The organism is Pseudomonas sp. CFBP 13719 (assembly GCF_014842095.1).
Classification (GTDB): domain Bacteria; phylum Pseudomonadota; class Gammaproteobacteria; order Pseudomonadales; family Pseudomonadaceae; genus Aquipseudomonas.
Map to the genome: position 1 here is coordinate 1 of NZ_JACYVB010000011.1, position 57,346 is coordinate 57,346.

The 57,346-nt window shown below is 61.1% G+C and carries 53 protein-coding genes and 1 pseudogene (1 of these 54 cut by a window edge); 15 read left to right on the forward strand and 39 right to left on the reverse strand.

The window, feature by feature from the left end; genetic code table 11:
• Positions 1-298: 298 nt before the first annotated feature.
• Complete coding sequence (locus IFT57_RS24055; protein ID WP_192152925.1) at positions 299-1,510, reverse strand: YeeE/YedE family protein; 1,212 nt, start codon at positions 1,508-1,510, stop codon at positions 299-301.
• 365 nt (positions 1,511-1,875) lie between these two features.
• On the opposite strand from IFT57_RS24055, the gene IFT57_RS24060 reads away from it, so the two are divergent.
• The 3 genes from IFT57_RS24060 to IFT57_RS24070 all read left to right on the forward strand — a co-directional run bounded on the left by IFT57_RS24060 (position 1,876) and on the right by IFT57_RS24070 (position 6,036).
• Complete coding sequence (locus IFT57_RS24060; protein ID WP_192152926.1) at positions 1,876-2,322, forward strand: GNAT family N-acetyltransferase; 447 nt, start codon at positions 1,876-1,878, stop codon at positions 2,320-2,322.
• A gap of 8 nt (positions 2,323-2,330) precedes the next feature.
• Complete coding sequence (locus IFT57_RS24065; RefSeq protein WP_122796696.1) at positions 2,331-3,014, forward strand: GNAT family N-acetyltransferase; 684 nt, start codon at positions 2,331-2,333, stop codon at positions 3,012-3,014.
• 61 nt (positions 3,015-3,075) lie between these two features.
• Entirely contained in the window at positions 3,076-6,036 is a 2,961-nt protein-coding gene (locus tag IFT57_RS24070) for an autotransporter family protein (protein WP_192152927.1), read from the forward strand.
• 75 nt (positions 6,037-6,111) lie between these two features.
• On the opposite strand, the gene oadA is transcribed toward IFT57_RS24070, so the two are convergent.
• Together oadA and IFT57_RS24080 are read right to left on the reverse strand one after the other, a co-directional pair.
• Positions 6,112-7,935: a sodium-extruding oxaloacetate decarboxylase subunit alpha gene (gene oadA / locus IFT57_RS24075; RefSeq protein WP_192152928.1), complete on the reverse strand. Its 1,824-nt coding sequence runs from the start codon at positions 7,933-7,935 to the stop codon at positions 6,112-6,114.
• Between the two features lie 11 nt (positions 7,936-7,946).
• Positions 7,947-9,362 (reverse strand): acetyl-CoA carboxylase biotin carboxylase subunit, encoded by a 1,416-nt coding sequence (locus IFT57_RS24080; RefSeq protein WP_122480004.1) that lies wholly within the window; start codon positions 9,360-9,362, stop codon positions 7,947-7,949.
• 188 nt (positions 9,363-9,550) lie between these two features.
• Here IFT57_RS24080 and IFT57_RS24085 point away from each other — a divergent pair, with 188 nt between their 5' ends.
• Positions 9,551-10,513, forward strand: a complete 963-nt coding sequence (locus tag IFT57_RS24085; protein WP_192152929.1) for a LysR family transcriptional regulator — start codon at positions 9,551-9,553, stop codon at positions 10,511-10,513.
• Here the strand turns inward: IFT57_RS24085 and IFT57_RS24090 are convergent.
• From IFT57_RS24090 to IFT57_RS24100, 3 genes and pseudogenes are all read right to left on the reverse strand, one after another.
• Positions 10,455-10,670: a PA3496 family putative envelope integrity protein gene (locus tag IFT57_RS24090; protein WP_122716067.1), complete on the reverse strand. Its 216-nt coding sequence runs from the start codon at positions 10,668-10,670 to the stop codon at positions 10,455-10,457. The two genes, IFT57_RS24085 and IFT57_RS24090, sit on opposite strands and share 59 nt — an antisense overlap.
• Before the next feature lie 100 nt (positions 10,671-10,770).
• Positions 10,771-11,646 carry a transcriptional regulator HexR gene (hexR, locus tag IFT57_RS24095; RefSeq protein WP_122480007.1) on the reverse strand — a complete coding sequence of 292 codons (876 nt, stop codon included), beginning with the start codon at positions 11,644-11,646 and terminating at the stop codon, positions 10,771-10,773.
• A gap of 196 nt (positions 11,647-11,842) precedes the next feature.
• Positions 11,843-13,390, reverse strand: a pseudogene (locus tag IFT57_RS24100) (PAS domain-containing protein); the annotation flags it as partial.
• Between the two features lie 154 nt (positions 13,391-13,544).
• On the opposite strand from IFT57_RS24100, the gene uvrD reads away from it, so the two are divergent.
• From uvrD to IFT57_RS24115, 3 genes are all read left to right on the forward strand, one after another.
• Complete coding sequence (gene uvrD, locus IFT57_RS24105) at positions 13,545-15,728, forward strand: DNA helicase II (protein WP_192152931.1); 2,184 nt, start codon at positions 13,545-13,547, stop codon at positions 15,726-15,728.
• A gap of 191 nt (positions 15,729-15,919) precedes the next feature.
• Positions 15,920-16,774 (forward strand): Tim44 domain-containing protein, encoded by an 855-nt coding sequence (locus IFT57_RS24110; RefSeq protein WP_192152932.1) that lies wholly within the window; start codon positions 15,920-15,922, stop codon positions 16,772-16,774.
• A 117-nt stretch (positions 16,775-16,891) separates the two neighbouring features.
• Positions 16,892-17,299 carry an SMI1/KNR4 family protein gene (locus tag IFT57_RS24115; RefSeq protein ID WP_122480011.1) on the forward strand — a complete coding sequence of 136 codons (408 nt, stop codon included), beginning with the start codon at positions 16,892-16,894 and terminating at the stop codon, positions 17,297-17,299.
• Positions 17,300-17,400: 101 nt separating this feature from the next.
• On the opposite strand, the gene IFT57_RS24120 is transcribed toward IFT57_RS24115, so the two are convergent.
• Positions 17,401-19,155: a cation:proton antiporter domain-containing protein gene (locus IFT57_RS24120; protein ID WP_122716149.1), complete on the reverse strand. Its 1,755-nt coding sequence runs from the start codon at positions 19,153-19,155 to the stop codon at positions 17,401-17,403.
• A gap of 251 nt (positions 19,156-19,406) precedes the next feature.
• On the opposite strand from IFT57_RS24120, the gene IFT57_RS24125 reads away from it, so the two are divergent.
• Positions 19,407-19,892, forward strand: coding sequence for an acyl-CoA thioesterase (locus tag IFT57_RS24125; protein ID WP_122480012.1), 486 nt, complete (start codon positions 19,407-19,409; stop codon positions 19,890-19,892).
• Here the strand turns inward: IFT57_RS24125 and pdxY are convergent.
• On the reverse strand, positions 19,889-20,755 hold the full coding sequence (gene pdxY / locus IFT57_RS24130; RefSeq protein WP_192152934.1) for a pyridoxal kinase PdxY: 867 nt from the start codon (positions 20,753-20,755) through the stop codon (positions 19,889-19,891). The two genes, IFT57_RS24125 and pdxY, sit on opposite strands and share 4 nt — an antisense overlap.
• Before the next feature lie 117 nt (positions 20,756-20,872).
• Between pdxY and IFT57_RS24135 the strand changes: the two genes are divergently transcribed.
• Complete coding sequence (locus IFT57_RS24135; RefSeq protein ID WP_122716071.1) at positions 20,873-21,262, forward strand: DUF3301 domain-containing protein; 390 nt, start codon at positions 20,873-20,875, stop codon at positions 21,260-21,262.
• Positions 21,263-21,274: 12 nt separating this feature from the next.
• Here the strand turns inward: IFT57_RS24135 and IFT57_RS24140 are convergent, their stop codons facing one another.
• The gene (locus tag IFT57_RS24140; protein ID WP_192152935.1) at positions 21,275-22,234 is read right to left on the reverse strand and encodes a CobW family GTP-binding protein; all 960 of its coding nucleotides are present in this window, start codon (positions 22,232-22,234) and stop codon (positions 21,275-21,277) included.
• 26 nt (positions 22,235-22,260) lie between these two features.
• Here IFT57_RS24140 and IFT57_RS24145 point away from each other — a divergent pair, with 26 nt between their 5' ends.
• On the forward strand, positions 22,261-22,611 hold the full coding sequence (locus IFT57_RS24145; RefSeq protein WP_122799685.1) for an NADH:ubiquinone oxidoreductase: 351 nt from the start codon (positions 22,261-22,263) through the stop codon (positions 22,609-22,611).
• A 10-nt stretch (positions 22,612-22,621) separates the two neighbouring features.
• Here IFT57_RS24145 and zigA read toward each other — a convergent pair whose 3' ends face one another.
• Both zigA and IFT57_RS24155 read right to left on the reverse strand, forming a co-directional pair.
• A complete protein-coding gene (gene zigA, locus IFT57_RS24150; protein WP_192152936.1) occupies positions 22,622-23,833 on the reverse strand; it encodes a zinc metallochaperone GTPase ZigA in 1,212 nt (403 codons plus the stop codon).
• A gap of 156 nt (positions 23,834-23,989) precedes the next feature.
• Positions 23,990-24,517 carry a DUF3617 domain-containing protein gene (locus tag IFT57_RS24155; RefSeq protein ID WP_192152937.1) on the reverse strand — a complete coding sequence of 176 codons (528 nt, stop codon included), beginning with the start codon at positions 24,515-24,517 and terminating at the stop codon, positions 23,990-23,992.
• Positions 24,518-24,664: 147 nt separating this feature from the next.
• Here IFT57_RS24155 and cls point away from each other — a divergent pair, with 147 nt between their 5' ends.
• The gene (gene cls / locus IFT57_RS24160; RefSeq protein WP_122796686.1) at positions 24,665-26,104 is read left to right on the forward strand and encodes a cardiolipin synthase; all 1,440 of its coding nucleotides are present in this window, start codon (positions 24,665-24,667) and stop codon (positions 26,102-26,104) included.
• Between the two features lie 115 nt (positions 26,105-26,219).
• Positions 26,220-27,506 carry an acyltransferase family protein gene (locus tag IFT57_RS24165; protein WP_192152938.1) on the forward strand — a complete coding sequence of 429 codons (1,287 nt, stop codon included), beginning with the start codon at positions 26,220-26,222 and terminating at the stop codon, positions 27,504-27,506.
• 149 nt (positions 27,507-27,655) lie between these two features.
• On the opposite strand, the gene IFT57_RS24170 is transcribed toward IFT57_RS24165, so the two are convergent.
• The 7 genes from IFT57_RS24170 to IFT57_RS24200 form a co-directional block, all read right to left on the reverse strand.
• Entirely contained in the window at positions 27,656-28,255 is a 600-nt protein-coding gene (locus IFT57_RS24170) for a HutD/Ves family protein (RefSeq protein WP_274605219.1), read from the reverse strand.
• Between the two features lie 24 nt (positions 28,256-28,279).
• Positions 28,280-29,083 (reverse strand): N-formylglutamate deformylase, encoded by an 804-nt coding sequence (gene hutG, locus IFT57_RS24175; protein WP_192152940.1) that lies wholly within the window; start codon positions 29,081-29,083, stop codon positions 28,280-28,282.
• A complete protein-coding gene (locus tag IFT57_RS24180) occupies positions 29,080-30,504 on the reverse strand; it encodes a formimidoylglutamate deiminase (RefSeq protein ID WP_342030378.1) in 1,425 nt (474 codons plus the stop codon). The genes hutG and IFT57_RS24180 overlap by 4 nt, the downstream gene beginning before the upstream one ends.
• 34 nt (positions 30,505-30,538) lie before the next feature.
• Positions 30,539-31,300, reverse strand: coding sequence for an amino acid ABC transporter ATP-binding protein (locus IFT57_RS24185; RefSeq protein WP_446731220.1), 762 nt, complete (start codon positions 31,298-31,300; stop codon positions 30,539-30,541).
• An 11-nt stretch (positions 31,301-31,311) separates the two neighbouring features.
• Positions 31,312-31,977, reverse strand: coding sequence for an amino acid ABC transporter permease (locus IFT57_RS24190; protein WP_122796681.1), 666 nt, complete (start codon positions 31,975-31,977; stop codon positions 31,312-31,314).
• An 81-nt stretch (positions 31,978-32,058) separates the two neighbouring features.
• On the reverse strand, positions 32,059-32,814 hold the full coding sequence (locus IFT57_RS24195) for a transporter substrate-binding domain-containing protein (protein ID WP_192152941.1): 756 nt from the start codon (positions 32,812-32,814) through the stop codon (positions 32,059-32,061).
• A gap of 60 nt (positions 32,815-32,874) precedes the next feature.
• Positions 32,875-33,612, reverse strand: a complete 738-nt coding sequence (locus IFT57_RS24200; protein WP_192152942.1) for an IclR family transcriptional regulator — start codon at positions 33,610-33,612, stop codon at positions 32,875-32,877.
• 206 nt (positions 33,613-33,818) lie between these two features.
• Between IFT57_RS24200 and IFT57_RS24205 the strand changes: the two genes are divergently transcribed.
• Entirely contained in the window at positions 33,819-34,349 is a 531-nt protein-coding gene (locus IFT57_RS24205; RefSeq protein WP_192050248.1) for a DUF1003 domain-containing protein, read from the forward strand.
• 72 nt (positions 34,350-34,421) lie between these two features.
• Here IFT57_RS24205 and glmS read toward each other — a convergent pair whose 3' ends face one another.
• From glmS to rpmH, 21 genes are all read right to left on the reverse strand, one after another.
• Positions 34,422-36,257 carry a glutamine--fructose-6-phosphate transaminase (isomerizing) gene (gene glmS, locus IFT57_RS24210; protein ID WP_192152943.1) on the reverse strand — a complete coding sequence of 612 codons (1,836 nt, stop codon included), beginning with the start codon at positions 36,255-36,257 and terminating at the stop codon, positions 34,422-34,424.
• A gap of 11 nt (positions 36,258-36,268) precedes the next feature.
• On the reverse strand, positions 36,269-37,036 hold the full coding sequence (locus tag IFT57_RS24215) for a DeoR/GlpR family DNA-binding transcription regulator (protein WP_192152944.1): 768 nt from the start codon (positions 37,034-37,036) through the stop codon (positions 36,269-36,271).
• Positions 37,037-37,229: 193 nt separating this feature from the next.
• Positions 37,230-38,597, reverse strand: coding sequence for a bifunctional UDP-N-acetylglucosamine diphosphorylase/glucosamine-1-phosphate N-acetyltransferase GlmU (glmU, locus tag IFT57_RS24220; protein ID WP_192152945.1), 1,368 nt, complete (start codon positions 38,595-38,597; stop codon positions 37,230-37,232).
• A 112-nt stretch (positions 38,598-38,709) separates the two neighbouring features.
• Positions 38,710-39,135: a F0F1 ATP synthase subunit epsilon gene (locus IFT57_RS24225; protein ID WP_043192055.1), complete on the reverse strand. Its 426-nt coding sequence runs from the start codon at positions 39,133-39,135 to the stop codon at positions 38,710-38,712.
• Positions 39,136-39,177: 42 nt separating this feature from the next.
• Complete coding sequence (atpD, locus tag IFT57_RS24230) at positions 39,178-40,554, reverse strand: F0F1 ATP synthase subunit beta (RefSeq protein ID WP_122480031.1); 1,377 nt, start codon at positions 40,552-40,554, stop codon at positions 39,178-39,180.
• A 27-nt stretch (positions 40,555-40,581) separates the two neighbouring features.
• Positions 40,582-41,442, reverse strand: a complete 861-nt coding sequence (gene atpG, locus IFT57_RS24235; RefSeq protein WP_043192052.1) for a F0F1 ATP synthase subunit gamma — start codon at positions 41,440-41,442, stop codon at positions 40,582-40,584.
• A gap of 50 nt (positions 41,443-41,492) precedes the next feature.
• Complete coding sequence (atpA, locus tag IFT57_RS24240; protein WP_122480032.1) at positions 41,493-43,037, reverse strand: F0F1 ATP synthase subunit alpha; 1,545 nt, start codon at positions 43,035-43,037, stop codon at positions 41,493-41,495.
• A 21-nt stretch (positions 43,038-43,058) separates the two neighbouring features.
• A complete protein-coding gene (locus IFT57_RS24245; RefSeq protein ID WP_043192047.1) occupies positions 43,059-43,595 on the reverse strand; it encodes a F0F1 ATP synthase subunit delta in 537 nt (178 codons plus the stop codon).
• Positions 43,596-43,607: 12 nt separating this feature from the next.
• Complete coding sequence (locus tag IFT57_RS24250; protein ID WP_122480033.1) at positions 43,608-44,078, reverse strand: F0F1 ATP synthase subunit B; 471 nt, start codon at positions 44,076-44,078, stop codon at positions 43,608-43,610.
• Positions 44,079-44,135: 57 nt separating this feature from the next.
• Positions 44,136-44,393, reverse strand: coding sequence for a F0F1 ATP synthase subunit C (gene atpE, locus IFT57_RS24255; protein ID WP_002555987.1), 258 nt, complete (start codon positions 44,391-44,393; stop codon positions 44,136-44,138).
• Between the two features lie 134 nt (positions 44,394-44,527).
• Positions 44,528-45,397, reverse strand: coding sequence for a F0F1 ATP synthase subunit A (atpB, locus tag IFT57_RS24260; protein ID WP_122480034.1), 870 nt, complete (start codon positions 45,395-45,397; stop codon positions 44,528-44,530).
• A gap of 16 nt (positions 45,398-45,413) precedes the next feature.
• On the reverse strand, positions 45,414-45,821 hold the full coding sequence (locus tag IFT57_RS24265; protein WP_122796674.1) for a F0F1 ATP synthase subunit I: 408 nt from the start codon (positions 45,819-45,821) through the stop codon (positions 45,414-45,416).
• 148 nt (positions 45,822-45,969) lie between these two features.
• Entirely contained in the window at positions 45,970-46,842 is an 873-nt protein-coding gene (locus IFT57_RS24270) for a ParB/RepB/Spo0J family partition protein (protein ID WP_192152946.1), read from the reverse strand.
• A gap of 8 nt (positions 46,843-46,850) precedes the next feature.
• Positions 46,851-47,642: a ParA family protein gene (locus tag IFT57_RS24275; protein WP_049860453.1), complete on the reverse strand. Its 792-nt coding sequence runs from the start codon at positions 47,640-47,642 to the stop codon at positions 46,851-46,853.
• A gap of 18 nt (positions 47,643-47,660) precedes the next feature.
• Positions 47,661-48,299 (reverse strand): 16S rRNA (guanine(527)-N(7))-methyltransferase RsmG, encoded by a 639-nt coding sequence (rsmG, locus tag IFT57_RS24280; protein ID WP_192153006.1) that lies wholly within the window; start codon positions 48,297-48,299, stop codon positions 47,661-47,663.
• Positions 48,300-48,304: 5 nt separating this feature from the next.
• Positions 48,305-50,203, reverse strand: coding sequence for a tRNA uridine-5-carboxymethylaminomethyl(34) synthesis enzyme MnmG (gene mnmG / locus IFT57_RS24285; RefSeq protein WP_192152947.1), 1,899 nt, complete (start codon positions 50,201-50,203; stop codon positions 48,305-48,307).
• A 461-nt stretch (positions 50,204-50,664) separates the two neighbouring features.
• Positions 50,665-52,035 (reverse strand): tRNA uridine-5-carboxymethylaminomethyl(34) synthesis GTPase MnmE, encoded by a 1,371-nt coding sequence (mnmE, locus tag IFT57_RS24290; RefSeq protein WP_192152948.1) that lies wholly within the window; start codon positions 52,033-52,035, stop codon positions 50,665-50,667.
• A 79-nt stretch (positions 52,036-52,114) separates the two neighbouring features.
• Entirely contained in the window at positions 52,115-53,800 is a 1,686-nt protein-coding gene (gene yidC, locus IFT57_RS24295; RefSeq protein ID WP_192152949.1) for a membrane protein insertase YidC, read from the reverse strand.
• 2 nt (positions 53,801-53,802) lie between these two features.
• Entirely contained in the window at positions 53,803-54,048 is a 246-nt protein-coding gene (gene yidD, locus IFT57_RS24300; RefSeq protein ID WP_082223633.1) for a membrane protein insertion efficiency factor YidD, read from the reverse strand.
• On the reverse strand, positions 54,041-54,445 hold the full coding sequence (rnpA, locus tag IFT57_RS24305; RefSeq protein WP_049860458.1) for a ribonuclease P protein component: 405 nt from the start codon (positions 54,443-54,445) through the stop codon (positions 54,041-54,043). The genes yidD and rnpA overlap by 8 nt, the downstream gene beginning before the upstream one ends.
• Positions 54,446-54,458: 13 nt before the next feature.
• Positions 54,459-54,593 (reverse strand): 50S ribosomal protein L34, encoded by a 135-nt coding sequence (rpmH, locus tag IFT57_RS24310; RefSeq protein WP_043192020.1) that lies wholly within the window; start codon positions 54,591-54,593, stop codon positions 54,459-54,461.
• Between the two features lie 624 nt (positions 54,594-55,217).
• Here rpmH and dnaA point away from each other — a divergent pair.
• Together dnaA and dnaN are read left to right on the forward strand one after the other, a co-directional pair.
• Entirely contained in the window at positions 55,218-56,726 is a 1,509-nt protein-coding gene (dnaA, locus tag IFT57_RS24315) for a chromosomal replication initiator protein DnaA (protein WP_192152950.1), read from the forward strand.
• A gap of 38 nt (positions 56,727-56,764) precedes the next feature.
• A protein-coding gene (gene dnaN / locus IFT57_RS24320; RefSeq protein ID WP_122480043.1) for a DNA polymerase III subunit beta crosses the window boundary here: on the forward strand, positions 56,765-57,346 show its 5' portion. It continues 522 nt past the right edge of the window; 582 of the gene's 1,104 nt are visible here — the first part of the coding sequence; it begins with the start codon at positions 56,765-56,767; its stop codon lies off the right edge, out of view.

A 57,346-nucleotide genomic window follows, 5' to 3' on the forward strand; every position in this document is an offset into this window, starting at 1 on the left:
TTCGCGGCCACGGGCCGCTCCTACGAAGCTTGCACGATCCCGTAGGAGCGGTCAGCGGCCGCGAAACAGGCGCTGCGGTGCATCAGACAGACTGCGGCGCGCCCTTCGCGGCCACGGACCGCTCCTACGAAGCTTGCACGATCCCGTAGGAGCGGTCATCGGCCGCGAAACAGGCGCTGCGGTGTATCAGGCAGACTGCGGCGCGCCCTTCGCGGCCACGGACCGCTCCTACGAAGCTTGCACGATCCCGTAGGAGCGGTCATCGGCCGCGAAACAGGCACTGCGGTGCTGCTGTCACTCAGCAGCCGGTCAGGCGTTCCACGCGCGCTTCGTTGGGAAAGAACAACGGACGCAGGCGAACGCCGACGCTGTTGCCGATGAACGCTGCGACCAGCCATAGCCAGCCATGCAGGCTGCCAGAGGCGATGCCGCTGAAATACGCACCGATGTTGCAGCCATAAGCCAAGCGCGATCCATACCCCAGCAACAACCCGCCAATCACGGCTGCGACCAGTGACCGACGCGGGATCTTCAGGCTGGGCGCGAAATGCCCGGCCAACCCCGCCGCCAGCAGCGCACCCAGCACGATACCGATGTCCATGACGCTGGTGATGTCTTCCCACACCGGCGCCGCCAGCGCCTTGGCGTTGGCTGCGGTCTGCCAGAACGCCCAACTGCCCACATCCACGCCCAACCCACTGGCCACTTTCGCCCCCCACAGCGCAAACGCCGAAGTGATGCCCCAAGGCCGCCCGGCCAACGCCAGCGTGGCGAAGTTGAGCAGCGCCAGCGCCACGGCACCCCACACCAAGGGCCACGGCCCGCGCAGGAACCTATTCGAACCAGGCGTCGCCCGCGCCTCGGGTGTTTCCAGCGCACCATGCCGACGCCGTTCCAGGCCCACCGTCACCCACGCGATCAGCGCGAACACGCCCAGGCTCAGCAACAGCGCCGGCACCACGCCCAGGCTCTTGACGATCGAGATCGCCGGCAACGATGGCAAGGCAAACCACCAGCCCACATGATGGGTCGCAATCAGCGAGCCACAGATGAAGAACAGCAGGGTCACCAGCATGCGCGCGTTGCCCCCACCGACGGTGAACAGCGTCCCCGACGCACAACCGCCGCCCAACTGCATGCCGATGCCGAAAATGAAGGCACCGAACACCACCGACAAACCGGCGGGCGCGACCAGCCCTACCACCGGCTGGCCGAACAGGCTGCCTGCACCCAGAACCGGGAAGAACAGCAACACCGCCAGCGCCAGCATCACCATCTGCGCACGCAGCCCTGCGCCTCGGCGATCACGGATGAACACCCGCCAGGCAGACGTGAAGCCGAAGGCGGCGTGATAAAGCGTCAGACCCAGGGCCGCACCGACCGCCCACAACAGTACCTGGCGCGAACCCACCGCCGCGGCGAGAAACACCGCGCCGAGCACCAGCAGTGACACCGCCACCAACGGCGCACCCAATGCAGGCCGTGGGGCAACAGAAAAAGTCGAACTCATGGCAGCATCCGAATAGAGAGACAAGACAGCGCAGCAGTATAAAACCTAAAGCCAGGCGTTGATGCGTCTGTGCGACCAGAGCGACTTCAGGCCGCAGGTGATCGGTGCCAGGCACCCGCAGATTTTGTGAACAACCTTCTTGCAACGTTCCCTCGACGCGCCGGTCAGAAACTGTCCAACACCTGCTGAACAAGCCATTTCACTGTATGTAATACCAGATACTTGGCTTCTTCTGTGGATAAGCCTGTGCATAACCAGGGGTATAACCCTGTGGATACCTGTGTGGATAATCTTCACGACGCACTTGGATGCACAGGCTCGTACAAGATGCCAAGATGAGGGTCACGACCCATCGGAGTTCGACCATGTCCGACCTCGCAATTCGTCCTGTCAGCGCAGCCGATCATTCTGCCTGGCTGAACCTCTGGCAGGCCTACCAGCGTTTCTACCAGACCGACATCCCCGAAGCCGTGACCCAGGTCACCTGGCAGCGCATGCTCGACGACACCGAACCCATGCACGCTGCGCTCGCCTGGCGCGACGGCGTGGCGATCGGCATGGTTCACTACATCTATCACCGCTCGTGCTGGACCATTGAAAACTCCTGCTACCTGCAAGACCTGCTGGTGGATGCCTCGGTACGCGGTGGGGGCGTAGGTCGCCAGTTGATCGAGTTCGTCTACGCAACCGCCAAGACCGCCGGCTGCGCCAAGGTGCACTGGCTCACCCACGAAACCAACAGCACTGCCATCGGGCTGTACCGCAATATCGCCGAGCAGCCCGGTTTCATCCAATTTCGCAAGCCACTCTAGGAGCTGCCATGCCTACATCCGCCTCCGCATCCGACTGGAAGCCCGTCAAGGCACCCGTGGCGACCACCATGAACGGTCGCTTCATCCGCCTGGAGAAACTCGATCCCAAGCGCCATGGTGAAGACCTCTGGGAAGCCCTGCAGGGGCCGCAGTCCGACGCGCAGCTGTGGGACTACCTGCCCTACGGCCCGTTCAACGACCTGGAGCTGTTCTACATCTGGCTCGACGGCTATGCCATCAGCAACGATCCGCTGGGCTTCTGCGTGGTCGACCAGCACACCGGCAAAGCCGAAGGCATCCTCAGCCTGATGTCCATCGTGCCGGCGCACGGACGCCTGGAAGTCGGCCACGTGGCCTTTGCCGCCTCCATGCAGCGCACGCCCAAGGGCACCGAGGCGATCTACCTGGCGCTCAAGCTGGCATTCGGTCAGGGCTATCGCCGGGTCGAATGGAAGTGCGACAACGCCAACAAACGTTCGCGCCGCGCCGCCGAACGCGTCGGTTTCAGCCTCGAAGGCGTGTTCCGCCAGCACATGGTGGTCAAGGGTCGCAACCGTGACACGGCGTACTTTTCCATCACCCACACTGAGTGGCCGGCAATCGAGGGCGCGTTCGAGGGCTGGCTGGCGGTGGAAAACCAGCCTTCCTCCGGCCAGCGCAAATCCTTGGAACAGTTTCGTGTCGCCGTGTAAATAATTCTGTAAAGACCAGAGGCTATACAGGACGACCTCACTGCAACCAGGTCGTCCGCTCATGCCGTACTCTCCGCACCGTCTTGCCCTTGCCATCGCTCTGCTCGCTCTGGGCACGCCGGTGTCGGCGGTTTTCGCCAAAGACCTGCAGATCGTTACTACCACCCAGGCAACTCAAAGCCTCAGCGATACCGATCGCCTGACCGTGAGCAAGGGCGGGAGCATCACGGCCAGTGCCGAGGCAATCAAGCTCAAGGGTTCGGCGCCGGGCACCGGCGTGGTTGTGGATAACTCAGGTCGACTGATCTCCACCGCCGATCGGGCGATCGACAGCTCCAGCAACGGCGCCGTGCGCAACTACACGGTGATCAATCGCGCCGGTGCGCTGATTCAAGGCTCGTCCGATGCCTTTCGCATCAAGGAAGATTTCAGCCGTGGCACCATTGTCATCGACAACAGTGGCACGCTGCGCTCGCTGAACAAGCGCGCCATCGATCTGGAAGCCCTGGAAAGCGCTGGCATTGCCACCACCCTCGACAACCGCGCCGGCGGGTTGATCCGCAGCGAAAAGAACGACGCGATGAAAACCGGCATCAATGCCACGATCATCAACCACGGCGAGATATCCACAGGCGACACCCTCAGCCTCGACGACAAGTACGACGGTATCGACGTGGCCGCAGCTACTGGCGTGTCCGTGTACAACCATGGCTTGATCAGCGGCGGCCGCCACGGCCTTACCACGGACGAAGGCGCACTGCTGTACAACGAAGGCACGCTGATCGGCCGCAATGGCTCGGGCTACGGTTCGGACGGCAACGGCACGGTGATCAACCACGGCCTGATCTCCGGCGATGTGTCCGGGCTGCAGCCAGTGGGCGACGGCGACGGCGTGGACATCGACTACATCGGCCATATCGAAAACTACGGCACCATTCGCGGCACCGGCGCATCCGGTGCCAAGCCAGGCGATCCCCTCAATGCCAGCGAAGGCATCGCCATGGGTGGCGGTTATATCTTCAATGCGGCAGGCGCCACCATCAGCGGCGCCGACAATGCCATCCTGATCGATGATGGCAGCAATGGCTCGGCCCATGGCGCCACTTATCTGGAGAACCATGGCAGCATCAGCGGGCTCAACGGCTTCGGCGTGCAGCTCAATGGCGAGTTCGCCGACACCGTGATCAACGCCGGCTCCATCAGCGGCAGCAATGGACAGGCACTGCAAATGGGCGCAGGCGATGACGACTTGACCGTACGCAGCGGTGGTCGCTTCAACGGCATGGTCGACGGCGGCAGCGGCCGCGATCGTGTGACCCTGCAAGGCAATGCCGGCGGCAGTTTCGGCAACAGCCGCCACTTCGAAACCCTGGACGTGCAGAGCGGCACCTGGACCCTTACCAGCATCGGTGATTTCAGCGCCGACAGCCGCATTGCCAACGGCGCCACGTTGATCAACCAGGGCAGTATTGCCGGCAACCTCAGCGTTGACCCGGGCGGGGTCTACGCCGGCGGTGGCGCAGTAGGCAACCTGCGCGTGAACGGGACCTTGTCGAGCAACAGCCAGCTGGGCACTGCCCTGGTCAACGGCGACCTGACCCTGGCACGCGGCGCAACCCTGGCGTATGGGGTGAATGCCGATGGCAGCAGTGCGCCGCTGCAGGTCGCAGGCGCGGCCAATCTCGACGGCGCCACCTTGGCCGTTGTCCCGAACAGTGGCGAATACCCCTGGCAGAGCCGCTACACCGTGCTGCACGCGGGCAGCGTGAACGGTCGCTTCGGTACGGTGACGAGTGACTACGCGTTTCTGACCCCGACCCTGAGCTACAGCGCGACCACGGTCGACCTCGACTACACCCGCAACGACATCGCCTTCGCCGACTTCGCCAGCACCACCAATGGCGGCAATGCCGCCCGCAGTCTGGCCGCAGCAAGCAGCGGCACCTTGTACAACGCCCTGCTCGGCACCAGCACCGCCAGCGCAGGGGCGGCCCTCGAGCAACTGGCCGGCAGCAGCAACGCCAATCTGGCTGCCGCAACCCTGGCCGGTACCACCCAGGTCGGCAGCAGCATATTGTCAGCCATGCGCCAGATGGGCAGCGGCAGCGGCTTGCTGGTGGGCCTGGGCGCACAAGACACGCCGGTGCTGGCAGCCAGCGGCATCCCCGATCAGGCCCGCAACCTCAACGACCCGAACGCACGAGGCCGCGTCTGGGTGCAGGCCCTGGGCAGCTACGGCAAGCTCGATGGCGAGCACGGCAGCGATGGCCTCGAACAGCGGACTTCGGGCGCCGTGCTGGGCACCGACTGGGCACTGACACCGGACTGGCGCGTGGGCCTGCTGGGCGGTTATTCACGTACCGACCTGGACGCGTCCGGCGTGGACGGCAAAATCGACAGCTGGCACGCAGGCATCTATGCCATGCGCCAGAGCGGTCCGCTGGCCCTGCGCCTGGGTGCCGCCTACAGCCGGCATGATGGCAACAGCAAGCGCAGTGTCGACTTCGCCGGTTTCAGCGACCGTTTGCGCGGCGACTACGACGCCGACAGCCAGCAAGCTTTCGCCGAACTGGGCTACGACCTGGGCAGCGGTCGTCTCAGCGCCGAACCCTTCGCCAACCTGGGCTATCAGCGCTACAGCCGCGACAGCTACCGCGAAAAAGGCGGGGCCGCCGCGCTCGCCGTGGACGCACAGACACAGGACAACTTCACCAGCACTTTCGGCGTGCGCCTGGCTCACTTGAGCCAACTGGACAACGGCATGAGCCTGACGCCGCGCGGCAGCCTGGGCTGGCGTCATGCTTATGGAGACGTCGACAACAGCACGCGGCAGGCTCTTGCCAGTGGCGGCAACGCGTTCAGTGTCGAAGGCAGCGCACTGGATCGCGACAGCCTGATGGTCGAAGCCGGCCTGGACCTGGGTGTCAGTGCGCGGCACAGTATCGGCATCGGTTACACGGGCGAGCTGGGTAGCAACAGTCGCAACCATGCCGTGGTCGGCCAGTGGCAAATGCGTTTCTGATCCATGTCGGGGCTGCCGGGTGGACAAAAAAAAGGGGGCCACCCGGCCCCCAGAGGAAAACCTTGAAACCTGAGGTCAGCCCTCGATCTCGATCAGTATCTCGCCGGGGTTCACGCGGTCGCCCTTGGCTACGTGGATCGCCGTGACCTTGCCTGCCACACCGGCCTGGACCTCGGTTTCCATCTTCATCGCCTCGGTGATCAACAGCGCCTGGCCGGCCTTGACCGAGTCACCCAGCTTGACCAGCACATCGACGATATTGCCAGGCATGGCGGTGCTGACATGGCCCGGTTCGCTGGCCTGCTTGCGTTTGCCGATACCGCCGCCGACGAACTCGTTCAAGGGCTCGAACACCACCTCTTCAGGCATGCCGTCGATGGACAGGTAGAAGTGCCGCTTGCCTTCGGCCTTGACCCCGACACCGGTGATGTCGACTCGATAGCTCTCGCCGTGCACATCGATGACGAACTCGGTCGGTACGCCCTCGCCGCTGCGCGCAGCCTGGGTGCCCGCTTCAGGAATCGGCAGCAGCACCTCGGGTACCAGGGTCCCGGCGGCGCGCTCCTCGAGGAACTTGCGGCCGATGTCGGGAAACATGGCGAAGGTCAGCACATCTTCCTCGGACGTAGCCAGTTCGCCGATGTCCTTGCGCAGCTTGTCCATCTCGGGCTTGAGCAGGTCGGCGGGACGCACATCGATGACGTCTTCGCTGCCAATGGCCTGCCGACGCAGCTTTTCGTCGACCTGGCCCGGGGCTTGGCCATAGCCGCCTTGCAGGTACAACTTCACTTCGTTGGTGATGGTCTTGTAGCGCTCGCCGGCCAATACGTTGAAGAACGCCTGGGTACCGACGATCTGCGAGGTAGGCGTTACCAATGGTGGGAAGCCGAGGTCTTCGCGCACCTTGGGGATCTCGGCCAGCACCTCGTTCATGCGGTTCAGCGCGCCCTGCTCCTTGAGCTGGTTGGCCAGGTTGGAAATCATCCCGCCGGGCACCTGGTTGACCTGCACGCGGGTATCGACCGCGGTGAATTCGCTTTCGAACTGGTGGTACTTCTTGCGCACGGCGTAGAAATACAGGCCGATTTCCTGCAGCAGTTCCAGGCTCAGGCCGGTATCGAATTCGCTGCCCTTGAGCGCCGCGACCATCGACTCGGTGCCCGGATGGCTGGTGCCCCAGGCGAAGCTCGAGATGGCGGTGTCGATATGATCGGCGCCATTTTCCACGGCCTTGAGCTGGCACATCGCGGCCAGGCCGGCCGTGTCGTGGCTGTGGATGAACACCGGCAGCGACTGCTCGGCCTTCAACGCCCTGACCAGTTCGCCGGTCGCATAAGGCGTCAGCAGGCCCGCCATGTCCTTGATCGCCACCGAGTCGCAGCCCATGGCTTCCATCTGTTTGGCCTGGGCCACGAACGCGGCCACGGTATGCACCGGGCTGGTGGTATAGGCGATGGTGCCCTGGGCGTGTTTGCCGGCTGCCTTAACGGCCTCGATGGCCACGCGCAGGTTACGCACGTCGTTCATGGCATCGAAGATGCGGAACACGTCGATACCGTTGTCGGCCGCCTTGGCCACGAAGGCCCGCACCACGTCATCGCTGTAATGCCGGTAGCCGAGCAGGTTCTGCCCGCGCAGGAGCATCTGCAGACGCGTGTTCGGCAGTGCCTCGCGCAGCTTGCGCAGGCGTTCCCATGGGTCTTCCTTGAGAAAGCGCACGCAGGCATCGAAGGTGGCGCCGCCCCATACTTCCAGCGACCAGTAACCCACCCGGTCGAGCTTGTCGCAGATAGGCAGCATGTCTTCGGTGCGCATGCGCGTTGCCAGCAAGGACTGATGGGCGTCGCGCAGGATGGTGTCGGTAACGAATATTCGCTTGGAAACGGGCGTATTGGACATTGTTGTGTTCCTCACAGGCCGGCGTGGGCGGCGATGGCGGCGGCGATGGCCAGGGCCAGCTCTTCGGGTTTGCGCTTGATCGAGTACTGGGTCAGCTCGGGGTGGCTGTCGACGAAACTGGTGTTGAACTGGCCACTGCGAAACTCGGGGTTGCGCAGGATTTCCTGGTAGTACGCCGCGGTGGTCTTGATGCCTTGCAGGCGCATGTCATCCAGCGCCCGCAGGCCACGGTCCATGGCCTCTTCCCAGGTCAGCGCCCAGACCACCAGCTTCAGGCACATGGAGTCGTAGAACGGCGGAATGGTGTAGCCGGTGTAGATCGCCGTGTCGGTGCGTACGCCCGGCCCACCGGGCGCGTAGTAGCGGGTGATCTTGCCGAAGCTGGGCAGGAAATTGTTCTTCGGGTCCTCGGCATTGATGCGGAACTGCAGGGCAAAGCCACGGTGCACGATGTCTTCCTGCTTCACCGAAAGCGCAAGCCCCGAAGCAATGCGAATCTGCTCGCGAACGATGTCGATGCCGGTGATTTCCTCGGTGATGGTGTGTTCCACCTGCACCCGGGTGTTCATCTCCATGAAATACACCTCGCCCTCGGCGAGCAGGAATTCCACGGTGCCGGCGTTCTCGTAACCCACCGCCTTGGCCGCACGCACCGACAGGTCGCCGATGTAGGCGCGCTGCTCGGGGGTCAGTTGCGGGCTGGGCGCGATCTCGATGAGCTTCTGGTTGCGCCGCTGGATCGAACAATCGCGCTCGAACAGGTGCACCACATTGCCGAAGCTGTCACCCAGGATCTGCGCTTCGATGTGCTTGGGATTGACGATGCATTTTTCCAGGAACACTTCGGCCGAACCGAAGGCCTTGGTCGCTTCGGAAATCACCCGCGGGAAAGCCTGCTCCAGCTCCTCGCGGCTGTTGCAGCGACGAATGCCGCGCCCGCCGCCACCGGAAGTGGCCTTGAGCATCACCGGGTAGCCGATGCGTTCGCCCTCCTCCAGCGCTTCGCGGATGTCGGCCACGTTGCCCTCGGTGCCGGGCGTGACCGGCACGCCCGCCTTGATCATGCTGCGCCGGGCTTCGGTCTTGTCGCCCATGCGGCGGATGACCTCGGCCGACGGACCGATGAACTTCACCCCGCGCTCGGCGCAGATATCTGCCAGCTCGGCGTTCTCGGAAAGAAAGCCATAGCCCGGGTGCAAGGCATCACAGCCGGTTTCCACCGCCAGGTTCACCAGCTTGCGTGGGTTCAGGTAACCGGCCAGGGGCTCGGCACCGATGCTGTGGGCTTCGTCGGCGCGCTTGACGTGCAACGCGTGACGATCGGCTTCGGAATAGATCGCGACCGAACGAATGCCCATTTCGGCGCAGGCTCGTACGATACGTACGGCAATCTCACCTCGGTTGGCGATCAGGATCTTTTTTATCACTTGGAATTTCCTCGACCGATGAATCCATTCAGGTCGGTGCGTGGCCGACCCTTTGGGTAACCAGTTGTTTCCTGGTCGCCCCTGCAAGCTAGCGCGGCATGAAGATTAATAAAAATAAATCTTTGTTAGGTTACATATTAGCCAAAGCTTATAGTTGATGGACTGCCCACCGTAAATCGGATTGAAAAATGCGTAAGTCATTGATGCGCTTGACGTTGCGTCAGATGCAAGTGTTCAACGAAGTGTGCGACCTGCGCTCCTACAGCCGTGCGGCGGAAGAAATGTCGCTGACCCAACCGGCGGTCAGCCTGCAGATTCGTCAGCTGGAAGAACTGGTGGGTCAGCCGCTGTTCGACTACGTGGGCAAGAAGCTCTACCTGACCGAGGCAGCCGAAGCGCTGCAGGCCGCCAGCCGGGACATCTTCGGCCGCCTGGAAAACCTCGACATGCAGCTCTCCGACCTGCAGGGCTCGCTGCAGGGGCAGCTCAAGCTGGCGGTCGAATCCAGTGCCAAATATTTCACGCCGCACCTGTTCGCTGCCTTTCGCACGCTGCATCCGGAAGTCAATCTGCAGCTCACGGTGGTCAACCGTGCGCAGGTGATTCGGCGTTTGAGCGACAACCGCGACGACGTGACCATAATGTCGATGGTGCCGCAGGACATGGGGCTGGACTTCATGCCCTTCCTCAACAACCCGATCGTGGCGGTGGCGCCGCCCGAGCACCCGCTGTGCCGGGCGCAACGAGTGAACCTGCAGGACCTGCAAGCCTATACCTTGCTGGTACGCGAACAGGGCTCGGGCACGCGACGAGCGTGCGAGGAATATTTCAAGGAGAAGCGCGTGCATTTCGCGCAGACGCTGGAGGTGTCTTCTGCCGAGGCTCAGCGCGAATGCGTGATTGCAGGGCTGGGCCTCGCACTGCTGACACGCCACGCCGTCGCCAGGGAGTTATCCACAGGCACGCTGCGTGAGTTGCGTGTGGAAGAGCTGCCGTTGCAGCGCAGTTGGTGCGTGGTACAAGCCAAGGCACGGCGTCAGTCGCCAGTGGCATTGGCCTTCGCCGCATTCATCCGCGCCGAACGTGCGCAGATCACGGCGCTGGTCGAGCGCTTTGCCGGGAACCCGCCGATGCCGCCTGCCAATAATTGAGCTCGGCATCGTCGCCGATTTCCTGGAGCAAGCGACGCTGCTCGGAATAGCTCTCGATCGCGCGGCGAAACTCCATGCGGCGCTGATCCTCCTGCTGGCGTTTGGTACGGGTAGCGCTGTTGCCCTGCGGTTGCGAGCCATCGAAGTAACGAGCCATTGCGTGTCTCCCAGTTCGAGTTCGGGAGTACAGGGTGGCGTGGCTATGTGAAGGTTTGGCGACGAGGCGGTGAACATCGGGTTAAACCCGAAGCGGCCGCTCAGTCCTCGTGGGCCTCGTGGGCCTTCAAAGACTTGGGCGACAGGCGCAGGCTGCGCAGACTGCGCTTGACGCTCTTCAAGTGATTGACCAGGTCTGGGCCGCGGGCCATTGCCACGCCCATGGCCAGCACGTCGATCACCACCAGGTGGGCGATGCGTGAAGCCAGGGGGGTGTAGATCTCGGTGTCTTCATGCACGTCGACCGCCAGGTTGACCGTCGCCAGTTCCGCCAGCGGCGTCTGCCCCGGGCACAGCGAAATCAGGGTGGCGCCGGTTTCACGCACCAGGTTGGCGGTGATCAGCAGGTCCTTGGAGCGCCCGGATTGGGAGATGCACACGGCCACGTCGGTTGGCTTCAGGGTCACCGCCGACATGGCCTGCATGTGCGGATCCGAGTACGCCGCCGCCGTCAGCAGCAGGCGGAAGAACTTGTGCTGGGCATCGGCCGCCACCGCACCCGATGCGCCGAACCCGTAGAACTCGACCCGCTGCGCGGTGACCATGGCGCTGATCGCCCGCTGCAAGGCCTCGGGATCAAGCTTCTCACGCACCTCCATCAGGGTGTGCAGGGTGGTGTCGAAGATTTTCAGGCTGTAGTCGGCCACCGAATCGTCTTCGTGGATGGCGAACTGACCGAAGCTCGCTCCCGCCGCCAGGCTTTGCGCCAGCTTGAGCTTGAGGTCCTGAAAACCGGTGCAGCCGATCGCCCGGCAGAAGCGCACGATGGTCGGCTCGCTGATGCCCACGCTGTGAGCCAGGTCGGCCATTGAGCTGTGCATCACCGCCGCAGGGTCCAGCAGCACATGCTCGGCAACCTTGAGTTCGGATTTGCGCAGCAGGTGGCGAGACTGGTCGATGTGTTGCAGCAGGTTCAAGGGACAGCTTCCGCTAAAGGGGTCGAAGGGCCGGGATGTAGCTGACCTGCAGTTATACTACAGGCCTCTGTGATCGCCCAGTTAAACGTCTCAGCAAGGGTAATCGGCTGCCGATCCTGGCGCTTTGCGAATGCCGTTGGCATCAGGCGAATCTTACCCCTGCACCCCCTCGCCCAAGCTAGGGGCTGTAACCGATGCGCGCAGAGACGTCCGTCAGCAGAACAATGGTCTGGTGAATTTCACCTCGAGCATTTCGCACACCGATCAGTTGCAACCATTGACGATACTGCTCCCCATCCAGTCGCGTCTCCGTGAGCACTCCCTGCCATGCGCCCTCGGCGTCCATGGCGTGCTGGATGGATGTCGCGCACCGACGTGCATCGCGGCTGCAAGGCAGTTGCAACCAGGCTCGGCCGCACACCTGATCTGCCGCCAGACCGGTTATGCGGCTGAATGCCGGATTCGACGTCAACACCTTGTACTGGGCATCGAGTACCAGGATGCCTTCACTCGAGTTGTCGAACACCAACCCTGCCAACTGCAACTGGCCGCTCAACACGATGTCGCGGCTGGCATCGCGGCGGGTACCGACCATGCGCAGGACACTGCCATCCGCCGCACGCTCCACGGCCCGACCGTGGTCTTCGATCCACAACCAGTGGCCTTCGTGGTGGCGGATGCGGTACTGCACCAGGTAGTCGTCGCTGCGCCCTTTGAGGTGGTCGATCATGGCGCGCTTCACCCGCGGCACGTCCTCCGGGTGCATGCGGGGGCGCAGTTGCTTGAGCATTGCCTGCATGAATTCCGGTTCCAGGCCGAACAACTCCTTGAGTTGAGTGTGGTAGACCTCGTCGGTGCTCAGGTTCCAGTCCCAAAGCCCCAAACCGCTCGCCTCCAGGGCCAGGGCCAGACGCTGCTCGCTCTTGCCGAGCGCCCGATTGGCCTGATCCAGTTCACGACTGCGCTGCTGCACGCGATTTTCAAGCTGCGCATGGGCTTGAGCCAATTGCTGCTGGGCCTCGCGACGCTGGCCCACCTCGGTGGTCAGGGCCTGGTTCAAGCGCTCGCTGCGGCTTTGCGCCAACTGCAGGGTTTCGATCAGTTCCTGATTGCGGAAGCGCCGCAACAGGCTGCGGTTGGTCAAGCGGTTGACCTGCCAGGCCACCACCAGCAACGCGCCCAGAAAGATCAGCCCGAACCAGCCCCAGCCGCGCTGGGCGCCATCGTTCCATACGAACAGGTAGGCGGTGGGCGGCAGCAGGCACGGCAGGGTATAGGCAAGAAAGGCCGGCAGGCTGACGGCGTAGGCGACGCTGGCTGAGAGCGTCGCCGCGCCAAGCAGGCCGAACACCCAGGCCTGTTGAATGAGGTTGTCCTCCGAGACCAGGGCAATGGCCGCCGCTGCCAGCGTTGCGCCGCTGACGGCCGAACCGACGATGAACATGCGCCGCCAGTGCCCCTGCGCCTGCCGATCGGGCATGGCCGCATCGAACGCCGCCACTTGGATGACCCGTCCGGCCACCAGCAGCAACAGCCACAATAACCCGATGCTGACCCCCAGGTAATGCTGCGGAGTCCATAGTAGCCAGGCGCACAGGCCGCCGTTGAGCAGCATCAGCAAGGTCGGCAGCAACGAGCCCTGGTACAGCAGGCGCGTTCGCTCGGCGGCCAATTGCGCGGCGTAGCGCTCCTGCAGGGCCTGCTGCTCCAGGGGCGAGTCCAGCGGGTTGAGGTTCGGCGTCATGGGCAATGTGCTTGTCGTGAGGTGCCATCCGTCGAGTCAGAATACACAAGCACAGGCGGCGCACATGCACCTTATGTCCGACTCTGGGGGTATTTGCTCCAAGACGCGCAACTCTTGTTTGCCCCAACTCCACCGCGCACCCTAAAATGCCCGGATGCGCGATGACCTCTCCCTTCTGCTGAACTCCCTCAACGATGCCCAACGCCAGGCCGTAGCGGCCTCCGTTGGCCGTCAGTTGGTCCTGGCCGGTGCTGGTTCCGGTAAAACCCGAGTGCTGGTGCACCGTATCGCCTGGTTGATCCAGGTCGAGAACGCTTCGCCCCACTCTCTGCTGTCGGTGACGTTCACCAACAAGGCGGCCGCCGAGATGCGCCAGCGCATCGAGCAGCTGATGGGCATCAATCCGGCCGGCATGTGGGTCGGCACCTTCCACGGCCTGGCGCACCGCCTGCTGCGCGCGCACTGGCAGGAAGCCAACCTGAACCAGAACTTCCAGATTCTCGACAGCGACGACCAGCAACGCCTGGTCAAGCGGGTCATGCGCGAGCTGGGCCTGGACGAGCAGAAGTGGCCGGTGCGCCAGGCGCAGTGGTTCATCAACGGGCAGAAGGACGAGGGTTTGCGCCCGCAGCACATCCAGCCCGGTGGCGACCTGTTCCTGGCGACCATGCGCTCGATCTATGAAGCCTACGAGGCGGCCTGCGCGCGGGCCGGCGTGATCGACTTCTCCGAGCTGCTGCTGCGTGCCCTTGACCTGTGGCGCGACAATCCCGGCCTGCTGGCGCACTACCAGCGCCGTTTCCGCCATGTGCTGGTCGACGAATTCCAGGACACCAACGCCGTGCAATACGCCTGGCTGCGGTTGCTGGCTCAAGGTGGCGACAGCCTGATGGTGGTAGGCGACGACGACCAGTCGATCTACGGCTGGCGCGGCGCCAAGATCGAGAACATTCACCAGTATTCCGCCGACTTCCCGGATTCGCAGCTGATTCGTCTGGAACAGAACTACCGCTCCACCGCCGGCATCCTCAAGGCTGCCAACGCCCTGATCGCCAACAACAGCGGGCGACTGGGCAAGGAGCTGTGGACCGATGGCGGCGATGGCGAGCCGATCAGCCTGTACGCCGCGTTCAACGAACACGACGAGGCGCGCTATGTGGTCGAAACCATCGAGAGCGCGCTCAAGACCGGCCTGGCGCGCAGCGACATCGCCATTCTCTACCGTTCCAACGCCCAGTCGCGGGTGCTGGAAGAAGCGCTGTTGCGCGAGCGTATCCCTTATCGCATCTATGGCGGACAGCGCTTCTTCGAGCGCGCCGAAATCAAGAACGCCATGGCGTACCTGCGCCTGCTCGAAGGGCGCGGCAACGATGCCGCCCTGGAGCGGGTGATCAACGTCCCGCCACGCGGCCTGGGCGAGAAGACCATCGAAGCCATCCGTCAGCATGCCCGTCATGGCGAAGTGTCGATGTGGGAAGCCGGCCGCCAGCTGGTGGCCAACAAGGGCCTGACCGGGCGTGCCGCCAATGCCCTGAGTGCCTTCATCGAGCTGATCGAAAACCTCGCCGCCAAGGTCATGCAGATGCCGTTGCACCTGATGACCCAGACCGTCATCGAGCAGTCCGGCCTGATCATCTACCACCAGGAAGAAAAGGGCGAAAAAGGCCAGGCACGGGTGGAAAACCTCGAGGAACTGGTCAGCGCTGCGCGCAACTTCGAAAACGGCGAGGCAGAAGCCGATCTGACGCCGCTGGCGGCATTCCTGGGCCATGCCTCGCTCGAGGCCGGCGACACCCAGGCCGAGGAGCACGAGGACAGCGTGCAGCTGATGACCCTGCACAGCGCCAAGGGCCTCGAGTTTCCCTACGTGTTCCTGGTGGGCATGGAAGAAGGCCTGTTCCCGCACAAGATGAGCCTGGAAGAGCCAGGCCGTCTCGAAGAGGAGCGGCGGCTGGCCTATGTCGGCATCACCCGGGCCATGCAGCAGTTGGTGATGACCTACGCCGAGACCCGCCGCCTCTACGGCAGCGAAACCTACAACAAGGTGTCGCGCTTCGTGCGCGAGGTGCCCGCCGGGCTGATCCAGGAAGTGCGCCTGTCCAACAGCGTGAGTCGTCCCTTCGGCGGTGGCCAGGCGCAGAACTCGAGCAGCCTGTTCGGTGCGGCCAACATTCCGGAAACCCAGTTCAATCTGGGCCAGCGCGTGCAGCATTCGGTGTTTGGCGAAGGCGTGATCCTCAACTTCGAAGGCTCCGGCGCGCAGGCGCGGGTGCAGGTCAACTTCGCCGAGGGCAGCAAGTGGCTGATGCTCGGTTACGCAAAGCTCGAAGCCGTGTAGTCATTTGCCTCCAGGCTTTTTCGCGGCGTTCGGCCGCCGCGAAAGCGCTTGAGCTGCGGGCGCCAAAGGCAACGAATTTTCCTACGCTGCATTTCACATTTACGCAAAAGCTCGAAACATGTTGTCACTAGCTATGTACAGCACACCTGTGCAACATGACTCGCGTGCAATCCACCTAACGGAATGAACCTATGCAACGTTTTCTCAGCATGGCCCTGGCCCTGTGCATCGGCCTGACCATGAGCCTCGATGCCAGTGCCAAACGCTTCGGCGGCGGCAAGAGCATGGGCGCAGCCCCGACTCACCAGACTCGCCAGGCCGCGCCCACCACCCCAGGTGCCGCAGCCGCCGTCCCGGGCCGTGCAGCCCCTGCCGCCAGCGGTGCTTCGCGCTGGTTGGGCCCTCTGGCCGGCCTCGCCGCCGGTGGCCTGCTGGCGTCCATGTTCATGGGCGACGGCTTCCAGGGCATGCAGATCTTCGACTTCCTGATCATGGCGGTCATCGCCTTCCTGATCTTCCGCTTCATCGCCGCTCGCCGTCGCAAGCAGCAGCAAGGCCCGCAAATGGCCGGCGCCGGTGCTCCGTACCAGCGTGAAGCGATCGGCCAGGCACCTGCCCAACCGTCGATCTTCGGTGGCGCAAGCGGTGCTTCCGCAGCCCGTCCGGTGATCAACGCGCCGGCCTGGTTCAACGAAGAAAGCTTCCTGAACGCTGCACGCAGCCACTTCCAGTCGCTGCAGCAGCACTGGGACGCGAACGAGATGGACAAGATCGCCGAGTTCGTCACTCCGCAGATGCTGCAGTCGTTGAAGCAGGAACGTGCCGAGTTGGGTGATGGCTTCCAGTCCACCTACATCGACGACCTGCAAGTGCAGCTGGAAGGTGTCGATGACCGCGCCGAGAAAACCATCGCTACCCTGACATTCGTCGGCGTATCGAAGACCTCGCGCTTCGACAAGGGCGAACCCTTCAGCGAAAGCTGGAACATGGAACGCGCCCAGGGCGAAAACCAGCCATGGCTGGTCGCGGGTATCCGCCAGAACTGATACACGTCACGCTTTGCGAAGCCCCGGCCCTGGTCGGGGCTTTTGCATTTTGAACGTTGCATCCATTTCCAGCTAAGGTATAAACCGCAGCGCGTATTCTGGTCAGAGGAAAACATCGTGGAAGAAGTGATCGAGCAGCTCCGAGAAGCCAACGAACCGGTACCGGTTCCCCTGGAACTGCCAGACGAAGACCTGCTGGTCGAGATCGAAGAGCAGTTGTTCATCAATATCCCGTTCGTGTTCAAGGAGTATCTGCTCACCGTCAGCGACGTCGTGTATGGCAGCCTGGAACCGGTCACCGTGACCGATCCGCAATCGCACACCTATCTGCCGGAGGTCGCCGCCAGCGCTTGGGACATCGGCGTACCACGCGAGCTGATCCCGATCTGTCAGGACGGCGAGGACTACTACTGCGTCGAAGAGGACGGTACCGTGGTGCTCTGGTCGGGCGAAGAAGAGCTGGTGACCGAAGAAAGCTGGGAGTCGGTCTGGCACTGGGTGCGAGACGTCTGGCTGGAAAGCTGATCGGTAGAGGCAGGTGTGACCTTTTCACAGCGCGATGGCGCGCCGCCAACCCTGTGGGAGCGGGTTTTACCCGCGAAGAGGCCAGACCTGCCTAGCCAAATTCAATGCTCGACGTTGTTATCCAAGGTTTCCAGCAAAGCCACCTGCATCCGCGTATGCACGCGGATGAACCAGCGCCACAACACCGCCACCACTGCAGCTGCAACCACCGCAATCAGCAGCAGCAATTCCATGGTCGGCAATATGCTCGCCGAGAGTGCCGCCAGCAGCACGAAGATCACCAGCAGCGACAACAGCGGAATGACTTCGGCAATGACGCGCCGCACCCGCTGGGTATGCCTGCCTGCCATTTCGGGCTTCACCCCCATTTCCGCCAGTAGCATCGAGAGTGCCTTGAGCTTGCGATAGGCGGCGATCAAGAACGGCAGCGACAGCAGCAAGGCTGCACCCCAGATCAGCGCCTTCTGCCCGCCCGGCTCGGCCACCCAGGTGGTCAGGTAACCGCCGATACGCTCGGCAAAATACGCGCCGGCCAGAAAGATACCGATCACCAGCGCCAGGTTGACCCCCACCTGCAGGAGGATCTTGCGGATCATCGACGCCAGCATGGCGCCCTGCCCGCGCGGCTGGATGCTGCGCAGCCATTCCCCGTACATGCCCAGCACCCGTGCGACGCGCTGCGGCACGATGGCGCCGAGGCGATGGGACAAGGGGTCGGCTGCCCGGATCAGGTACGGCGTGGACAACGTCGTCAGCACCGACACGGCCACGGCAACGGGGTAGAGAAAATCGCTGGTGACCTGCAGGGTCATGCCCAGCGCGGCGATGATGAACGAGAACTCGCCGATCTGCGAAAGGCCCATGCCTACCCGCAGTGACGTCTTGCCATCGTTGCCGGCAATGAATGCACCCAACCCGCAAGAGACGATCTTGCCGAGCACCACGGCCACGGTGATGACTGCAATCGGCCAGGCATAGTCGAGCAGAATGGCGGGGTCGAGCATGAGGCCGATGGCAACGAAGAAGATCGCACTGAACATGTCACGGATGGGTTCGATCAGACGCTCGATCTTTAGCAATTGCCGCGATTCGGCCATGATCGCCCCGATCAGGAAGGCCCCCAGCACCATGCTGTATTCAAGCTTGACCACCAGCAGGCAAAAGCCGAAGCACAGGCCCAGCACTGTCACCAGGAGCATCTCGTTGCTCTCGAAGGTGGCCACATAGGCCAGCAGACGCGGCACCACCAGGATGCCCACGACCAGCGCAATCACCATGAACAGCGAGAGCTTGCCGACCGTCGAGAACACTTCGCCCGAACTGACCGCGCCGCTGACGGCGATCCCCGACAGCAGCGCGATGATGCCGATACCCAGAATATCCTCGACGATCAGCACGCCGAAGATCAGCTGAGCGAAGCGCTCGTTCTTCATCTTCAGGTCGTTGAGCGCCTTGACGATGATGGTGGTGGAGGAAATGGCCAGGATAGCCCCGAGGAACAGCGAGTCCATGGTGCCCCAATCGAACCAGCGGCCGATTTCGTAGCCGATCCAGATCATCAGCACGATTTCCAGGAACGCAGCGATAAAGGCCGTGGCACCGACCTTGAACAGTTTGCGCAGGCTGAATTCCAGGCCCAGGCTGAACATCAGAAAGATAACGCCCAGTTCGGCCAGGGTCTTGATGGTGTCTTCGTCGTGGATCAAGCCGAACGGCGGGGTGTGGGGGCCGATGATGAAGCCGGCGACGATGTAGCCCAGCACCACGGGTTGCCGCAGCCGATGGAACAGAATCGTCACCACGCCGGCCACCAGCATGATCACCGCCAGGTCCTGGATAAAACTGATGGCATGCACGGTGATAGCCTCCATTGCTATTCAGAATTGCTGTACCAATTGTTTCAGAAAGGCAGATTAACACCGGCCATTGCAAGCAAACGTCGATGCAATATGCGGAAACAGATCGCCGCTATGCCCTGCCTAATGGCACGATAGACGTGACGAAGCCCCTGCGTTCAACGTCCGCCTCTGGATGGGACCCGTTGAAAGCGGCAAACGCCAGAATAGGCGACGCCCTTGCACTTCTGCCAACCAACCGTGAGTTCACTATGGAACCTGGAAACGCCCAGCTGTCGATGACGGTGCTGATGACCCCCGACATGGCCAATTTTTCCGGCAATGTGCACGGAGGAACGCTGCTCAAATACCTCGACGAAGTGGCTTACGCCTGTGCCAGCCGCTATGCCGGCCGGTATGTGGTGACCTTGTCGGTGGATCAGGTGATCTTCCGCGAGCCGGTGCATGTCGGCGAACTGGTGACGTTCCTGGCCTCGGTCAATTACACCGGCAATACCTCGATGGAAGTGGGTATCAAGGTGGTCACCGAGAACATTCGCGAGCGTTCGGTGCGCCACACCAACAGCTGTTTCTTCACCATGGTAGCGGTGGATGACCAGCGCAAGCCTGCCAGCGTGCCGCCCCTGCAGCCGCAGGATGCCGAAGGCACGCGGCGCTTCATCCAGGCGCAGCAACGCCGGCAGATTCGCCAGGAGCTGGAAAAGCGCTACCGCGATCTCAAGGACGAGCCGATTTAAAGCGCCACGGCTTCGAACCGCAGGCGCGGATGGACGATACGATCCTGGGCACGCACCAGCTCCAGCTCGTAGCTGGCGCAGGCCTGGGTTTCCAGCAGCACTTCGTGCACGGCCGCTGCGGTGAATTCGAAAGCCGCCAGCCAGTCATCGCCCAGCAGCAGCCTGGCAAGGAACAGGCCACTGGTCAAATCACCTACGCCGACTGGTTGGCGCGGAAACGCCAGCAGCGGACGGCGCAGGTGCCAACTGCCCGCAGCAGTGACCAGAAGCATTTCAAAATCCTCGGCTGATTTGCCTGGGTAGGCCAGGTGCTTGACCAGTACCGCTTTGGGTCCGCGCGCCAGCAGTGCCCGCGCCATGGCCACGCAATCCGGCAGGGACTGGGCCTTGCGCCCGCTGAAGCTGTCGAGTTCCAGCTGGTTGGGACACAGCACGTCGGCGGCGGCAACGGCTTCATCGAGCAGAAAGTCGCTGACCTCGGCCGGCACCACGCAGCCTTTTTCGGCATGCCCCATCACCGGGTCGCACAGATACAGAGCCTTGGGATTGGCCGCCTTGACCCGACGTACCACGCCCAGGATCGCTCGCCCCTGCGCGGCGCTGCCCAGGTAGCCACTGAGCACGGCATCGCAGTTGCCCAACTCGCCAATCGTCGCAATCCCTTCAACCAGTGCGGGAATGTGTTGCGGCGCCAACACTTCTCCCGTCCACTGGCCATACTGAGTGTGATTGGAAAACTGCACCGTATTCAGTGGCCAGACCTTGACCCCCACCCGCTGCATCGGGAAAACCGCCGCGCTGTTGCCGGCTTGGCCGAATACGACATGGGACTGGATGGCGAGCAGGTGTGGTGTACGTTTCATGCAAGGATTCCGGACCGGTGACAGGACTTCATGGCGCGCAGTATCGCGCGAAATGCAGCCTGTACGACAGACCGGGGACACAGTTAAGCTGCGAGCAACCGGTTGGAGCGCACTTCGATGTTGACCCTTGGCAATATGTTCATCCTGATGTTGATGGCCGCAGGTGCGGCTTGGCTGTGGCACAACCATGGCCTGCGTGAAAAGGCCCTGGCGCGGGTCAAGCAGCATTGCAGCAAGCTCGACCTGGAACTGCTCGACGACAACGTGGCATTCAAGCGTTTTGCCTGGCTGGCCGATGCCAACGGCCGCAAGCGTCTTGCGCGTGTGTATAACTTCGAATTCACGGTGACCGGCGAGCAACGCCATGCGGGCATTGCCACCCAGTTCGGGCCGCACGCGGTGCAGATCGAGCTGGCGCCCTACCCGTTCGAAGTGAAAACCGCGACCAGCGCCGAAGTCATCGAGATGAGTCAGTGGCGTCAGGAACACAAGCGCTGGCGTCCCTGAGCGACGTCAGCGCTAAGATGGGTCGTCCACGCGTGCCTGCTGCAAGTGATCCTGAAGCGCGGCTGCGTCCTGCGGCGTATCGAATATCAGCTCCAAACGTGAATCACGACGCCATTCACTGGTTTTCCACTGCACCGACTGCCCCGCCAGCAGGTTGCTCGAAAACCATCCACTCGGGCTGTGGATAACCAGCTTGGCCCGTCGCCAAGACCAAGTGGCCAATGCGCGCTCCACTGTTGGCAAATCGAACTGCGTTCGGGCTTGCCATCGCCAGCCGATGCTCCAGCCATCGCGGTGATCCTGCACCTGGCATTGCGGCTGGGACTTATCCACCCAGATTTCGCCCATGGCTTGCGGGGGCTCCCTCAGCCTGTCCACAACCAGTGGCGCTGAATTATCCACAAGGGGCAACTGCTCGAACCGCACCTGATCGACATCGAGCCACAGCAGCCGATCTGTGGGTAACCCTGAAGTTATGCACACTCCTGGCGTCGGCTTCGCCTTGTTCATGATCACCAAGCCTGCCACTTCAGCGGCTTCGCGCTGTGCAGCTGGCAGCGCGACGCCTTTCGCAAGGGTCAGCGCGTCGAGCACCATGACCAGCGGCTGCACCGCCAGAACTCCGCGCCAGGGCGCTTCGCTCAACTGTGAAAGAATCTGCAGCGGATGGCCGAGGCCCGAGGGTTCGATGAACAAGCGATCCGGCCGAGCCTTGCGCAGCAGACGGCCAAGGCCTATCTGAAACGGCGCACCGTTCACGCAGCACAGACAACCACCGGCGATTTCGCCGATTGCGATACCATCATCGGTGGTGGCAAGCAGCGCAGCGTCGATGCCCACCAGGCCGAATTCGTTGATCAGTACGGCCCAACGCTCGTTCGTCGGCTTGCACGCCAGCAGATGACGAATCAGGCTGGTCTTGCCGGCGCCCAACGGGCCTGCAATGACATGGGTGGGGATGTTCTGCAGCATGGTCGGATATCTATGGAGGTTGAACGATGCGGGTGTGGGGTTTGCTGGGGCTGCTGGCCAGTACTCAGGTATGGGCCGAGGCCTGCGTGGTGCATAGCCAGGCAGAACGGGTGAGCGTCGAAGTGTGCCAGCAGAATCGCACTATACCGCCGAAGCTGTTCAAGGAAGGTTTTTGTCGACCCAACCTGCCGGGGCAGCAGGTCGAAGTACAATTCCTGGCGCAGTGCCCGCAAGGCGCCTACGGTATTTGCCGTGGCGCTCGGGTCGAGCGCATGCCCTATGAACAGGACATCCACTACTACGGTGTGGCGAGCGATGCCGCCTACCTCAAGCCGTTCTGCGAACAGAACAGTCAGGGACAATGGGTCTTGCCCTGAGCAATCCGCATCACGCCTGCTGACCGTGCTCGTGCCACTCGCCGAACGGATCCGGCCAATGCACCCAGGTCTGTGCACCTTGGGCCAGTTCTTCATCATCGAGCAGACACTGGTCCAGGGCGTGGCCCAACGCTGCAAAATCCATGTTCTGCCCAATGAATACCAGCTCTTGGCGGCAGTCTCCGGTGTCGGCCTGCCACGTCTGCTGGATGGCAGCCACGCTCTCGACATCCTGCGGCCATTGCGTTTGCGGCACGAAACGCCACCAGCGGCCAGCGAAACCGTAGCGCATCAACCCACCCGCCTGGGACCAGCTCCCCGCTTCCTGGGGCTTGCTGGCGAGCCAGAAAAAGCCTTTGGAGCGCAGCAGCCGACCGTTGGTCCAGGGTTTGTCGATGAAATCATGGAAGCGCTGTGGGTGGAACGGACGCCGGGCCCGGTAGGCCGTGGATGCAATGCCGTATTCTGCGGTTTCCGCAATGTGCTGCCCCCTGAGCACCTTCAGCCAGCCTGGCGCCTGCGCTGCGCGCTCGAAATCGAACAGCCCGGTGTTCAGGATGCGTGCCAGCGGCACCTGGCCCATGACCATGGGCATGACCTGCGCGCCGGGGTTGAGTGTGTGCAGTACTGCCATCAGCTCGGTGCGTTCAGCCCGACTGATCAGGTCGATCTTGCTGATGAGGATGACGTCGGCAAACTCCACCTGTTCGACAAGCAGGTCGGTAATGGCCCGCTCGTCGTCCTCCCCCAATGTTTCGCCTCGCGTCGCCAGGCTCTCCGCTGCTTGATAGTCGAGCAGGAAATTGACCCCGTCGACGACTGTGACCATGGTGTCGAGCCGGGCCAGATCGGCCAGGCTCTGGCCCTGCTCGTCGCGAAAGGTAAAGGTTTCGGCCACCGGCAGCGGCTCGGAGATGCCCGTCGATTCGATCAGCAGGTAATCGAAACGCCCCTCGGCAGCCAGCTTGGCCACTTCTTCGAGCAGGTCTTCGCGCAGCGTGCAGCAGATGCAGCCATTGCTCATTTCGACCAGTCTTTCTTCGGCCCGGTTGAGGCTGACGTTACGCTGCACTTCACTGCCGTCGATGTTGATCTCACTCATGTCGTTGACGATCACGGCAACGCGCAGATCTTCACGGTTGCGCAGGATGTGATTGAGCAACGTGCTCTTGCCGGCCCCCAGGAAGCCGGACAGCACGGTGACGGGTAAACGGTTGGGCATGACGGACCTCATCGGTGACGGATGCAAAGAACGCTGCATCACTTATATTGTTATAACATAACATATACGTCGCCGATTGCCTGATCTCGTGGTGCTTTTTACGGCAAGTGCCTGACCGAGAAACGCGTGTTCCACGTGGAACACGCGTTGCAGGTATCAAGTGCGAGGCTTTACTGAACCACAGTTGTTGCCCAACCAGACAGCGCGCGTGTTCATGCTGCCCTTTTGCGCGACGCCCGAGGCATTGAAGGTGCCGCTGACAGTGGTAAGAAACTCTCTATCGCTGAGAAACTGGGCTTGCCCGGTGCCCTGAGCCTTGGGGCAACTGAACTGAAATTTCCAGACGTTGCCATTGCGCTCAGTGATCTTCTGCGTGCAGCCGGACTTTGCATCTTGCAACGGGATGTCGTTGGTTTTCACCTGCTCAGGCGTCAGGCACGAGCGAATGCCATTACCACCTACGGTGATGCCTTGGTTGGCGAGCACGCCTTCCATCATTGCCCTTTGCTCGGGTGGAAGCATCTTCAGCTGACCTAGCATCACCTGCATGTCAGGCAGCGGCTTGCCATCGACTTGCATGTTACTGGTGGTCATTTCCCAAAGGCCCGGCTGGAGCATCTGCGCCTGAGCCCCGGTTGCCGAAAGGCCCATCACCAATGCAGCCATCGGCCATTTAAATCTCATCTGATTTCATTCCTCAATAATGTTGGGAAAAGAGCGGGCATGGGTCTTTGACGTCGAAACAGGTGCCGAGTTGCGCGGTAATAAAAACGCGACAACCGCCACTGAACGTGGTCTGTTTATCACAGCGCATCAAGGAGCCGCCGTGCAATGGATTATCACAGTCCGATTTTTTTTGGGTATCTATTTGGCCTGCTGCACGTGTTGGGCATCGCTGCCGCCGTTCATGCAGTTCTTACCGTCCGCACCGCGCAGGGTTCGATCGCTTGGGCCTTATCGCTGTTGTTCATTCCTTACCTTACGTTGATCCCCTATCTGGTATTTGGCCGCAGCACTTTCGACGCGTACATCAAGGCCCGTCGGCATGCCAACAAGGAGATGCACACCGCCATCGCCGACATGGATTGGCGACCCTGGATAGAAGAAGCCCTGGCCGCGCGCAAATCCACGTCATACGCCTCACTCAGGGCCATGCCCAAACTTGGCCGAATGCCGTGCCTGGCCAACAATCGGGTGGGGCTGCTGATCAATGGACACGCTACCTTCGATGCCATCTTTGCAGCCATCCGCGAAGCCCGGCAAGCGGTGTTGGTGCAGTTTTTCATCATCCACGACGATCATATCGGCCGTCAGTTGCAAGGCTTGCTGCTGCAAAAAGCCTCCGAAGGTGTGGAGGTGTATGTGCTTTATGATCGAGTGGGAAGCCACGCCCTGCCCCGCGAGTACGTCGAGCGGCTACGCGAAGGCGGCGTCAACGTAAAAGCATTCGCCACCCAAAGCGGTTGGTTGAACAGGTTTCAGGTGAATTTCCGCAACCACCGCAAGATCGTCGTGGTGGACGGAGTAAAAGGCTTCATAGGTGGCCATAACGTCGGCGACGAATACCTGGGCGGCAATCCCAAGCTGTCGCCGTGGCGCGATACCCATGTGAGCATCAGCGGCCCGGTGATCGCCTGTCTGCAGGAGTCCTTTGCTGAAGACTGGTTCTGGGCAGCACGGGAGTTGCCGCCCCTGATCCTCCCCGAAGCGTACGAAGAAGACGGCGTGCTGTGCCAGGTGCTGGCCAGTGGCCCGGCCGATCCCTATGAAACCTGCTCGTTGTTTTTCGTTGAATCGATCCACGCCGCCAATGACAGGGTCTGGATTACTACCCCCTATTTCATACCGGACGAAGCTGTTTTTGCCGCACTGCGGTTGGCGGTACTGCGCGGGGTGGATGTCCGTATCCTGCTGCCCTCGCGTCCGGATCACAAAGTGGTGTATGCCGCTTCCAGCCTGTTCGCGTTCGAGGCAGTGCGCGCCGGGGTCAAAATGTACCGCTATGGCCCGGGCTTTCTGCATCAGAAAGTGGTACTGGTCGACGACGAGATCACGGCAATCGGCAGTGCCAACATGGACAACCGCTCATTTCGTTTGAACTTCGAAATCATGTTGCTGACCGTTGATAAAGCATTTACCAGTGAAGTGGAACAGATGTTGCTCGATGATTTCGCCCAGTCACGAGAGATAGATGTTCGTGATAGCAAAGAGACACATCGTTTGGAAAAGCTCGGTATGCGTGTGGCACGGCTAATTTCGCCTATCCTCTAGCGAGCAAAGAGCAGGTAATCGGCAGCTTCCTGGGTTTTGGACATATCAGGAAACATTGGAAACGCTTCGTGTACCATGAGCGGGCTTCGATATTACTAAAGGGAAGTGGACCTGCATGAACGCAGAGAAAGAGAGATTCATCGGTTTGGAATGGCTGCGGTTTTTCCTGGGCGTGTACCTGGTGATGTTCCACACGCTGCCGTTCTACGAGGAATACACACAGCTGAGTGGGTTGGTGGAATTCACCGAATTGGGTTTCTTTGCCACGAGCAGCTTTTTTGCGTTGTCCGGTTTCCTCCTCGCGCACGTCTACCTCGACGGCAACAAGCTGCGGGAGCCGCCGGTCTCCTTCATGACCAAACGGTTTGCCAACCTCTATCCGATACACATATTCGGCCTCGCCAGCTGCGTGGTGCTGATATCGCTGACGGGGCTGTTCGACAGCAACACCGACCTGAGCGTGGCGTATCGGTCCGATGACCTGCTCAAGCGTACGGCCCCAGAACTGCTCAAATACAAACTCAGCGATTTCCAGATAGCCGTGAATGCAGTGCTCCAGGTTACCCTGCTGCAAGCCTGGAACCCGGTCTACCTGGCCTACAACGGCCCGCTGTGGTCGATCTCGGCGCTGTTCTTCTTCTATCTGGTCTTCCCCTGGTTTGCGCCACGCCTGGCCGCTGCCAAGCACAAGGTGCGGTTGCTGCTGATCATCTGGGCCGCTTGCCTGATCCCGCCGCTACTGGTGGTCTTCAACGACGACTACAGCTCGATCTGGATCGGTTTCCTGCATCACTTCCCGTTGCTGCGGCTGCCGGTCTTTCTCGCCGGCATCGTCGCCTACCTGCTGTTTCGCGATTATCGGTTGACGGGTACCGGCCTGCGCGGGCCTGGCAAGTTGATGGCGGTGATTGCCCTGGGCTTCGGTGTGGCGATCGCTGCCGAAGTCAACTGGCGAGGCGAGAGCCATTGGTACGTGCTGCTGCACAATGGCTTGCTGCTGCCGATGGTGCTCAGCGTGATCATCCTGTGCGCCATGGCCTCGAGTTCGCAAAGCGAGCGTCACATCAAATGGGCCCGCCGCCTGGGCGCCGCGTCACTGCCGATGTTCGCCCTGCACACGCCGATCTTCATCGTCTTCCGTCGCTTGGAAATGCTGGCCAACATCGACGTGAACCTGTGCTTCACCAATGCGGCGGCGTGCGTCGCAGAGGCCAAGGGGCATCCATTGTCGCTGACTTACTACCCGCTGCTGCTGCTGGCGTGCATCATTCTGTGCGTGATCTTCCAGGAGCAGATTGGCAACCGCACGCGACAGTGGCTGCTGCAGGGTCCGTTGAGTCGCTGGGTGGTCAAGAGCAAGCGTGATAATTCGGGCAACGCCAACGCCCTGCGCGCAGCCTGAACATCAGGTGACTGTCCTTGCAGTTCAGGCGCTGGCCTGACCTGCAAGGGACCCACGCGCCGTTCTTTGCCCTGTACAGACTTCCCAAAGGCTGATGTTGCAGGCACGGGACAGTTCGCCCGACAAGGCGGACATCCAGCCGCTGCGGTTCAGCCCACCCTGTCCAACTCGATCACACACACCTGCGCGGCCGCACCTTCCAGGCTGTAACGCTGGCGCCGGCCGCTTGCGTTGGTGCAGCGCAACGTTGCTCGCGAGCTCAACTCATGTCTGCGTCCATCACTCGCGTCCATTACCTGGACGGCCTCTGAAGAGGCGTTGAAAAAGATCACCTCGGCCGCCACCGAGCTCAACACTACCACCGGATGGCAATCTACCCAGCGCAACGATGCCTGGATCCGATCATGGCGGTAGATCAGGTTGAAGTCCTCTATGGGTGAACCCAGCAACCTACACCGTACCTTCGCCCCACCGTCGAAACTCATAGGCTGGATAGGACCCAGCGCCCTGCTGTCCACCCCGTTCACTTCCAACACCATTCCGTCGCCGTGCAGCACGGTGATGATCCGGCTGTAACCGGCGAACACGGAGAAGGGTCCGTCGGCGCTGATCTGGGCAATCGACAGGCGCCAGTCATACCCGCTGTCATCGGCGGAGCGCTGCCGGACAATTTCCAAGGTACTGCCACCGCCGTTCTTCCACGGCATGGACGCGTAATCTTCGGGACGGTATATGTGGGAATCGGTCATCGGAATCTGGCTACCAAAGGAATGTCAGGCAGGCTTGAACGCCATGAATCGCTCGATCAGTGCACGCAGTACCGGCTGGAGAGTCTCGACCTTCTCTGCTTGCAACCCATAGGGGGCGGTTTCCTGCATATAGGCTCGCTGCGCCAACTCCAGCTGTACAGCGTGAACCCCTTGAGCCGGGCGGCCGTACTGGCGAGTGATGTAGCCGCCTTTGAACCGGCCATTGAGCACCGCCGGCAACTGCGGAGCCAACCGCTCGGCCACGGCGTGCAGCTGCTCCCCGATGCCAGGCGCGCAGGCGCTGCCGCTGGCGGTGCCGAAGTTGAACACCGGTAACTGGCCCTCGAACAGGTGCGGGATGACCGAGCGGATCGAGTGCGCGTCCCACAGCAGGGCGTAGCCATGGATCGCCTTGATTCGCTCCAGTTGCTGCTGCAACGCTCGATGGTACGGCTGCCAGTAATGCTCCAAACGCTGTGCGATGTGCGCATCGTCTGGTTCGTGCCCCGGCTGGTACAGCGGCACGTCGTCGAATGTCGTCAGCGGGCATAGCCCGGTGGTGTTCTGGCCCGGATACAGGCTGGCGCCATCGGCAGGCCGGTTCAGGTCGATCACGTAGCGCGAAAAACGTGGACGCAACGTCGACGCCCCTAGAGCGGCAGCGAAGTCGTACAACTCACGAATATGCCAATCGGTGTCATCCACCGCCTGGCCGACCGGGCTGTAATGCGCTTTCAGCTCGTCCGGCAGCAAGGTGCCGACGTGAGGCATGGATATCAGCAGAGGGCCGACGCCCTGATGCAGCTCGAAGGTAGGTTCCCGACTCATATCGTATGCTCCAGTAAATCGGCCAGGGTGGCGCGGTAGCCTTGCAGGGCCTGCACTTGCAGGGCGTGCTGGCCGTCATCGATGACCTGCCTGCCGCCGACGAAGACGTCGCGTACCAGATTGTTGCCGTGCTCGCAGAACACCAGTGAGGACAACAGCTGGGCTGGATGGCCCGGGGCGACATTGACGGCGTCGGAATCGATGACGACCAAGTCGGCACGCTGCCCCACCATAAGCCCGGCTACCGATCGGCCGGTCGCCTGGGCCCCGCCCTTGACCGCCTGATCGAACAGGCGATCCGCCACCACCGGCGCGTCGGGGCTGGCCAGCACATTGCGCCGACGGTGCAGCAGGCGCTGGCCGTATTCCAGCAGGCGTAGCTCGGCCCAGGGGTTGACGGCTACGTTGCTGTCCGAACCGATACCCCAACGGCCCTTGTCCGTCAGAAAACGCTGGGCGTCGAACAATCCATCGCCGAGATTGGCTTCGGTGCTCGGGCATAGCCCTACCGTGGCACCACTGCGCGCCAACGCGGCGTATTCAGCGTCATCCATGTGGGTGGCGTGCACCAGGCACCAACGCGGGTCCAGGGATTGGCGGTCCAACAGCCACTGCACGGGTCGCTGGCCGAGGATTGCCACGCATTCCTCGACCTCGCGGGTCTGCTCGGCGATATGAATATGCACGGGCGCGAGCGGATCGTCGGCATCCAGGCCTTCCATCAGGCTCGACAAAGAGGCTTCGCTCACGGCACGTAACGAATGCGGCGCGACGCCATAACGCCGATTGCCGTTCTGGGGCATGGCCTTTTGCAGATGCTGACGCAGCTCCAGAATCCACTCCGGCGAATTAATGAAACGACGTTGGTGCGGCAAGGGTTCTGCCTGGCCCAGCCCACCGTATTGGTAAAGCACCGGAAGCAAGGTCATGCCGATGCCGACTTCTTCGGCCGCCCGCACCACGCGCAGGGACAGTTCGGCGGGATTCGCGTAGGGCTGGCCGTCAGCGCCGTGGTGCACGTAATGAAATTCGCACACCGAGGTGTACCCGGCCTTGAGCATTTCGATGTACAGGTGCCGACCGATGGCCTGCAAGTGCCGAGGCTGCAAGCGCTGGGCAAATCGATACATCAGGGTACGCCAGCTCCAGAAGGAATCGGCGGGGTCGCCCAGGGTTTCGGTCAAGCCGGCCATGGCGCGCTGGAACGTATGGGAGTGCAGGTTGGGCATGCCACTGATCACCGGGCCACGCGCCACCGGCGTGCCGGCCAAGGGCACAGCATCGCAGGTTACGCTGGTCAGATCGCCAGCGGCGTTCCAGCTCAGCAGTACATTGCGCTGCCAGCCACCAGGCAGCAGGGCGCTGTGGGCAAACAGACTGCCTTGGGCTTGGCTGGCGACTGAATCGATTGGTATATCCACAAAAACCTCTGGGCAGTGGCGCAAGCGCAAGCCATCAAAGAACAGGCGCCGCGTCTCGCGACAGCACGCTTTGCAGGAAACTGCGGGTCCGCGCTTCACGCGGTGCGGTGAACAGCTGCGCAGGTGGCGCGGCCTCGACAATGGCGCCTTGATCCATGACCACCACCACGTCGGCCACTTCCCGGGCAAATCCCATTTCGTGGGTAACGATGATCATGGTCATGCCTTCGCTCGCCAGGGTCTTCATGACCTGCAATACCTCGCCCACCAGCTCTGGATCCAGCGCCGAGGTAGGCTCGTCGAACAGCATGACCTTGGGGTCCATGGCCAACGCGCGGGCAATCGCAACGCGCTGCTTCTGCCCACCGGACAAAGTGCCGGGGTAGACCTGCGCCTTGTGCTCCAGGCCGACCTTGTTCAACAGGCGCAGCCCCTGCTCTTCGGCGGCTTGGCGCGATCTGCCGCGCAGGGCCATGGGCGCCAGGGTGATGTTGTCCAGCACGCTGAGGTGCGGGAACAGGTTGAACGACTGGAACACCATGCCGACTTCGCTGCGCAGGGCGTCCAGTTTGCCTTCCGACATCATCCTGCCCTGCTCCACCACGGTATGGCCACACGCGCGCAGCGTCCCGCCTTCGGCGGTTTCCAGGCCGTTCATGCACCGCAGGAAAGTGCTCTTGCCCGACCCGCTGGGACCGATCACCACCACGACCTGGCTGGCCTGTACGCTGAAGTCGATGTTGTGCAGCACCTGATGCGTGCCGAACGATTTGCTCAGGTTTTGGATATCGATAATGGCGGTGCTCATCACACTCTCCCGTCGGCGCGCAGCACTTTTTCGGTGCGGCGCAGGATCAAGGTGGTGATGCTGGTGAGCATCAGGTAGATGACGGCAATGGCCAGGTACACTTCGAGCGAACGGTAGGATACGCTGATGATCTTCTCGCCCTCGTGCATCACGTCGGCGATGGTAAGCAGTGACACCAGCGCCGAGTTCTTGATCAAGGCGATGAACTCGTTGCCCAGGGCGGGTATCATGCGCACGAAAGCCTGGGGCAGGATGACCTTGCGCATCGCCAGTTTGTGCGGCAGGCCCAGCGAGCGAGCGGCTTCCATCTGGCCCTTCTCCACCGACTGGATCGAACCCCTGACAATCTCCGAGACATAGGCCGCACTGTAGATGCCCAGGCCGAAAATTCCGCACACATAGGCGGGTAACTGAATGCCGAAGTGCGGCAAGCCAAAGAACAGAATGAACAGCTGCACCAGCAGCGGCGTGCCGCGGACCAGCGTCAGGTAGGTGGTACACAGTCCGTAGATCAGCGTGCGCTTGGGATTCAGCCGTCCCAGCCCGATCAGCAGACCCAGGACACAGCCCAGCACCAACGCTGCAGCGGTGATTTCGATGGTGGTCAGGGTACCGGAGGCGAGCGCGCGCCAGCCGTCCCAGACCGGGGAAAAGTCGAGATCCATGAGGTACTCCGCAGAGGCTTACGGTTGGAGGCGTAAAGTGTGCGGGCTCGTCGCACCATCGGCCGAACCCGCAGCGGCCGCTTATTCTTTTGTGGTGCCGAACCACTTCTGGGTCAGTGCGGCGTATTCGCCATTGCTGCGCAGGGTTTGCAGCGCCTGGTTCATCTGCTGTTGCAGCGCGGTGTCATTCTTGCGAACGGCAAAACCGTACAGTTCGGTGGTCAAGCCTTCGTCCAGCACGCGGACCTTGGGCTGACGCTTGGCATATTCCACCGCCGCCGGGCGCCCGGTCACTGCAGCGTTCACCCGGCCAATGGCCAACAGGTCGAACATGGCCTGATTCTTTTCCACTTCCACCACGCTCACTGCGGGGTAGTTGGTTTTCAGAAAGTCGATGGACTTGGTACCTACCTGGGCTGAAACCTTCTTGCCCGCGACCAGATCGGCGGGTTTATCGATGCTGGTGTCATCCTTCAGAACCAGCACAGCGAGGCCGCCGCGATAGTAGGAATCAGTGAAGTTGACCACCTTCTGCCGTTCTTCGGTCATGTAGATGGCCGACGCCGCCACGTCGAAGCGGTTGGAAATCAAGCCGGGGATCAGCCCCTTGAAGCCGATATCGATCCACTCGACCTTCTTGTTCAGTTGCTTGCCGATGGCTTCGATCAATTCGATATCGAAGCCAGTGCGCTTGCCATCCTGCACGAACTCCATGGGTGGAAAGGTCGCATCGGTGCCGACACGCATCACTTCATCAGCTGCCTGGGCCGAGGTGCACAGCGAAGCCATCAGCGTCAGCGCGGCAGCCAGGGGGGTGAATAACTTCAACGCTTTCATCACGAATTCCTTCGGCAAGGGTAAGTCCGGTCAGGACCCGAAACATGGATTGAGCGGCAGTTAGAAGCGATTGCAGATGCGGCTGGCTGCTTTTCTGGTGAGGCTGATCAGTTCAGCCTCCCGTGGGCCAACGCGCAATGACGGCGCCATCAACGTAATGGTGCCTTCCAGGGCACCGTCCGCTGAAATCAGCGGAACACTCACGCCCCAAACACCCAGATCGACCTCACTGTCACTGGTGGCATAGCCATTCTTGCGGATCCTGGTGATCTCCCGTTCCAGCGCCGCAACGTCCATGGCGCCCTCCTGCGATTGCGTTCTCAGCAGTTGGCGCTGCACCGATTCGGGCAGAAACGCCAATAGGCTCTTGGCCGAGGCGCCCTGCATCATGGAATGCGCGCGGCCCTTGGTGAACGAGCAGCGCAGCGAGCTGCTGCTCTCTTCCATAGCGATGCACACCATCTGGCCGTTGCTGTACACCAACAAGCCGACGCTCTCTCCCGTGCGCTCAGCCAGGGCGCTGATCTCGTCGCGGCTCTGGCTGATCAGGTTGGAGGTCTGATCGAAACCCCACGCCAACTGCACGCCGGTCGCGCCTGGCTCGTACAGCCCCGTGGTCATGTGTTCTTGCAGCAGACCCCACTTCTTCAACGACGCCAGGTGCCGATAGACCGTGCTCAACGGCATCTGTACCTGCGCGGCAATGCGCTTGGCCGCAATCGGTTGCCCAGCCTTGGCCACGCAGGTCAGCACCTGCAGCACACGGTCGACAATGCTGGTGGTTCGTGGGTCGTTCATGACTGCACTATAAGAACAAATTCTCGATTCTGAAGGGGGATTCTCATTGGGCGGGAAAAAAACCTCCATGTCGCTGACATGGCACTGCATGGGCCACTGATGGAATCTCACCGAACCCGCGGTGCGACAAGCACATCCGAGCATTCAGCGCTGCCGAATTCCATGGGATAGTGTCTGTCTTCCTCCCCATCTGAAGACCCTGACCCATGGCCACCAAGCACCCACTTGAACCGCTGGCTCGACGCTTCCTCGGCAAACACCCGCATCAGCTCGAACCGGAAGAGCTCCACGTTCTCGAGCAGATGAAAAACCGGCTGCCTATCAGCCGCGATGCCAGTGACGCCTCGGACGAAGTCGCAACGTTTGGTGAACGCCTGTCCGACCGGGTGGCGGCCATCGGCGGTTCATGGGCGTTCATCATCGCTTTCACCATCATTCTGCTGGGCTGGATGCTGCTCAATACCGATGTGCTTGATCACTTCGGCCTGGCCTTCGACCCCTACCCCTACATTTTCCTCAATTTGCTGCTCTCCACCGTAGCGGCCATCCAGGCGCCGGTGATCATGATGAGCCAGAACCGCCAGTCGGCCAAAGACCGCCTGGCCGCGAGCCTGGACTTCGAGGTGAACCTGCGCGCGGAGCTGGAGATCATGCGACTGCACGAAAAGATCGACAAGGAGATCCTCGAGCGGCTGGATCGGGTCCTGGCGAGTGTGGAGCCCAAGGGCAGCGTGTGAAGGTGCGCTTGGGCGTTCTGGGTAGGATCGGCTGATTTCTGCGATGACGGCGCTTACCGCCTCACACCCCCCTCACTCCACCGTGACCGACTTCGCCAAATTGCGCGGCTGATCCACGTCCGTCCCCTTGAGCACCGCCACATAGTACGAAAGCAGCTGCAAAGGAATGGTGTAGAGGATCGGCGCCAGTGCATCGATGATGTGCGGCATCGCCACCACATGGGTGCCGGGACCATTGCTCAGTTGCGCCTGCTCATCGGCGAACACCACCAGTTCGCCGCCGCGGGCACGGACTTCCTGCAGGTTGGATTTGAGCTTTTCCAGCAGCTCGTTGTTCGGCGCCACGGTGACCACCGGCATGTCCTTGTCCACCAGGGCCAGTGGCCCGTGCTTCAGCTCACCGGCCGGATAGGCTTCGGCGTGGATGTAGGAGATTTCCTTGAGCTTCAGCGCGCCTTCCATCGCCACCGGGAATTGCGCGCCGCGGCCCAGGAACAGCGTGTGGTGCTTCTCGGCGAACAGCTCGGCGATGCGCTCGATGGTGGTGTCCATGGCCAGGGCTTCGCCCAGGCGAGTCGGCAGGCGGCGCAGTTCGGCCACCAGCTCGGCTTCCACGCCCTCCTCCAGCGTTCCTTGCACTTGGCCAAGCGACAGCGTCAGCAGCATCAACGCGACCAGTTGAGTGGTAAAGGCCTTGGTCGAGGCGACACCGATTTCCGGACCTGCCTGCGTCAGCAAGGTCAGGTCGGACTCGCGCACCAAAGAGCTGATGCCGACGTTGCAGATGGCCAGGCTGCCGAGAAACCCCAATTGCTTGCCATTGCGCAATGCGGCCAGGGTGTCAGCCGTTTCGCCGGACTGGGAGATAGAGACGAACAAGGTGTCGGGCTGCACCACGACCTTGCGATAGCGGAACTCGCTGGCCACTTCGACCTGGCAAGGGATGCCGGCCAAGCCCTCGAGCCAATAGCGCGCAACCATACCGGCGTGATAGCTGGTGCCGCACGCCACGATCTGCACATTGCGTACCTTGACGAACAGCTCGGCGGCCTGCGGACCGAAGGCCTGCACCAGCACCTGGTTCTGGCCCAGGCGGCCTTCCAGGGTGCGCTGTACCACGGTGGGCTGCTCGTGGATCTCCTTCATCATGAAGTGGCGATACTCGCCCTTGTCGGCCGCCTCGGCGCCTTCGTGATACTGCACGCTTTCGCGTTCCACAGGCGTGCCAGCGGCATCCCAGATCTGCACGCTTTCACGGCGGATCTCGGCAATGTCACCTTCCTCCAGGTACATGAAACGGTCGGTCACCTGCCGCAGCGCCAGCTGGTCTGAGGCGAGAAAGTTCTCGCCCATGCCAAGGCCGATGACCAGTGGGCTGCCGCTGCGGGCGGCCACCAGACGGTCGGGTTGGTGCATGCTGATGGCCGCCAGGCCGTAGGCGCCGTGCAGTTGCTTGACCGTCGCCTTGAGGGCGTCGGCCAGGTCGGGCAATGCCTTGAGGGTGTGATGCAACAGATGCGCGATGACTTCGGTATCGGTCTGCGACGTGAATACGTAGCCCAGCTCCTTGAGCTGGGTGCGCAGGACTTCGTGGTTCTCGATGATACCGTTATGCACGACCGCCACTTCGGCGGTGGAAAAGTGCGGGTGGGCGTTCTGTTCGGTCGGCGCACCGTGGGTGGCCCAACGGGTATGGGCGATGCCCAACCTGCCAAGCAGAGGCTCATCCGCCAGCGCGGCCTGCAGTTCAGCAACCTTGCCGACGCGACGGCGGCGCTGCACGCTGCCATCCTCGTCCAGCACCGCAACACCGGCGCTGTCGTAGCCGCGATATTCCAGGCGCTTGAGGCCCTCGACCAGAATGGCAGTGATATTGCGCTCCGCGATGGCGCCGACGATTCCACACATGTTCGCTTCTCCTAGCTGGTAGCGGCGAGCACGAGATCTATCCCGCGCGCCTGAATCTGATCGCGTGCTTTGAGGGGCAGGCGATCATCGGTAATGAGGGTGCTGATGCGGCCCCAGGGCAGCTCCAGATTGGGAATCCTGCGTCCGACCTTGTCGGACTCGACCATGACGATCACTTCGCGAGCGACTTCGGCCATCACCCGGCTCAGGCCCAGCAACTCGTTGAAGGTCGTGGTGCCGCGCTCCAGATCGATGCCGTCGGCACCGATGAACAACTGGTCGAAGTCATAGGAGCGCAGCACCTGCTCGGCCACCTGGCCCTGAAACGATTCGGAGTGTGGATCCCAGGTGCCGCCAGTCATCAGCAGCACGGGCTCGTGCTCCAATGCACTCAGGGCATTGGCGACGTGCAGCGAGTTGGTCATGACCACCAGGCCCGGCTGCTTGCCCAGCTCGGGAATCATGGCTGCGGTGGTGCTGCCACTGTCGATGATGATGCGCGCGTGTTCCTTGATGCGCATGACGGCCGCGCGGGCGATGGATTGCTTGATGGCCGAGACACGCTGGCTGGGTTCGCCGATCAGCTCCTGCGGCATGGTCACCGCGCCGCCATAGCGACGCAGCAGCAGGCCATGACTTTCCAGGGCGGCAAGGTCCTTGCGGATAGTGACTTCGGACGTTGCGAAATGCCTCGCCAAGTTATCCACAGTCACTTCACCCTGCTCATTGAGCAGGGCAAGGATGCTGTGACGACGTTGGGGCGTATTGCGCTTTGACATGACGGCCTAAGTTTCGATTCGAAAGATAACGAAGGCAATAGAAACCTAAACTGAAAGGTTCGTCAATGGTGTAATCGTATTTCTCCTGGCCTCCTCGCGGCAGAGCCCGTTCCCACAGGGTCCCTACATGAAACCTTGTGGGAGCGGGCTCTACCCGAGAAAGGCCCTATACAACAGCTACGACTGTGGATAACTAAGGCTTCTTGACCTTCACCGGTCGCTTCCACCCTTCGATGTTGCGCTGCCGGGCCCGTGCTACGCCCAGTTGCCCTTCCGGAACGTCCTGAGTAATGGTCGATCCCGCAGCAGTCGTCGATCCCGCCAAGATATCCACAGGTGCGACCAGCGCATTGTTGGAACCGATGAAAACGTCCTCACCAATGGTCGTCTTCCACTTGTTGGCGCCATCATAGTTGCAAGTGATGGTACCGGCGCCGATGTTGCTGTTGGCACCGATGTCCGCATCGCCCAGATAACTCAAGTGACCAGCCTTGGCACCCTCCCCCATTCGGGCATTCTTCAGCTCGACGAAGTTACCCACATGCGCTCGAGCTTCCAGCACCGTGCCGGGTCGCAAGCGCGCAAACGGGCCGGCATCGCTGCCTTCGTGCAGCACTGCACCGTCGAGGTGACTGTTGGCCTTGACCACCACGCCTCTGCCCAGCGTACTGTCCTTGATGTAGCAGTTGGGCCCGATGACCACATCGTCTTCGATCACCACTCGCCCTTCGAGTACCACATTGACGTCGATCAACACGTCCCGACCCACGCTGACTTCACCGCGCACGTCGAAGCGCGCCGGGTCGCGCAAGGTCACGCCCTGGGCCATCAGACGACGGCCTTCACGCAACTGGTAGTGACGCTCAAGTTCCGCGAGTTGACGACGGTCATTGGCGCCCTGCACCTCCATTGGATCCTGGGCGGTTTCGGTGGCTACTACCAAGCCATCGCTGACAGCCATGGCGATCACATCGGTCAGGTAATACTCACCTTGAGCGTTATTGTTGGACAGGCGCGCCAGCCACTCGGCCAGGCGCTTGCCAGGCACCGCGAGAATGCCGGTGTTGCCTTCCCGAATGGCTTTCTGCGCATCGCTGGCGTCCTTGTGCTCGACGATGGCCTGCACCTGGCCATCCGCGTCGCGCACGATCCGGCCGTAGCCCGTGGGATCGGCAAGCTCGACGGTGAGCAGGCCTAGCTGGTCGGCACTGACTTTCTGCAGCAGGCGCTGCAACGTCGCCACTTCGATCAGCGGAACGTCGCCGTAGAGAATCAATACATTGTCGGCCGTCAGGCCTGGCACAGCCTGGGCGACCGCATGGCCGGTGCCCAGTTGCTTGTCCTGCAGCACGAAATTGAGGTCGTCGGCGGCCAGACGTTCACGTACTGCATCCGCACCGTGGCCAATCACCACGTGGATGTTCTGCGGCTGGAGTTGGCGCGCGCTGTGGATAACATGGCCGAGCATTGAATTGCCGGCGACCGGGTGCAACACCTTGGGCAAGGCCGAGCGCATGCGCGTGCCTTGGCCGGCGGCGAGGATGACGATATCGAGAGACATGAACGGCTACCAATCCGGAGAATGGCCAGCAGGCTGACCGGGGAGAAAGTGCTGAAAAAGAAAAAGGGTAGCCGAGGCTACCCTTTTACTCAATCGCAAGTGAGTCGACGCATCAGCCGCCGAATTTCTTGCGGATCTGCTGGACGGTGCGCAGCTGAGCTGCAGCCTCGGCCAGGCGTGCGGCGGCAGATCCGTAGTCGAAGTCTGCGCCTTTTTCGTTCAGGGCCTTCTCGGCAGCCTTGACGGCTTCCTGAGCGGAAGCTTCATCCAGGTCGGCAGCGCGCTGCACGGTGTCGGCAAGAACCTTGACCATGTTCGGCTGAACCTCGAGGAAACCACCAGAGATGTAGAACACCTCGGCTTCGCCACCCTGCTTGATCAGGCGGATCGGACCTGGCTTGAGATCGGTGATCAGCGGGGCGTGGCCTGGGGCGATACCGATATCACCCAGGTTACCGTGCGCAATCACCATCTCGACCAGACCGGAAAAGATTTCTCCTTCCGCACTGACGATATCGCAATGGACTGTCATAGCCATACTTGCCTCAACCTGATTAGCGCCCGTCGCCGGGCGCCAGGATTACAGTTTCTTGGCTTTCTCGATCGCTTCTTCGATGCCGCCGACCATGTAGAACGCTTGTTCCGGCAGGTGGTCGTAGTCGCCGTTGAGGATGCCTTTGAAGCCTGCGATGGTGTCTTTCAGGGAAACGTATTTACCCGAGGCACCGGTGAAGACTTCAGCCACGAAGAACGGCTGCGACAGGAAGCGCTGGATCTTACGAGCGCGGGATACCAACTGCTTGTCGGTTTCCGACAGCTCGTCCATACCCAGGATCGCGATGATGTCCTTCAGCTCCTTGTAGCGCTGCAGCACGTACTGCACGCCGCGAGCGGTGTCGTAGTGCTCCTGGCCGATCACGTTCGGGTCCAGCTGGCGCGAAGTCGAGTCCAGTGGATCGACCGCTGGGTAGATACCCAGGGAGGCGATGTCACGGGACAGTACGACGGTGGCGTCCAGGTGGGCGAAGGTGGTCGCCGGCGATGGGTCGGTCAAGTCATCCGCAGGTACGTATACCGCTTGGATCGAGGTGATCGAACCTTCCTTGGTCGAAGTGATGCGTTCCTGCAGAACGCCCATCTCTTCGGCCAGAGTCGGCTGGTAGCCTACTGCCGATGGCATACGGCCCAGCAGTGCGGACACTTCGGTACCGGCCAGGGTGTAACGATAGATGTTGTCGACGAACAGCAGAACGTCGTTACCTTCGTCACGGAATTTCTCGGCCATGGTCAGACCGGTCAAGGCGACGCGCAGACGGTTGCCCGGCGGCTCGTTCATCTGACCGTAGACAAGGGCTACCTTGTCCAGAACGTTGGAGTCCTTCATCTCGTGGTAAAAGTCGTTACCCTCACGGGTACGCTCGCCCACACCGGCGAACACGGAATAACCGCTGTGCTCGATGGCGATGTTACGGATCAGCTCCATCATGTTCACGGTCTTGCCGACACCGGCACCACCGAACAGACCGACTTTACCGCCCTTGGCGAACGGGCAGACCAGGTCGATGACCTTGATGCCGGTTTCCAGCAAGTCGTTGCCGCCTGCCTGGTCCGCGAAGGAAGGTGCCGGACGGTGAATGCCCCAGCGCTCTTCGGTGTCGATCGGGCCCGCTTCGTCGATCGGGTTGCCCAGCACGTCCATGATCCGGCCCAGGGTGGCCTTGCCAACGGGTACGGAAATGGCTGCGCCGCTGTCGAGTACGTTCAGGCCGCGTTTGAGGCCTTCGGTGGAGCCCATGGCAATGGTACGAACCACGCCGTCGCCCAGCTGCTGCTGGACTTCGAGGGTGGTTTCAGCGCCTTGTACCTTCAGCGCGTTGTAGATGCTCGGTACGCTGTCGCGTGGAAATTCCACGTCGATAACGGCGCCGATGATTTGAACGATACGTCCGCTACTCATAGCTGGATCCTCTGAATATTTGAACCGTTAAACCGCGGCAGCGCCGCCGACGATTTCCGAGATCTCTTGGGTGATCGCAGCCTGACGCGCCTTGTTGTAGATCAGCTGCAAATCGCTGATCAGGTCGCCGGCGTTGTCGGTTGCATTCTTCATCGCGATCATCCGCGCCGCTTGTTCAGCAGCGTTGTTCTCGACCACCGCCTGGTACACCTGCGACTCCACGTAACGCACCATCAGGCCTTCCAGCAGCTCTTTGGCGTCGGGTTCGTACAGGTAATCCCAGTGGTGCTTGAGTTCTTGATCCGGGGTTGCCTCCAACGGGATCAACTGCTCCACCGTCGGTTGTTGCGTCATGGTATTGATGAACTTGTTGGACACCACGGACAGGCGATCGATACGGCCTTCCAGGTACGCGTCCAGCATCACCTTGACGCTGCCGATCAGATCATTGATCGACGGCTCTTCGCCCAGATGGCTGATCGCTGCCACGACGTTGCCGCCGAAGTTGCGAAAGAACGCTGCACCCTTGCTGCCGATCACGCACAGGTCGATTTCGACGCCGCGTTCGCGATTGGCCGCCATGTCCTTGACCAGAGCCTTGAACAGGTTGGTGTTCAAGCCGCCGCACAGACCACGGTCACTGCTCACCACGATATAGCCGACGCGCTTGACGGCGCGTTCGATCATGAACGGGTGGCGGTATTCCGGGTTGGCGTTGGCCAGATGTCCAATCACCTGGCGGATACGTTCCGCGTAGGGACGGCTGGCTGCCATGCGCATTTGTGCCTTGCGCATTTTGCTGACCGCCACTTTTTCCATGGCGCTGGTAATTTTTTGCGTGCTTTTGATGCTCGCAATCTTACTGCGAATCTCTTTTGCGCCTGCCATGTAACACCTATCAGGTTAGCAAGCAGGGGCCTTGCGGCCCCTGCTGCGGCTTACCAGGTTTGGGTGGCCTTGAACTTCTCGATACCGGCCTTGAGGCCCGCGTCGATTTCGTCATTGAAGTCACCCTTCACGTTGATCTTCGCCAACAGGTCGGCGTGATCGCGGTTGAAGTAAGCAATCAGGGCCTGCTCGAAGCTACCAACCTTGGCGATCTCGACGTCAGTCAGGAAACCACGCTCGGCGGCATACAGCGACAGCGCCATGTCGGCGATCGACATTGGCGAGTACTGCTTCTGCTTCATCAGCTCGGTCACGCGCTGGCCGTGCTCGAGCTGCTTGCGGGTGGCTTCGTCCAGGTCAGATGCGAACTGGGCGAATGCCGCCAGTTCACGGTACTGAGCCAGAGCGGTACGGATACCACCGGACAGCTTCTTGATGATCTTGGTCTGAGCGGCACCACCTACGCGGGATACCGAAACACCGGCGTTCACTGCAGGGCGGATGCCCGAGTTGAACATGGCCGATTCCAGGAAGATCTGACCGTCGGTGATGGAAATCACGTTGGTCGGAACGAACGCGGAAACGTCGCCTGCCTGGGTTTCGATGATCGGCAACGCAGTCAGGGAACCGGTCTTGCCGGTCACTGCGCCGTTGGTGAACTTCTCGACGTACTCTTCGGAAACGCGCGAAGCACGCTCCAGCAAACGGGAGTGGAGATAGAACACGTCGCCTGGGTAGGCTTCACGACCTGGTGGACGGCGCAGCAGCAGGGAAATCTGGCGGTAGGCCACTGCTTGCTTGGACAGATCGTCGTAGACGATCAGTGCGTCTTCACCGCGGTCACGGAAGAACTCGCCCATGGTGCAGCCGGAGTACGGCGCGAGGAACTGCAGCGCAGGAGATTCCGATGCACTGGCAGCCACCACGATGGTGTTGGCCAGGGCGCCGTTTTCTTCCAGCTTGCGTACCACGTTGGCGATGGTCGACTGCTTCTGACCGATGGCAACGTAGACGCAGAAGATACCCGAGTTCTTCTGATTGATGATCGCGTCGATCGCCAGAGCGGTCTTGCCGATCTGACGGTCGCCGATGATCAGCTCGCGCTGACCACGGCCGACAGGGATCATGGCGTCGACGGCCTTGTAGCCAGTCTGCACAGGCTGGTCTACCGACTTACGCCAGATAACGCCCGGTGCAACCTTTTCGACCGCATCGGTCTCGGTGTTGCCCAGCGGACCCTTGCCATCGACAGGGTTGCCCAGTGCGTCGACGACGCGACCCAGCAGTTCCTTGCCAACCGGAACTTCCAGGATGCGGCCGGTGCACTTGGCGCTCATGCCTTCGGCCAGACTGGTGTACGCGCCCAGTACCACGGCGCCTACGGAGTCCTGCTCCAGGTTGAGTGCCATGCCGAAGACGCCGCCTGGAAACTCGATCATTTCGCCGTACATGACGTCGGCCAGACCGTGGATCCGTACGATACCGTCGGAAACGCTGACGACGGTGCCTTCGTTACGGGCTTGGGAGGTCACATCGAGCTTGTCGATGCGACCCTTGATGATTTCACTTATTTCGGAAGGATTGAGTTGCTGCATTGCTCTGCTGCCCCTTCAAACTCAAGATTTCAATGCTTCGGCCAGTTTCGCGAGTTTGCCGCGAATCGAGCCATCGATAACCAGGTCGCCGGCGCGGATGACGACGCCACCTATCAGGCTGGCATCCTCCGCAACTTGCAGGCGCACTTCCCGGTCGAGTCGTGCACTGAGAACCTTGGCGAGTTTGTCTTGCTGTTCTTGGTTCAATGCGAAGGCACTGGTGACTTCCACGTCGACCGATTTTTCCTGCTCGGCCTTGTACAGGTCGAACAGCTCGGCGATCTCCGGCAACAGCAGGAGACGGTCGTTTTCGGCAACGACGTGGATGAAATTCTGTGCCTTGGCATCGAACTTGTCGCCGCACACGTCAATGAACGTGGCGGCCTTGTCTGCGCTCGTCAGTCGCGGGGCCTTGAGCAGGCTCTGCATGGTGGCATCTTGCGCCACCGCTGCAGCCAGGCCGAGCATGGCTGACCAATTGGCCAGCTGCTGGTGGGCCTGAGCGTGCTCGAAGGCCGCCTTAGCGTAAGGTCGGGCCAACGTGGTCAGTTCTGCCATGATCGCCCTCGCTTAGATTTCAGCAGCCAGTTTGTTAACCAGCTCCGCGTGCGCGTTTTGATCGATTGTGGCGCCCAGAATCTTCTCGGCACCGCCCACGGCCAGCATACCCAGTTGGGCACGCAGCGCGTCTTTGACGCCGTTCAGTTCCTGCTCGATCTCGGCTTGAGCCTGCACTTTCACGCGGTCAGCGTCGATACGGGCCTTTTCAACGGCCTCTTCGACGATCTGGTTGCCGCGTTTCTTCGCCTGCTCAATGATTTCGGCTGCCTGAGCTTTCGCTTCGCGCAGTTGATGACCCACTTTCTCTTGGGCCAACTCCAGGTCGCGAGCTGCTCGGCTGGCAGCGTCCAAACCATCAGCGATCTTCTTCTGACGTTCGTGCAAAGCCGCGATGACCGGAGGCCACACGAACTTCATGCAGAACAGCACAAAAATGAAGAACGCAACGGTCTGGCCAATCAGGGTTGCATTAATGTTCACGCCAACACCTCGCTCGTTCTTTGTCCATCACACCAATCCACTCGAAGGTTCGAGAGATCAGCCAGCGAGTTGACCAACGAAGGGGTTCGCGAAGGTGAAGAACAGAGCGATACCAACACCGATCATGGTCACGGCGTCGAGCAGACCGGCGACGATGAACATTTTGACTTGCAGCATCGGAACCATTTCTGGCTGGCGAGCAGCGCCTTCCAGGAACTTGCCGCCCAGCAGGCCGAAGCCGATAGCGGTACCCAGTGCGCCCAGGCCGATCAGCAGAGCAACAGCGATAGCGGTTAGACCAACTACAGTTTCCATCTTTCCTCCCGACTTTTTACGTCGTCTTTTGCTTGGTTTTTAGGTTTTAAAGCGGTGTTACAAACCGGTGTTTCGGCCCGGAGGGGCCTCCCTCGCGCCAGAGCGCGAGGGGCATCAGACTCGCCAGGCGGGTCTCAATGGTTTTCTTCGTGCGCCATCGAAAGGTAGACGATGGTCAGCATCATGAAGATGAATGCCTGCAGCGTGATGATCAGGATGTGGAACACGGCCCACGCCCACTGCAGCACGACGCCCAGGCCGCTGAGCCACAACAGGCCGCTGCCGAACATCACGGCGATCAGGATGAACACCAGCTCGCCGGCGTACATGTTGCCGAACAGTCGCAGTGCCAGCGAGATCGGCTTGGCGATCAGGGTGACGAATTCGAGCAGGAAGTTCACCGGGATCAGCAGGATCTTGGCGAAGATGTTCTTGCTGCCGAACGGGTGCAGGGTCAGCTCGCCGATGAAGCCGCCGAGGCCCTTGACCTTGATGCTGTAGAAGATGATCAGCGCGAACACCGACAGGGCCATGCCCAGGGTCGCGTTCGGGTCGGTAGTCGGCACGGCGCGGAACGGGATGTGCGAGTCGCCGGAGATCCAGGCCGCAGCCATCGGGATCCAGTCGACCGGAACCAGGTCGATGGCGTTCATCAGGAACACCCAGACGAAGATCGTCAGCGCCAGCGGTGCAATCACCGCACTGCGGCCATGGAAGCTGTCACGCACGCTGCCATCGACGAACTCGACCAGCACCTCGACGAAGTTCTGCAGGGCACCCGGCTGACCGGACGTTGCCTTCTTCGCCGCCATGCGGAAGATCAGGATGAAGATCAGGCCCAGGGCAACCGACCAGCCGAGGGTATCGACGTGGAACGCCCAAAACCCCATTTCCTTGGCTTCTGCAGCGGTGTGGGCAAAGCCCCAGCCGCCTTCTGGTAGCTGACCGAAGGTCAAGTTCTGCAAGTGGTGCTGGATATAGCCCGAAGCGGTTGTTTCTGCCATGGTTGCCTCAAACGCCCTAAGGTCTCGAAAGTCTTGTTTTCATGAGCAGGGGTGCGAACCAGCTGACCAGTTGGGTCAGCCCGAAGACGCCGAATACAGCCAGCGGCGCCAGTGGTTTCACTCCTGCGAACGTCAGTGCGAACAGCACTGCCGTCAAAATCAGCTTGCCTGCCTCGCCGGCGTAGAACGACCGGACGATGGCTTGTGCGGCCCGGGCTCCGGTGAACCGGAAAGCCTTCCAGGCGAAATACAGATTAGGCAACCAGGCGATCAGGCCTCCGCAGAGCCCCGAATAACCGCTGACTGCCCCGAGCCATTGCCACAGCACCAGAGCTGCCAGCAACGCTACGACACCTTGCGCCAACAACATCGGGAAAACGACCCATTGATGGAACGGCAGGCGGTTTGGCGTGCGGGTTTCCATCGTGGCGACTCCTCAATGGTCGACGTGCCATAAGCCTTAACTTGGCATAAAATGTGCCGACAAAATGCGCGCAGAGTATAGGGGCGCTTCCGCCCCTATTCAACTGCCGGGTAGTGATTTCCGACTGCACGCTACACAGGGAATTGTTTCAGCGAATGTGTGCGAGCACACCCTGCAACTCGTCCAGCGAGTTATAGCGGATCACCAACTGGCCCTTGCCCTTCTGTCCGTGGCGAATCTGCACCGCAGAGCCCAGGCGCTCGGCCAGGCGCTGTTCCAAGCGGGTGATGTCCGGGTCGGCCTTGGCCGGCTCCACAGGCTCGGGCTTGCCACTCAACCACTGCCGTACCAAGGCTTCGGTCTGACGCACGGTCAGACCCCGTGCGACAACGTGTCGCGCCCCTTCGACCTGCTGTTCGTCCGGCAGACCGAGCAACGCGCGCGCATGCCCCATTTCCAGATCGCCGTGAGACAGCATGGTCTTGATCACTTCGGGCAAGGCGATCAGGCGCAGCAGGTTGGCCACGGTCACCCGCGACTTGCCCACTGCATCGGCCACCTGCTGTTGGGTCAACTGGAACTCGTGCTGCAGGCGTTGCAGGGCAATGGCCTCTTCCACCGGGTTGAGGTCTTCGCGCTGGATGTTTTCGATCAATGCCATGGCGATCGCGGCTTCGTCGGGCACATCGCGGACCATGGCTGGAATGGTCTCCAGGCCGGCCTGCTGCGCGGCGCGCCAGCGGCGCTCCCCGGCGATGATCTCGAACCGCGAGTTGGCCACCGGCCGGACCACGATCGGTTGCATCACGCCCTGGGTCTTGATCGAATGCGCCAGCTCTTCGAGGGCCTGCGGGTCCATGTCCCGACGTGGCTGGTATTTACCGCGCTGGATGATGTCCAGGGGCAAATGCTGCAACTCGTTCTGGTCGACCGTGACGGCCTGCTCTTCGAGCGCACTGACGGTCGAACCGCTGAGCAGCGCATCCAGTCCACGCCCGAGACCACGTTTCTTGACGGCCATTGGATTCCTTAAATGACTGCAGCGGTGCGAGATTGGCGACGCTGCCGACGAACCATCTCGCCAGCCAGTGCCAGGTAGGCCAGGGCGCCACGTGAGGATTTGTCGTACGAGAGTGCCGGCATCCCATAGCTGGGTGCTTCGGCCAGACGAATGTTGCGCGGGATGACGGTATCGTAGAGCTGGTCGCCGAAGTGTTCCTTGAGCTGCGCCGATACATCGTTCATCAGGCTCAGGCGCGGGTCGTACATGGTCCGCAGCAAACCCTCGACCTTGAGGTCCGGATTGAGCAGTTCGGCGATGCGCTTGATGTTATCCACAAGGTCACTGAGTCCTTCCAGGGCGAAGTACTCGCACTGCATCGGAATGATCACGCCATCGGACGCGACCAGCGCATTGAGGGTCAGCATCGACAGCGAGGGCGGGCAGTCGATCAGAATGTAGTCGTAGTTGTTGCGCACCGGTGCCAGCGCACTGCGCAGCCGGCTCTCTTTCATCTGCATTTCCAGCAGGACCACCTCGGCCGCCGTCAGGTCACGGTTGGCCGGCAGCAGCTGGTAACCGCCGTGCTCGGAGAAGTGCATGGCCTGGGCCAGGTCGCACTCGCCGATCAGCACGTCGTAGATGGAGTTTTCAAGCGCGTGCTTGTCCACTCCGCTACCCATGGTGGCGTTGCCCTGCGGATCGAGGTCGATCAGCAGCACGCGGCGCTTGGTCGCGACCAGCGATGCTGCGAGGTTGATGCAGGTGGTGGTCTTGCCCACACCACCTTTCTGGTTCGCTATCGCGAATACCTTAGCCATTATTGCTCGTGTTCCCAATCATGCCGTGCGGCGCAGTATCAGCAGATGGCGTTGGCCTTGGCAACCAGGTACGGCCAAGGCGTGTTCGCTATCGAGGTGGAAGTCCGCTGGCAATGCTACCAGTTCGTCAGCTGGATGCAGCCCTTTCATCGCCAACCAGCGTGTGTCGCCGTTGCCCAGGTGACGTGTCCAGTGGGCAAAATCGTGCAGGCTGCTGAACGCACGTGAAACGATACCGGCGAAAGGCTGCTCGGGGACGAAGGTTTCGGCGCGGCTGTGGATAACTTGCAGGTTGGCCAGTCCCAGCTCCAGTTTCGCCTGGGTCTGGAAGCGGGTCTTCTTGCCATTGCTGTCGAGCGTGGCGATCCGTTTTTCAGGAAACATGATCGCCAGCGGGATGCCAGGCATGCCGCCACCACTGCCGACGTCCAGCCAGCTGTCGGCCGCTGCCAGGTACGGCAGGATGCTCAGGCTGTCGAGCAGGTGCCGGGAAACCATTTCGTCGGGATTGCGCACCGCCGTCAGGTTGTACGCCTTGTTCCATTTGATCAGCAGGGCCAGGTAGGCCAGGAGCTGCTCGCGCTGGCCTGCGGACAGTTCGACGCCCAATTGCCGGGCGCCTGTGGACAACTCTTCGCGGTGCTGTTCGGTGACCATGGAACTCAAGCGCTTTGCTCCAACTCACGGCCTGCGCCGCGTTTTTTCAGATGAATCATCAACAGCGAAATGGCTGCGGGCGTGACGCCCGGAATACGCGATGCCTGACCCAGGGTTTCGGGACGGGTCGCACCCAGCTTGCCCTGGATTTCCTTGGACAATCCGGAAATACCGACATAGTCGATATCCACAGGCAGACGGGTGTCTTCGCTTGCACGCAGACGAGCGATCTCGTCCTGTTGACGATCGATGTACCCGGCGTACTTGGTCTTGATCTCGACCTGTTCGGCCACCTGTGGATCGTGCGCGCCGCCGCCGGTGACTTCGACCAGACCGACATAGTCGATCTCCGGTCGGCTGAGCAGGTTAAGCAGGTTGTATTCATGGGTCAACGGCGTACCGAATTTCTCCGCGAGCGCATCGCCCACGGCAGTGTTCGGCCGGACCCAGGTGCTCTTGAGCCGCTGTTCCTCGATTTCGATGGCTTCGCGCTTGGCGCTGAACGCCGCCCAACGGGCGTCGTCGACCAGGCCCAGTTCGCGACCCTTTTCGGTCAGGCGCAGGTCTGCGTTGTCCTCGCGCAGGATCAGGCGATACTCGGCCCGCGAGGTGAACATCCGGTACGGTTCCTGTGTGCCCAGGGTGATCAGGTCATCGACCAGTACACCGATGTAGGCTTCGTCCCGGCGCGGGCACCAGGCGTCTTTGCCCTGCGCACGCAACGCCGCGTTGGCGCCGGCCAGCAACCCCTGGGCGCCGGCCTCTTCGTAGCCGGTGGTGCCGTTGATCTGCCCGGCGAAGAACAGACCGGCGATCACTTTGGTTTCGAGGTTGTACTTGAGATCACGCGGATCGAAGTAGTCGTATTCGATGGCGTAGCCGGGACGCATGATGTGTGCGTTTTCCATGCCTCGGATCGAACGGACGATCTGCAACTGCACATCGAACGGCAGAGACGTGGAAATACCGTTGGGGTACAGCTCGTGGGTGGTCAGCCCCTCCGGCTCGATGAACACCTGATGGCTCTGCTTGTCGGCGAAGCGGTGAATCTTGTCTTCGATCGAAGGGCAGTAGCGTGGACCTATGCCTTCGATTTCACCGGCTGCCGAGTACATCGGCGAGCGATCGAGGTTGGCCGCGATGATTTCATGGGTGCGCGCGTTGGTATGGGTGATCCAGCAACTGACCTGGCGCGGATGCAGTGCCTTGGACCCCATGAACGACATCACCGGGATCGGGGTATCGCCCGGCTGCTCGGTCATTACCGAAAAGTCCACGGATTTGCCGTCGATGCGCGGCGGTGTACCGGTCTTCAACCGGCCTACTCGCAGCGGCAGTTCACGCAGGCGATGGGCCAGGGCGATTGAAGGCGGATCGCCCGCACGCCCCCCGGAATAATTCTGCAAGCCAATGTGGATAAGCCCACCGAGGAAGGTTCCGGTGGTAAGCACCACGGAATCGGCCATGAAGCGCAGGCCCATCTGGGTTACCACACCCTTGACCTCGTCCTGCTCGACGATCAAGTCATCTGCCGGCTGCTGGAATATCCACAGGTTGGGTTGATTCTCCAGGGTTTTGCGAATCGCGGCCTTGTACAGGACCCGGTCGGCCTGGGCACGGGTAGCCCGTACCGCCGGGCCCTTGCGGTTGTTGAGCACGCGAAACTGAATGCCACCCTTGTCGGTAGCCAGTGCCATGGCACCGCCGAGCGCATCGATCTCCTTGACAAGATGACTCTTGCCGATGCCGCCGATGGCCGGGTTGCAGCTCATTGCACCGAGGGTTTCCACGTTGTGCGTCAACAGCAGGGTCTTTGCCCCCATGCGTGCTGAGGCCAGTGCTGCCTCGGTACCGGCATGACCGCCGCCGATGACGATCACTTCAAAACGGGAAGGGAAATCCACCACGCACCTCGTGCCTGTTCAATGTGGGTAATTGGGATAGCGGCGCAGTATAGGGAATTTGCCTCGGCTAAAGAACCCTTCTGCACAAAAAATAACCAGCTGTGGATAGACCGGGTAATAGAAATTAAAAGAGAGAGATTTATTAAAGCTTTGTTTTTATGTTTATTACTATGCAACGACAATTCTGTGGATAAAGTTACGAAAGCCCCGTTCCACGTGATGTACAGAGAAAATAAAGGTTGTGTTCACCTGTTCATGAGCCCGGTGTATAACTGAAATTAACCTGTGGGTAACAAGGTCGCTTACCCACAGGTGGATTTATCATCAGGTTTCGGACCCGCTTATCAACCTGGCTCAGGTGGGCTTTTCCACAGGGCTCCTGCAGCGTGTATAAAAAAAAGCCGCCTCGAAAGGCGGCTGTTGATCAGGTTCATGCGGTTGTCATGGCGGTGACCGCGCGCCTACTTGCCGATGCAGAAGCTCGAAAAGATGCGTCCCAGCAGATCATCGGAACTGAACGCCCCGGTGATTTCACCCAGTGCTTGCTGCGCCAGGCGCAGGTCTTCGGCCAGCAGCTCGCCGGCACCGGCCAGGGTCAATTGATCACGCCCATGGTCGAGGTAGTCGCCGGCGTGGCGCAGGGCTTCGAGGTGGCGTCGACGTGCGCTGAAGCTGCTTTCTGCGGTCTGTTCGTACCCCATGCAGGCCTTGAGATGGTTGCGCAGCAGTTCCAGCCCCTGGCCCGCCCCCTTGGCAGTCAGGCTCAAGGTAACGTGTCCGTCGCCATCCTGCTGCAGACCAATGGGTTCCCCACTCAGATCCGCCTTGTTGCGAATCACCGTGACTTTGCCGATGTCGGGCGTGAGTTCTAGGAACTCCGGCCAGACCGCAAACGGGTCGGCCGCTTCAGCAGCAGTCGCATCCACTACCAGCAGAATGCGATCGGCCTCGGCAATGGCCTTCAGCGCGCGCTGAACGCCGATCTGCTCGACTTCATCGGCCGTGGTGCGCAGCCCTGCCGTGTCGATTACGTGCAACGGCATGCCATCGATGTGGATATGTTCGCGCAGCACGTCCCGGGTCGTGCCGGCAATCTCCGTCACGATAGCGGCTTCGCGTCCAGCCAGCAGGTTGAGCAGGCTCGACTTGCCGGCATTCGGTCGACCGGCGATGACCACGTTCATGCCATCACGCAGCAAGGCCCCCTGCCCGGCCTCGCGCAGCACGGTGGATAACTCGCCACGCACCTTGTCGAGCATGCTCAGTACATGACCATCGGCCAGGAAATCGATTTCCTCCTCGGGAAAGTCGATGGCGGCCTCAACGTAGATACGCAACGCGATGAGCTGCTCGGTCAAGTTATCCACACGGCGGGAAAAAGCCCCTTGCAGCGAACGCACGGCGTTGCGCGCCGCCTGGGCGGAACTGGCTTCGATGAGATCGGCAATGGCTTCGGCCTGGGCGAGGTCAAGCTTGTCGTTGAGGAATGCGCGCTCGCTGAATTCCCCCGGACGTGCCAGGCGGCAGCCCAGCTGCAGGCAGCGCTGCAGGAGCATGTCCATCACCACGGGCCCACCGTGGCCTTGCAGCTCGAGCACGTCCTCGCCGGTGAACGAATTGGGCCCGGGGAAGTACAGGCTCAAGCCCTCGTCGATGACCTGGTATTGCGCGTCGAGCATCGGGCCGTAGTGGGCGTAGCGAGGCGTTGGCACACGGCCGATGATCGCCTGGGCAGCCTCGCTGGCCAATGGTCCGGAGATACGCACGATCCCCACTCCGCCGCGACCCTGGGCAGTGGCAATGGCAGCGATGGTTTCGCGAACGACGTTCATGCAGATACTCCGGTCGAATTTCAGATAGCAAAACGCCCCACGAGGGGGCGCTTTGTGCACAGGTTAGTCGAGCAACCCGTTAAACGGCAGGTTTGTTTGCCGCGGCTTTCTCGATACCGCGCGTGATGTACCACTGCTGGGCAATCGACAGGGTGTTGTTGGTCACCCAGTACAGTACCAGGCCAGCCGGGAACCACAGGAAGAAGAAGGTGAAGACGATGGGCATCATCTTCATCACCTTGGCCTGCATCGGATCCGGAGGCGTTGGGTTCAAGCGCTGCTGAATGAACATGGTCGCGCCCATGATGATCGGCAGGATGAAGAACGGATCCTTGATCGACAGGTCGGTTATCCACAGCAGCCAAGGTGCCTGACGCATCTCGACGCTTTCCAGCAGTACCCAGTACAGGGACAGGAAGACCGGCATCTGCACCAGGATCGGCAAGCAGCCACCCAGCGGATTGATCTTCTCTTTCTTGTACAGCTCCATCATGGCCTGCGACATTTTCTGGCGATCGTCGCCATGCTGCTCCTTGAGCAGAGCCAGCTTCGGCGCAACGGCACGCATACGAGCCATCGACCGGTAGCTGGCGGCCGACAAGGGGAAGAACAGCAGCTTGATCAGGATGGTCAGGCAGATGATCGAGAAGCCCCAGTTACCCAGGATCGCGTGGATGTGCTTGAGCAGCCAGAAGATCGGTTGCGCGATGAACCACAGGATGCCGTAGTCGACGGTCAGCTCCAGGCCTGGGGACAACTCCTTGAGCTTGTCCTGCACCTTCGGACCGGCATACAGGGTGGCTGTGGTTTCGATCTTGCCACCTGGTGCGGCGGACAACGTCGGACCGGTGTAGCCGATGATGTAGTTGCCCTGGTTGTCCTTGCGCGTCATGACGTTGTTGCTGTCACCAGGGGCAGGGATCCAGGCCGTCACGAAGTAGTGCTGCAGCCAGGCCACCCAACCACCTTGTACGGTTTCCTTGAGGCCGGCCTTGTCCATGTCCTTCATCGACACTTTCTTGTACGGCTCGCCGCTTGTCCACAGGGCCGCGCCCAGGTAGGTCGCAGTACCGGTGGCCGTGGTCGACGATGGATCGGAGCTGTTGTCTCGCTTGAGCTGGGCAAACATGTTGCCGCTCCAGTTCTGCGCGCTCTGGTTATCCACAAGGTAACTGACTTTCAGGTCGTACTCGCCGCGATCGACCGTGAAGCGCTTGACGTAGTTGACGCCGTTGTCGCTGTAGGTCAGGTCGACTACCAGCTGGTTCTGACCATCGGCCAGTTGATAACTTTTCTGCGTGGCGCTGTACACCGGGCGCCCGGTGGAACGTGCATCCGGGCCGTTCGCGCCGGTCAGGCCGCTCTGAGCCAGGTAGGTCAACTCACCGCCGTTGTCGAACAACTGGAACGGAATGTTCGGCATGTCCTGGCGCCGAGGGTACTCGGGCAGGTTCAGCTGGACGATATCACCACCGGTAGGGTCGATAGCGAAGTTGAGCACGTCGGTCTTGACCCAGATCAGGTCCTTGCTGACCACGACAGGGGTCGGCACAGGCAGATTGGCATCAGGATTGGCGCTGGGTACATCGGCACTGGCTTGAGTGTTGGTGCCCGGTACCGTTTCCGGCAATGCCGGGGTCGGGTTCTGGGTAGCCATATTCTGAGTCGGCAAGGCGGCTTGACCGTAGTCCTGGTTCCATTTCAGGACCATGACGTAGGCCACGACTGCCAGGGCGACGATCAGGATCGTGCGTTTAATATCCATGATTACTCGGCTATCGAAGAAGAACGGGGTGATGGGGCGTCTGGAACCGGGTCGAAACCACCGGCATTCCATGGGTGACAGCGGCCAAGGCGACGAACGGTCAGCCAGCTTCCACGCAAGAGGCCGTGGATCTCGATGGCTTCGAGCGCGTAGCAAGAGCAACTGGGATAAAAACGACAGTGATTCGCCATGAGAGGGCTGATGGCGTAGCGGTAGAACTGGATCGGAACGATTGCCAGTTTACGCATCTTGACTGTCCACTCCTGCAGGTTCGGTCTTCACCACTGGAGCGGGCCGGTTACGTGCAAGGCGCTTCCAGAGCTTGCCAAAATGCTCATGCAATTCAGGGTTTTCCACGTCGCCCAAACCTTTACGCGCGACGATGACGATGTCCCAGCCAGCCAGTATGTCCTGGTGCAGACGGAACGAGTCACGCATCAAACGTTTCAAGCGATTGCGTTGAACGGCGAGCTTGACGCTCTTTTTACCGATGACCAGCCCCAGACGGGGATGTTCGAGGCCGTTCTCACGCGCAAGAAGCAGCAGGTTCTTGCCGGGGACCTTGCCAGATGGCGAGTCGAAGACTGCTTTGAAGTGCCGGGCTGTCAGCAGACGCTTTTCCCGACCGTAGTCCTGACTCACCACCCGTGCCGAAGGATCAAACTGCCAGACGCTTGCGGCCCTTGGCGCGACGACGCGACAGGACGGTACGGCCGTTCTTGGTAGCCATGCGAGCACGGAAACCGTGGGTGCGAGCGCGCTTGATGGTGCTGGGTTGGAAAGTACGTTTCATGGTTGTTACCTGGTTCGTCCACAACGGGCCGGAATGGACCCCGTTTTAAGAGACCGGCGATTCTAGTGAAAGCGCAGCAGAAGGTCAATTTCCAACCAGCTATTACTTTTTGCATCGTTGATCAGAGCCGTCCGGTACGACGTCATGACCGGCCCTCGCCTTCGATCCATCCACGTCCACGTCCGAACCATTGGATTGGATGTCAGCACCGATCAAATATAAAAATAGAGAAGGGACTTATTTAAAGCTTTTCTGTAATGCTTATAGATCTTAGTGAAGCCCCTTTCTGTGGATAACCGCCTTCACCCCATGCTGGCTGCACCTCTTGGCGATTGGAAACCCTGTCCGGAAGAGGTGCTGCACCTGTGTCGATGCTCAGGACAAGCTGTGGATTAAAACGGCTGATATCCACAGGCATGTTATCCACAGCGCTCGACCCCCACTTGTGCATAGATCTCATGACGGGTTATCCACAGTGCTCAGGAACAGGATTTCGGTGGCTCTAAAGGGATGTTTTTCGTGCTTTGGAGTGAGCTTGCAGGCCCTACATGTGGATAAGTGTGAGGACCGCCGGTACAATGGGGGTTGTTTTTGCCTTGCCGGCTTTCAATTCAGGGGATACCTGTGTCAGTGGAACTTTGGCAGCAGTGCGTGGAACTCCTGCGCGATGAACTGCCTGCCCAGCAATTCAACACCTGGATCCGTCCGCTACAGGTCGAAGCCGAAGGCGACGAGTTGCGGGTCTACGCGCCCAACCGCTTTGTGCTGGACTGGGTAAACGAGAAATACCTGACACGACTTCTCGAACTGTTGGGTGAGCACGGCAACGGACTCGCGCCGGCGCTTTCGTTGCTGATCGGCAGCCGCCGCAGCTCGACGCCCCGCGCTGCATTCAATGCCCCGCTGGCAGCCTCTGCAGCGGCAAGCCAGGCGCAGGCGGCCCCAGTGGCTGCCGTGCCTGCAGTTGCGCCTGTAGAGGCCGTTTCCAAGCCTTCGGCGGCCAGTGAGGAACCCTCGCGGGACAGTTTCGACCCCATGGCCGGCGCCAGCTCGCAACCGGCACCCGTACGTGCCGAGCAGCGCACCGTGCAGGTAGAAGGTGCGCTCAAGCACACCAGCTATCTGAATCGCACCTTTACCTTTGAAAACTTCGTCGAAGGTAAATCCAACCAGTTGGCGCGCGCCGCTGCCTGGCAGGTTGCGGACAACCCCAAGCATGGCTACAACCCGCTGTTCCTTTATGGCGGTGTGGGTCTGGGTAAAACGCACTTGATGCATGCTGTGGGTAACCATCTGCTCAAGAAGAATCCGAATGCCAAGGTCGTCTACCTGCATTCCGAGCGATTCGTGGCCGACATGGTCAAGGCATTGCAGCTGAACGCGATCAACGAATTCAAGCGGTTCTATCGTTCGGTCGATGCATTGCTGATCGATGACATCCAGTTTTTCGCCCGCAAGGAACGCTCCCAGGAGGAGTTCTTCCATACGTTCAATGCGCTGCTCGAGGGCGGCCAGCAGGTCATCCTGACCAGCGACCGCTACCCCAAGGAAATCGAAGGGCTCGAAGAGCGCCTGAAGTCGCGCTTTGGCTGGGGCTTGACGGTGGCGGTCGAACCGCCGGAGCTCGAGACGCGAGTGGCCATCCTGATGAAGAAAGCGGATCAGGCCAAGGTGGATTTGCCCCATGATGCGGCGTTTTTCATTGCCCAGCGAATCCGTTCCAACGTGCGCGAACTCGAAGGTGCACTCAAGCGGGTCATAGCGCACTCGCACTTCATGGGCCGCGAGATCACCATCGAGCTGATCCGCGAGTCGCTCAAGGATTTGCTAGCGCTGCAGGATAAACTCGTGAGTGTGGATAACATTCAGCGCACCGTGGCCGAGTATTACAAGATCAAGATTTCCGATCTGCTGTCCAAGCGCCGCTCGCGTTCGGTAGCGCGTCCGCGGCAGGTGGCCATGGCCCTGTCCAAGGAACTGACCAACCACAGCTTGCCGGAAATCGGCGATGTGTTTGGTGGCCGTGACCACACTACCGTGCTGCACGCCTGCCGCAAGATCAACGAACTCAAGGAATCCGATGCGGATATCCGCGAGGACTACAAGAACCTGCTGCGTACCCTGACCACGTGAACACTCACTACGCAGCTTTTGAGGCAAGGGACTAGACCATGCATTTCACCATTCAACGCGAAGCCCTGTTGAAACCCCTGCAGCTGGTCGCCGGCGTCGTCGAACGCCGACAGACCTTGCCTGTGCTTTCCAACGTGCTGCTGGTCGTTCAGGGGCAGCAGCTGTCTCTGACCGGTACCGACCTGGAAGTGGAACTGGTTGGCCGCGTACAGCTGGAAGAGCCAGCCGAGCCCGGCGAGATCACCGTGCCTGCGCGAAAGTTGATGGACATCTGCAAGAGCTTGCCCAACGACGCCCTGATCGACATCAAGGTGGATGAGCAGAAGGTGGTGGTCAAGGCCGGACGCAGCCGTTTCACTTTGTCGACGCTACCGGCCAATGACTTCCCGACGGTCGAGGAAGGCCCGGGTTCGCTGACGTGCAGCCTGGTCCAGAGCAAGCTGCGCCGGTTGATCGAGCGCACCAGTTTCGCCATGGCTCAACAGGACGTTCGCTATTACCTCAACGGCATGCTGCTGGAAGTATCGGCAGGTATCATCCGCGCCGTCGCAACTGACGGACACCGTTTGGCCATGTGTTCGATGCAAGCCGACATCGGCCAGGCCGATCGGCATCAGGTC

Excerpts from the sequence above, each read along its gene's own strand:
- IFT57_RS24155 (WP_192152937.1), bottom strand. The coding sequence starts at position 24,517 with ATGAGATTTAAATGGCCGATGGCTGCATTGGTGATGGGCCTTTCGGCA.
- pdxY (WP_192152934.1), bottom strand. The coding sequence starts at position 20,755 with ATGAAACGTACACCACACCTGCTCGCCATCCAGTCCCATGTCGTATTC.
- IFT57_RS24170 (WP_274605219.1), bottom strand. The coding sequence starts at position 28,255 with ATGACCGATTCCCACATATACCGTCCCGAAGATTACGCGTCCATGCCG.
- yidC (WP_192152949.1), bottom strand. The coding sequence starts at position 53,800 with ATGGATATTAAACGCACGATCCTGATCGTCGCCCTGGCAGTCGTGGCC.
- IFT57_RS24090 (WP_122716067.1), bottom strand. The coding sequence starts at position 10,670 with ATGGCTCGTTACTTCGATGGCTCGCAACCGCAGGGCAACAGCGCTACC.
- atpE (WP_002555987.1), bottom strand. The coding sequence starts at position 44,393 with ATGGAAACTGTAGTTGGTCTAACCGCTATCGCTGTTGCTCTGCTGATC.
- IFT57_RS24110 (WP_192152932.1), top strand. The coding sequence starts at position 15,920 with ATGCAACGTTTTCTCAGCATGGCCCTGGCCCTGTGCATCGGCCTGACC.
- IFT57_RS24055 (WP_192152925.1), bottom strand. The coding sequence starts at position 1,510 with ATGAGTTCGACTTTTTCTGTTGCCCCACGGCCTGCATTGGGTGCGCCG.
- IFT57_RS24215 (WP_192152944.1), bottom strand. The coding sequence starts at position 37,036 with ATGTCAAAGCGCAATACGCCCCAACGTCGTCACAGCATCCTTGCCCTG.
- IFT57_RS24245 (WP_043192047.1), bottom strand. The coding sequence starts at position 43,595 with ATGGCAGAACTGACCACGTTGGCCCGACCTTACGCTAAGGCGGCCTTC.
- IFT57_RS24200 (WP_192152942.1), bottom strand. The coding sequence starts at position 33,612 with ATGAACGACCCACGAACCACCAGCATTGTCGACCGTGTGCTGCAGGTG.
- glmU (WP_192152945.1), bottom strand. The coding sequence starts at position 38,597 with ATGTCTCTCGATATCGTCATCCTCGCCGCCGGCCAAGGCACGCGCATG.
- IFT57_RS24195 (WP_192152941.1), bottom strand. The coding sequence starts at position 32,814 with ATGAAAGCGTTGAAGTTATTCACCCCCCTGGCTGCCGCGCTGACGCTG.
- atpG (WP_043192052.1), bottom strand. The coding sequence starts at position 41,442 with ATGGCAGGCGCAAAAGAGATTCGCAGTAAGATTGCGAGCATCAAAAGC.
- atpD (WP_122480031.1), bottom strand. The coding sequence starts at position 40,554 with ATGAGTAGCGGACGTATCGTTCAAATCATCGGCGCCGTTATCGACGTG.
- zigA (WP_192152936.1), bottom strand. The coding sequence starts at position 23,833 with ATGCCCAACCGTTTACCCGTCACCGTGCTGTCCGGCTTCCTGGGGGCC.
- IFT57_RS24270 (WP_192152946.1), bottom strand. The coding sequence starts at position 46,842 with ATGGCCGTCAAGAAACGTGGTCTCGGGCGTGGACTGGATGCGCTGCTC.
- yidD (WP_082223633.1), bottom strand. The coding sequence starts at position 54,048 with ATGCGTAAACTGGCAATCGTTCCGATCCAGTTCTACCGCTACGCCATC.
- atpB (WP_122480034.1), bottom strand. The coding sequence starts at position 45,397 with ATGGCAGAAACAACCGCTTCGGGCTATATCCAGCACCACTTGCAGAAC.
- oadA (WP_192152928.1), bottom strand. The coding sequence starts at position 7,935 with ATGTCCAATACGCCCGTTTCCAAGCGAATATTCGTTACCGACACCATC.
- IFT57_RS24085 (WP_192152929.1), top strand. The coding sequence starts at position 9,551 with ATGCGTAAGTCATTGATGCGCTTGACGTTGCGTCAGATGCAAGTGTTC.
- IFT57_RS24125 (WP_122480012.1), top strand. The coding sequence starts at position 19,407 with ATGGAACCTGGAAACGCCCAGCTGTCGATGACGGTGCTGATGACCCCC.
- IFT57_RS24145 (WP_122799685.1), top strand. The coding sequence starts at position 22,261 with ATGCGGGTGTGGGGTTTGCTGGGGCTGCTGGCCAGTACTCAGGTATGG.
- IFT57_RS24265 (WP_122796674.1), bottom strand. The coding sequence starts at position 45,821 with ATGGAAACCCGCACGCCAAACCGCCTGCCGTTCCATCAATGGGTCGTT.
- IFT57_RS24140 (WP_192152935.1), bottom strand. The coding sequence starts at position 22,234 with ATGCTGCAGAACATCCCCACCCATGTCATTGCAGGCCCGTTGGGCGCC.
- mnmE (WP_192152948.1), bottom strand. The coding sequence starts at position 52,035 with ATGAACGTCGTTCGCGAAACCATCGCTGCCATTGCCACTGCCCAGGGT.
- glmS (WP_192152943.1), bottom strand. The coding sequence starts at position 36,257 with ATGTGTGGAATCGTCGGCGCCATCGCGGAGCGCAATATCACTGCCATT.
- rpmH (WP_043192020.1), bottom strand. The coding sequence starts at position 54,593 with ATGAAACGTACTTTCCAACCCAGCACCATCAAGCGCGCTCGCACCCAC.
- IFT57_RS24060 (WP_192152926.1), top strand. The coding sequence starts at position 1,876 with ATGTCCGACCTCGCAATTCGTCCTGTCAGCGCAGCCGATCATTCTGCC.
- atpA (WP_122480032.1), bottom strand. The coding sequence starts at position 43,037 with ATGCAGCAACTCAATCCTTCCGAAATAAGTGAAATCATCAAGGGTCGC.
- IFT57_RS24065 (WP_122796696.1), top strand. The coding sequence starts at position 2,331 with ATGCCTACATCCGCCTCCGCATCCGACTGGAAGCCCGTCAAGGCACCC.
- IFT57_RS24275 (WP_049860453.1), bottom strand. The coding sequence starts at position 47,642 with ATGGCTAAGGTATTCGCGATAGCGAACCAGAAAGGTGGTGTGGGCAAG.
- hutG (WP_192152940.1), bottom strand. The coding sequence starts at position 29,083 with ATGAGTCGGGAACCTACCTTCGAGCTGCATCAGGGCGTCGGCCCTCTG.
- IFT57_RS24205 (WP_192050248.1), top strand. The coding sequence starts at position 33,819 with ATGGCCACCAAGCACCCACTTGAACCGCTGGCTCGACGCTTCCTCGGC.
- IFT57_RS24225 (WP_043192055.1), bottom strand. The coding sequence starts at position 39,135 with ATGGCTATGACAGTCCATTGCGATATCGTCAGTGCGGAAGGAGAAATC.
- rsmG (WP_192153006.1), bottom strand. The coding sequence starts at position 48,299 with ATGGTCACCGAACAGCACCGCGAAGAGTTGTCCACAGGCGCCCGGCAA.
- IFT57_RS24190 (WP_122796681.1), bottom strand. The coding sequence starts at position 31,977 with ATGGATCTCGACTTTTCCCCGGTCTGGGACGGCTGGCGCGCGCTCGCC.
- IFT57_RS24070 (WP_192152927.1), top strand. The coding sequence starts at position 3,076 with ATGCCGTACTCTCCGCACCGTCTTGCCCTTGCCATCGCTCTGCTCGCT.
- IFT57_RS24135 (WP_122716071.1), top strand. The coding sequence starts at position 20,873 with ATGTTGACCCTTGGCAATATGTTCATCCTGATGTTGATGGCCGCAGGT.
- cls (WP_122796686.1), top strand. The coding sequence starts at position 24,665 with ATGGATTATCACAGTCCGATTTTTTTTGGGTATCTATTTGGCCTGCTG.
- uvrD (WP_192152931.1), top strand. The coding sequence starts at position 13,545 with ATGCGCGATGACCTCTCCCTTCTGCTGAACTCCCTCAACGATGCCCAA.
- IFT57_RS24165 (WP_192152938.1), top strand. The coding sequence starts at position 26,220 with ATGAACGCAGAGAAAGAGAGATTCATCGGTTTGGAATGGCTGCGGTTT.